Here is a 55,331-nt window from a genome sequence, read left to right on the forward strand (position 1 = left end):
GCCGCTTCGCTCTCCCCCAGCTATCTCAACCGTCAGCCCTATGGCTTCCTTGTGCAGGACCACAGCATCTATTTGGTGCAGCAGGAGGATGCCTACACCGATAATTTGGATGCCGCATTGGATCTCGGTATTGTCATGCTCCACTTCTCCGCCGTCGCCTCCCAGTGGGCGGGGCAGGTACGCTGGGAACTTTCACCTGCTGCGCCCGACGGCCTGCCGGAAGGACTTCGCTCCGCTGCGGTGTACCACATGTAACGACTCTGGGGGGAAGCAAGGCAACGGTGAAATGCGCGACCGTCGATCCGCGGTTGAGCGTATGTTTCATTAGAAAGGAAGAACCTATCAGTCAGAGTCTGAGTAAGGAAAATAGGAGGTATTTTTTATATGGCTACCGTCATCTCAGGATGAGGTCACAATGTGGTGTGGGGCGAGACCGGAGTCTTGAGAATACCCAAACAAAGGAAAGGAGCTGACAGATATGGCAGCTATGAATATGAATCAGGAGCAGTTTAAGCAGTTGATCCGGGAGGAAAAGCCTGTTTTGGTGGATTTCTGGGCGCCCTGGTGCAGCTATTGCCGGAGGATCGGCCCTGCGTATGAGAAGATTGGAGAGGAATACGCGGACAGCCTTGCCGTCGGCAAAATCAACATTGACGAGGAGCCGCGGCTGGCGAGGGCCGAGGGGATCGAGGACATCCCAACTCTGGTGCTGTACCGGAACGGAAAGGCCGTGGATTCCATCATCGCGCCCGGCTCAAAGGCAGAAATCGACCGTTTCATTCAGGAAGCCTTGGCGAAATAACGGAGGGTTCAGATATGAACAACAATCATGTTTATGATATGCTCGTGGTGGGCGGCGGACCGGGCGGCTACACCGCCGCCCTGTACGCGGCACGGGCGGGGCTGGACACCATCGTGCTGGAAAAACTGTCCGCCGGTGGGCAGATGGCCCTGACCGAGCAGATCGACAACTATCCCGGCTTTGAGGACGGGATCGACGGCTTCTCTCTGGCGGAGAAGATGCAAAAGCAGGCGGAGCGCTTCGGGGCACGCAGCGAATACGTAGAAGTCCTCCGCATGGATCTGACGGCGGTTCCCAAGCTCGTGGAGACCAGCGAGGGGATTTTCCTGGGGAAAACCGTGGTGCTGGCCACCGGTGCGAACCCCAGAAAGCTGGGCGTGGCCAGAGAGTCGGAACTGGTGGGCCGAGGCGTGGCCTACTGCGCCGCCTGCGACGGGATGTTTTACAAGGGCAAAACGGTGGTCGTGGTGGGCGGCGGCAATTCCGCCGCGGCAGATGCCCTCCTTCTCAGCCGCGTGGCGAAAAAAGTGATCCTCGTCCACCGCAGAGACACCCTGCGGGCCACCAAAATCTATCACGAGCCGCTGACACAGGCCGAAAACGTGGAATTCCGTTGGAACAGCGTCGTTTCCGCACTGCTTTCCGGGGACAGGCTGACCGGCGTCCGCCTGCGGGACACCGTCACCGGTGAGGAAAGCGTGGTGGACTGCGACGGCGTATTTGTCAGCGTGGGCCGACAGCCCGCCACGGCGCTGGCGGTGGGTCAACTGGAGCTGGACGGCGGCGGCTATATCGTGGCCGGAGAGACCACGGAAACCAGTATTCCCGGCGTTTACGCCGTGGGCGACGTGCGGACGAAGCCCCTCCGTCAGGTGGTCACCGCCGTGGCGGACGGCGCGGTGGCAGTTCACATGGCGGAGAAGTATATCGCGGAAAACCGATAAGGAAGGTAGATTGAAAAAGCCATGTTTAAGGTCAGGCCGGATACGACCGCAGTGGGGATGCCGACATATCTGCAAGGCAAACTGCCAGAGTGATGGCAGATAAGAAACCCATGTAAGATCGGGAGATATGTTGTCTCTCCATATCCAGTCCACGCAACAGTAAGCAACTGAACACAAAACACAGCCACAGATGTACTCTGCGGCTGTGTTTTTTTGCGTAGTATAGCTGCTTCTTCCATCTGCAAAACCCCGACGCTCCGTGGCTGACGGGGTTATCCGCACTTGCCAATACGCCCAAAGAGGGCTCCTTAACGCGCAGAAGGAAAGGGACGGTCAGTCTCCGGCGTTTTGAGAAGGAAATGGCTTTTGTGAAAGTCGAGCAGGCCCTCATCCCGCATTTTTCCAAGCTCCACAGACAGCCCGCTGCGATCCACACCGAGGTAATCCGCAAGCTGCTGCCTTGAAAACGGAATGTCGAACTCATAGACGCTGCGCCGCTGTGCCTCGGCGGAAAAATAGGACATCAGCTTTGCACGCGTCGTGCGCTGGGCCATGTGGGTGAGCTTTTCGTTGAGCCGCAGGTTCTTCTCTGCCAGTTCGTCCAGCAGGTTGCGGATGATCCGGCTGTGGTGGGAGCAGGCGGAGGGGCACACGCTCAAAACGCGCCTTATGTGCAGAAACATCACCGTCACCGCGCTCTCCGCCTCTACGCTCACGTTCAGCACCGCTCCCGGCGCGCAGGCGAATACCTCCGCGAAGGTCTGCCCCGGCCCGGTCTTGGAGAGGATGTTGCGGTTTCCCCAGATATCCTCCTGCACGATGAGGGTGCTGCCCGCCAGCACGAGACCCACCTCCTCCACCGGCTCCCCGGCGCGGAGCAGGCGTGAGCCTTTGGGGAAGGTGTCGATCCTCGCCCCAAGGTAGGAGAGCATGACGGCAAGCTCATCGTCGGAAATGCCGGAGAAAAGCGCCGCCGTATGAAGTACCGGAAAAAATTCTTTCATAAAAAGTTCTCTTTCGTTGAAAATTCAACTGACTTGTTGCTCTTAGTATAGTACAATGAACGCACAAAGGCAACAGGAGGATCGAACATGAAACGACGGATCATTGAAATCGATCAGGATAAACGCCCCGTATTTTGACGGCGCACGGCTCCTGATTGCCGCCGACTGCACCGCCTACGCCTACGCCGCTTTCCACGAGCGGTTCATCAAGGGACACACCACCCTGGTGGGCTGTCCTAAGCTGGACGGCGTGGGTAAGGATTCCTTCGAAGAGGCGTGAGCTTTCTGCAAGAGAGGCAAAGACTATGAGTTATGAAAACTGGAAGGACAAAATCGGCACATTTGAAGTGATGGACGTGCGGGGCAAAAAGATGGACTTCTTCCCCGCATTGAAGGCGAAGGCTGCCGCGCTGAAAAACGGCGAAGAACTGCATATCATCCAGACCTTCGAGCCTGTCCCCCTGTACCCGGTGCTGGCTCTTATGGGCTTTGAGCATCACACGGAGAAGGTAAGCGGCAGCGAATATCACATCTGGTTTTATCGAGTGAAGAAAGGAGAATAACCGCATGAGCTACGAAAACTGGAAGAATAAGGCGCAGGGGTTTCAGACCGTGGATGTGCGCCATATACAGGGCAGCTTCTTTGAAGGGCTGAAGAAAAGAGCCGAGGCGTTGGAGGTGGGCGAAGGATTACACATCATCCAGACCTTTGAGCCGCATCCACTGTACGCTGTCATGGAGGGCTTGGGCTACGAGCACCACACCGAGCGGCGGAGTGAGGCGGAGTTCCATGTCTGGTTCTGCCGTGTGGAGAAGAAGGAAGGCGACAGCTCCGCTCCCTTCAAGCCGCTGGCTCTTTTGAACTATCCCATGATCGATGAAAAGCTGGGGCAGATCGCCGTGGATTTTTGGGAGACCACATGGCAGAGCGAGAAGCGCGTACTGCCCTACGAAACGCGGCTGCTGCTGTCCCTGACCAACGCTGTCGGTGCGGGCCGGATGAGGCAGGCGGCGCGGGAGCTGGTAAAGGCATATATCCACGGTGTGGAGAGCGCCGCGTTGGACGACGTGTTCGAACTGCTGGCATGGAATCAGGGCATCGGCTTTTTCAGCAGCGAGATCGGCCCCTCGGCGCTGTTTCAGGCGTACAAGCTCATTAAAAACGGTGAGAAGCAGGGCAAGTCCCGGGAGGATATCTGCAGCGCGCTGCGCGAGAAATTCGGGGAGAAGAACCCAGAGATGCAGGTCTTGAACAGATGATAAGGAGTTGTTTTGTATTATGACCATTCAAACGGTAACAGATGCCATCCGCTATGTAGGGGTGGATGATAACACATTGGCACTCTTTGAAAACCAGTACCCCGTCCAGCCTATGGGAGTGAGCTACAACTCCTATGTCATTCTGGACGAGAAAATCGCCGTGATGGACAGCGTGGACGCACGGGCGGCGGAGGAATGGCTTTCCAATGTAGCGCAGGTGTTGGAGGGGCGCAACCCCGACTATCTTGTGGTCACACATATGGAGCCGGATCATTCCGGCAGCCTCATGCAGCTGGCACAAAAGTACCCGGAGATGAAGATCGTGGGAAACGCGAAAACATTTACCCTGCTCAAGCAGTTCTTCGGCACAGGTGCATTGTCGGAAGACCGTATGCTGGAGGTTGGTGAAAGAGATACGCTTTCCTTGGGTTTGCACCGGCTGCGCTTTCTGCTGGCGCCGATGGTACACTGGCCGGAGGTGATGGCAGCGTATGAAGAGGAGGAAAAGATCCTGTTCTCGGCGGATGCCTTCGGCCGCTTCGGTTCACTGGAACGGACTGCCCGTGCCCCCTGGGCGCCGCAGGCCCGGCGGTATTATTACAACATCGTCGGAAAGTATGGCGCACAGGTGCAGGCGCTGCTGAAAAAAATCTCCGCGCTGGAGATCAAAACGATCTGCCCGCTCCATGGCCCCATGCTCACAGAAGACTTGGGGAAGTATCTGCGGCTCTATGATCTCTGGTCACAATGGAAACCGGAAGAACCGGAGGGCATCCTGATCGTCCACGCGTCCATCCATGGAAATACCGCATACGCATCGGAGGCCCTCAAGAGCAAGCTGGAGGGAAAAGGTGCGCAAGTCACCATGTGCGATCTGACGGCAACAGACCTTTCCTATGCCGTGACCAGCGCATTCTACTGTGGGAAACTGGTGTTGGCCTGCGCCACCTATGACGGAGGACTGTTTCCGCCCATGAAGGAGTTTTTGGATCATTTACAGACAAAGGGATTCCGAAACCGCCGGATCGGCCTTATTGAAAACGGCTCTTGGGCCCCTGCTGCCGCTCGGCTGATGCGCACCAAATTGGAGGAGATGAAGGATATCTACCTTTACGAAACGGTAGTGTCTCTGCGTGGTGCATTGAACCAAACCAGCGAAGCGCAGATGGACGCTCTGGTGGCGGAGCTCTGCGCGGAGTAGGCGGCGAGTCTGGCTTCGTCCGGCCGCCCGATGCCTCAAAAGCAAAACATCGTCGCTGATTTATTTAGACAACAATATGGCGTTGAGTGATGCCGAAGCTTTGAAAATGGATCGAAGCGCAGCCGTAGAGAATATCTGCGGCTGCGCTTTTTGCATTTTGACCATGGTGCAAACGGATGGCTTTGACCGTTACCCTCGGTTTCTAAAGAGACACGAAGTGTGCTACATGGAAGCGTATCATAGATCTGCTCCATATGAAGAGATCCGGGAGTACGTCAAGGAGCACACCGGTCTGAACGTGAGCAACCTCTATATTGCACAGGTCAAGCGCAAGTGCGGCATCAAGGAGCGGCAGAACTACAACAAGCCTAAGGCTGAGAACCCCAAGCAGCTTAAGTGCCCGCCGGAGAAGGAAAAAGCCATCCGGGAGGCACTGAAGTATTTTAAGATGATTTGAAATAAAAAAATAGACGGATGTCTGTCAACTGGCAGACATCGTCCATTTTTATGATAATCTGTTATGATCGCAGTTCCTCAAGCAATGCCGTGCATCCTTCCAGTATATCCTGCCATGTGGCTTCAAAATCTCCTGTGAACCATGGGTCTGCCACTTCACGGGGATGATCCGTATGCGCCATCAGCAGCGAGACTTTATGCTGTGGGTCTCCGCCGACAAGCCGCAGGATGTCGCACAGATTACTTTCGTCCATGCCAATCAGATGATCATACCGTGCATAATCCAGCCGGGTCATCTGCCGGGCGGTCTTGCCGTTGCAGTCGATGCCATGTTCTGCCAGCTTCTGCCGTGCAGGAGGATAGACCGGATTTCCGATTTCCCATGCACTGGTGGCGGCTGATGCGATTTCAAATTGCTCGGATAGTCCTGCCTTGGACGTAAGGTCTTTCATCACATACTCCGCCATCGGGCTTCGGCAGATATTTCCGAGACAAATAAATAAGATCCTGGTCATGCCGGGTCGTTCTCCTTTTGGCTTACAAAAGCATAGCCGCCGTGGGTAGTGCGGATAAAGTTTCCGCAGTCGGCCAGTTTCTTTCGCAGATTGGAAACGGTATTTGCCACGACCTTTAAGGTGTCGTCACAGTTTTGTCCCCACACAGCACGGAAAAGCTCTTCTTTTGAGAAGATTTGTCCTTCGTGGGAGGCAAGCATCAGCAGCAAATCGAACTCCAGTCGTGTAAGGGAGACTTTTCTGCCGTTGCACGACACTTCGTGGGTCATTCCGTCCAGTGTAAGCCCCGGAAGAACCAACTTCTCCCATGAATCAATGGATATTTGCTCTGCCTCGATGTGCTCTCGTTCCAGAAGCATCCGGATCTTCTGCTCCAATTCCGGGTCAGGCTGTCGGGTCTTTATAACGATCATGGCAAACTCCTGCGTGTATTTTACTCTGCGGCGGTATCCATTTCCCGGAGCAGGTTTACCATCTCGATGGCACTGACTGCACAGTCATAGCCTTTATTACCTGCTTTGGTGCCTGCCCGCTCGATGGCCTGTTCGATGTTTTCGGTGGTCAGAACACCAAAGAGGACGGGAACCCCGCTTTCCAGCGAGACCGTGGCAATGCCTTTGGAAACCTCATTGCACACATAGTCGTAATGGCTGGTAGAACCGCGAATCACGGCACCAAGGCAGATCACAGCATCATACTTTCCGCTTTTTGCCATTTTAGAGGCAACCAGTGGGATCTCAAAAGCACCCGGAACCCATGCAACATGAATATCAGCGTCCTGCACATCGTGCCGGAGCAGACCATCCATTGCTCCGCTCAGAAGTTTGGACGTGATAAATTCGTTGAAGCGGGCAGCTACGATACCGACCTTGATATTCTGAGAAACCAGCTTGCCTTCAAATGTTTTCATTTTTAAATACCTCTTTCGTTGTTAATATTCCAGAAGATGTCCCATTCGTGCCTGCTTCGTTTTCAGGTAAAACAGGTCATACGGGGTCGCAGTCATCTGAATGGGTACGCGCTCGGAGATCTCCAGCCCAAACTCGGAGAGCTGATATACTTTGTCCGGGTTATTGGTAAGCAGGCGCAGGCTTTTTACGCCAAGTTCCCGGAGGATCTGCGCGCCGAGATAATACTCCCGTTCATCTCCATGGAACCCCAGAGCGAGATTGGCTTCCAGCGTATCCATGCCCTGCTCCTGAAGTTCATAGGCACGCAGCTTGTTGATCAGACCGATGCCCCGGCCTTCCTGCCGCATATAGAGCAGGATACCCCGGCCTTCTTTTTCGATCTGCGTCATGGCAGCGGCCAGCTGCTGGCCGCAGTCACAACGCAAAGAGCCAAATGTATCTCCTGTCAGGCATTCCGAGTGGACGCGGCACAGAATATCCTTTCCATCGCCAATGTCACCTTTTACCAGTGCAATGTGATGCTCTCCGTTCAGGCGGCTCACAAAACCATAAGCTCTGAAGGTGCCATATTTGGTGGGCAGATTCACCGCCGTCACCTGATCGACCAGTTTATCGTGACACTTGCGGTACTCCTGTAAATCACGGATGGTGATGAATTTGATCTGGAAACGCTCTGCCAACTTTGCCAGTTCAGCGGTGCGCATCATCGTGCCATCCTCCCGCATGATCTCGCAGCACAGGCCGCATTCTTTCAGCCCTGCCAGACGGCACAGGTCAACGGTTGCTTCCGTGTGACCGTTGCGCTCCAGTACACCGTTCTTTTTTGCCAGAAGGGGGAACATATGGCCCGGTCTGCGGAAATCTTCTGCTTTTGCGTGATCGTCCACACAAGCCATCGCCGTAATGGAACGCTCTGCGGCAGAAATGCCCGTAGAAGTAGAAACGTGGTCGATGGACACCGTAAATGCCGTTTCATGGTTGTCGGTGTTATGCTGCACCATCTGCGGAAATTGCAGCTTCTGGACGAAAGCCTCGGACATCGGCATACAGATCAGACCTTTGCCGTGGGTCGCCATAAAGTTGACGTTTTCGGTGGTGGCAAATTCGGCAGCACAGATGAAGTCCCCCTCGTTTTCACGGTCGGGGTCATCCGTTACCAGAATGATTTTTCCTTGCTTCAGGTCTTGCAAAGCTTCGGGAATGGTATTGAAGTTCATCGTAAACTCTCCTTAAAAGCCGCAGCGCAGCAGCATTTCTTTTGTGAGCGTGTTTTGCTTTGGTGTTTCTGATGGAAGCAGCCTCTCGATATATTTTCCAACAACATCGGTTTCCAGATTGACAAAATCCCCTTTGTGCCGTTGGTTCAGGTTCGTCTGACGGACGGTGTGCGGTATCGTGGACACGGAAAAGCCCGTAGGTTCCACCGCAGCCACGGTCAGGCTGATACCGTCTATTGTGATAGAGCCTTTTTCAACGACATAGCGAAGGATCGCAGAATCTGCATGAATGGTGTACCAGATAGCCGTATCGTCTTTTCGGATATTAGCAATGCGTCCGACGCCATCCACATGGCCTGCTACGATGTGTCCGCCAAAACGTCCGTTGGCCGGCATGGCACGTTCCAGATTGACAGCACTTCCAACGGTGAGCTGTGCAAGTGCAGAGCGGTTCAAGGTCTCGTGCATGACATCCGCAGCAAAGCTATCCGGGAAGAGCTGCCTGACGGTCAGACAGATGCCGTTGACGGCGATGCTGTCGCCGATCCTGGTTCCTTCCAGAACCGTTTTTGCACGAACAGTCAGTACGGCGGAATGCTGTCCCCGATTGATGGATTTTATTGTTCCGACTTCTTCCACGATTCCGGTAAACACGGGTACTCCACCTCACTTTCGATCAGGAAATCTTTGCCAAGCTGTTCCAATCGGCTGTTCTTCAGGCGGAATGCAGCATCCGGAAGCGGGACACCTGCACCCTCAATGGGTGCTTTGGCATCCCTTCCTCCGAACAGCTTCAGGGCAATGTAAGCCTGTACCTGCTGCACGATGCCGCTTTCCAGTGCAGACCAGTTCAAGGTTCCGCCGCCTTCCAGCAGAATGCTGTCGATCTGCTCCTGCCCCAGCTGTTCCATCAGTTGCAGAAGATTCACATGACCGCAATGCGCTTCCAGACAAAGGACCCGGCACCCGGCCTGTTGATATGCCGCCTGCTTCTCCGGGTCGCCGCAGCAGGTCGCAAGAATGGTCGGGACCTGTTTGGCGGTCATGACCACCTGTGATTGCAGCGGTGTCCGCAAATGTGTATCACAGATGATCCGGACGGGATCACGGCCACCCTCTATCCGGCAGGTCAGCAGCGGGTCATCTGCCAGGATGGTTCCGACTCCCACCATAATGCCGCGGAATCGGTGTCGCTGCCGTTGAACATGATTCCGGGCAATTTCCCCGGTGATCCATTTGGAAGCGCCTGTGTATGTGGCGATTTTTCCGTCCATCGTCATGGCGTATTTCATGGAAACGAAGGGGCGTTTTGTGGTGATATAGTGAAAGAACACCTTGTTCAGCGCATCGCATTCCTCTTGCAGAACATTTTCGGTCACATCTATGCCGTGTGCGCGCAGGATTGCAATTCCTTTTCCAGCCACCAGCGGATTCGGGTCAGCAGAACCCACGACCACCCGGTGAATGCCCGCGTCCAGAATCGCATCCACGCAGGGCGGCTGCTTTCCGTAATGGCAGCACGGCTCCAATGTCACATACAGGGTCGCTCCCTGTGGATCTTCGGTGCAGGATGCCAGCGCATTGCGCTCCGCATGAGCCTGACCGTATCTCTGGTGCCAGCCCTGTCCGATGATCCTGCCCTCTTTTACGACCACGGCACCCACCATCGGGTTGGGAGACGTCCATCCGCAACCCTTTTTTGCAAGCTGCAAAGCCAGACGCATATACTCTTTGTCGTTCATCGTGTCGCCTCCAAAAGAAAAAGCCCTGAACAAAAACGTTCAGGGCAAGCCGAAAAGACACAAGGGACCCTTGTGCAAAAAAGAAAGCTCCAGAATGCAAACGCATCCCAGAGCAGCCTCCACAAGCGCAGAACCGTGCGGGCTCTGCGCTTGGTATCTTCTTTCATCCAGACTGTACTGTCGGCTTCGGAGTTTCACCGAATCATGCCTTACGGCTCGTGGGCTGTACCACCGGTAGGGAATCGCACCCTGCCCTGAAGATTTCTGATTCAATTACAGCGGCATTATAGCACGGCTCCTTTCGGATTGCAAGGGCATTCTGCAAACCGGGACGAAACCGGGATGAAGCGAATCGCTACAACAATAAAATCACATCGTCCGTAGGACAATGTGAACGGAGAATCCAAAGGGGCGCGGGTCGCCAGTGGCGACCTCAAAATGCGTTGCATTTTGAAGCGCTTGACCGAGCCGACAGGCGAGAGCAGCGCCCTTTGGCACACGACTTTGCTTGCAAAGTCTATTCCGAACAAGACGGTACGAATGGGAGGTGCTGGAAATGGCAGCAGAAAAGACCAAGGTCTACACATGAAGGTAGATACCACTGCCATTGAGCAGGAGATCGCCGCCTATGAGAAGCAGCTACGGCAGCACTACTCCACAAAATCCCGGCTTATGGAGGAGATCGACAGCCTTGACCCGGACGACCGCCTTTATAAGATGTACGATAAAATCGAAGAGGTGGAAAATGGACTGATGGATGCCCGGGCAAAGAAGCAGGCCATTGAAGCCGACAAAATCACAGGCGACAACATCTATAAGATCCTGATTTGCTTTGACAAGTTTTATGCCACCATGACCGAGGCGGAACGCCGCAGACTGGTGGAAATTTTGATCGACGAGGTGCAGATCTGCCCGGAACGCCAGCCTAATGGACAGTGGCTGAAGTCCGTCTGGTTCAAGCTGCCCATCATCGACCATGACCTTGAATTGAGTTTGGACAATCAGGATCGTGTCGAAGTCGCAGACGCTCTGATACCCCAGCGCCAGCAGCTTTTGTGCAGCATCCTTGCTGCGGCGGCCGCTGCGGCAGTAGATCAGCAGCGTCGCCTCCTTATCGGGCAGCGTCTCGGGCATTTCGCTCCCGATGCTCTCGTTGGGCACAAGGACGGCGTTTTCAATATGCCCGCCATCGTATTCCTCCCGGGTGCGGACATCCACCACCACGATCTCCTGCGAGATCATCATCTCATAGGCTTCCTCGGCGCTGATCTTATGATACGCCGCCTTGCCGGGAGCGTCCTCCTCTGTCGGCACCGGCTTGTCCTTGGTTCCCCCGCAGCTCACCAGAAGCAGTGCAAGCACGGCGGCAAGTGCCGCGAAAAGCAATATCTGACGCATAATCAACCTCCAATGCAACTGTGTTTACTGCTGATACAGTTTATATTGAAATATAACAGATACAGTTAAAACTGTTAAGGTACTTCGAGGCAGCTTTTGGAGCACAAGCCCTTTGTGGTTGTTGACAGAGAAAAAAATATAGGTATAATAAAAGCAAAATAATAAGACTCATTCTTGCATTTAGAGGGTTGGCGGTATTCCAAAATACGCAGAGGAGATATTGGCCGCCGTAACGGAGCTGCAGCAGCATCCCAAGGCGGAGCAGGTGTTCCTGGAGATGAAAAGGGAGCATCCCAGCGTCGCTCTGGGTACGGTATATCTGTCCCCCTGCCGGGAGCAGGAAAAAGACAATCTTATGGAGGAGAAGTATTATGAATGCTAACGTATCTAAGCTGCTCAACGAGCAGATCAATAAGGAGTTCTACTCCGCCTATCTGTATCTGGACTTTGCCAACTACTACGCCGCCGTCGGACTGGACGGCTTTGAGAACTGGTACCGGGTACAGGCGCAGGAGGAACGGGATCACGCCATGCTGTTTTATCAGTATTTGCAGAATAACGGCGAGGGCGTCACCTTTGAGGCTATCGCAAAGCCGGAGTGGGAGCGAGTCGATCACATGACCCCGCTGAAAAAGGCACTGGAGCACGAGAAGCTGGTCACCGCCAGCATCGATGCCATCTACGCCGCCGCACACGAGGTCAGGGACTTCCGCACCATGCAGACGCTGGACTGGTTCATCAAGGAACAGGGCGAGGAGGAGAAGAACGCCGCCGACCTCATTACCAAGATGGAGCTGTTCGGCGGTGACAGCAAGGGGCTGTATATGCTAAACAGCGAGCTGAAGGCACGGGTCTACACCGCGCCCTCGCTGGTGCTGTAAGCCCCGCGCGTCTGCGGGCTTTCGCATCAGGCAAAAGGCAGACTGCATACAGGTGGCCTGCCTTTTCTTCCACCAGACGGTTAGATTTTGCTAACTGCGTATAATAAATAAGCAGCGCCCGCCGGGAGATCTCCCGGCGGGCGCTGCTGTGTTCAGAGGAACGTTATTTTTCTTGTCTTACTTTGCGGCATCCACCAGCACACCAACGTAGCCGGCAGTATCCACCAGCGTGGCACCGGAAACGGCGTCCACAGCCTTTTCATCTTTGCTCAGAGCCTCGGCGTCGGCAATGCTCATGCCGTTCACGTGGTTCTGGATGGCGTCGTAGTTGGCATCCAACGAAACGGTGGAACCAGCCTTTTCGGCCATCATCTTGCTGTAGTAATCGGCGTTGACCCGCTTGGACATCAGCACCTTGCCCTCGGCGTAGCCTGCGCCGAAGTCAGAATCGGAGTTGGGCACACCGACGACCCCGGCGTCCGAACCGGCAAACTGGAACTCGTCAATGTAGCTCAGCACGATGGTGTCCCCGGCAGTGGCGACAGCGCCGGAGGTGAAGCACTTGGTGCCGTGTGCGGCCCCATAGACCACATTCAGCTTCAGGTCCTCGGAGCTGCCGTTGAACTCCACGGCCTGCGTGGTCTGGGCGTTTTTGGCGGCATCCACGATGGCAGAGAGATAACCGGCGGTATCCACCAGCGTTGCGCCGGAGACGGCGTCCACAGCCTCGGCACCCTTGGCGGCTACATCCTCCAGCTCGGAGATGGTCTTGCCGACGGCAAAGTTCTGGATGGCGTCGAAGTTTGCATCCAGAGCGACCGTGGAGCCGCCCTTTTCAGCCATCATCTTGCTGTAATAATCGGCGTTGGTCCGCTTGGACATCAGCACCTTGCCCTCGGCGTAGCCTGCGGCAAAGTCGGAGTCGGAGTTGGGCACGGCGGTCACGCCTGCATCGGTGCTGGTGAACTGAAAATCGTCGAGGTAGGCGGCGAGGATGACGTCATCCTTCACCACAGCCACCGCTTCGGTGAAGCACTTGGTGCCGTGGGCGGCAGCATAAGCCTGACCGATCTGGATGCCGCCTTCCACCGGGACGATGGCGGCGGGCTCAGCGGGGGCTGCGGCAGCAGAGTCGGCGGGGGCTTCTTCGGCCAGCTCCACACCCAGTGCGGCGGCAACGGCCTTCCGGACGGCCTTGGTGGTCACCGTGGCACCGGCAACGCCGTCGATGGCGGGGCCGTTGGCGGCCACGACCTGCTTGGACAGCTCTTCCAGTGCAGCGCCGCCGATGCTCTCGGTCTCCTGTGCGCCTTCCAGCTTGCAGTCGGTAACGGTGCCGTTGGCATCCACGGTCAGAGTGGCGGTGACAGCACCGCCAAAGCCTTCGGCAGAGCCGGTCTTAGTTACACCAGCGGCGGTGGAGCTGCTGCCGCCGCCGCAGGCGGCCAGAGAGACGCCAACAACGAGGCTCATGGCCACGGCAGCGATCAGTTTGCGGATGATCTCCTGTTTCATGGGTCTTTCCTCCAGAGAAAAATCGGTTTATGTTCGGTCCACAGAAAAGGTCATATCTTTTCAAGAATGTTTACAAAAGATAACATATTTTGCGAGGTGCTGTCAAGAGATTTTAGCACATACTTCGTGAAGAATGATAAATTGGTGTCAATTTGTGACGCTGACGGTATACGAAGCGAACGGACGGTCTACGCTGTTAGTAATTCCTGAATGGAAACCAAGCAAGCAGTTTTGCCACTTTCGGCCCCAGTTAGTACTTCAATATTACTATGTTTTGGAAATCGGCACAACCATATAACCGTCTTTGATAAAACTAGTTTTGTTTCATCGATGACATTGTACCGGCAAGCAGTGCAGACGTATATACATCTGCTTATTTTGCGTTGCAAAACGCTTGTTGGGGAATGCCCCAAGCCCCTTTGATCTGCATTTTCCAATGCAGGCTGCGCATCCCTACGGGACGCTTTTTTACCCGGTGATATGCTCCGGGTCGTTGAGGACTTGCATGAGGTGAGAAGCAGCTTCTGCAAGAAAATCGTACTTCATCTGTTCGGGAACAGACGTATCCAGAAGCGAAACACCCCACGCTTGCATACGGTCCGCAAGTTCTTTCTGTGCCTGCAATGCCGCTACCTTACGCACATCCGGGGTGGTTTCTGTATCCAGAACGTAGGCTGTGGAGTATTTTCCGTTGCGATCTTCCGTCAACTGCACCATGGAATAGTGCTCATTCCAAAAGCGGCAGAAGCGAACCCTGCCGCCGATATTCTCCATGTCATGGCACAGTTCTTCTTCGCTACTCCATTGTGGAGTCTCGGACAAAATGCAATTCAGTTCCGAAAGAGCCAGCCGCTCTTCAGCCGATAGCTCTCCATGCAGGCATTCACGTTTTAGATTATTCTGCCAATACGGGCTCAACTTTCCATTCCGGGCATCTTCCATTGCTTCTTCGATATTGGGTAGGATTGTCATGTCATTCACCTCAAATACTTGCCATTGGCGTTAGATACACGCTTCTAGTGTTGATTATAAACTATTTGAGGGCAAAAAGAAAGAGCGTCAGCACGTTTGCTGCGCTCCCTGACATAGGTGTTATTTTGTAATATAGGGAATGTTGTCGGTGTATGCATTCAGAATGTCAATGGCAGCTTTCTTCTGCCCCGGTGTGAGCTGGCTCAGCTTTCTGCTCAGTTCGTCATCTGCCACATGGGATGCGGATGGAACGGAATCCCGGATTAGCACATCAGCAGATACGTCCAACACCTCTACGATTCGGATAAAGGTTTCCAGTTTGGGGATTTTTACTCCGCGCTCTAAATCTCCAACATAATTTGCTGACAAATCGACCCGTTCTGCAAACTGTTCAATCGTCCAGCCTTTTTCCTTGCGCTGCTCTCGTATTCGTTGACCCAAAAGCGTATTCATAGCGACCTCACATTCTAATTGTGTTTGTTGCACACCAATAGCATACCTGTCGCAATTTTTGTTATACACAATCCATTTGCGTTTATTCAACGCTATTCGGATAATTTCAAGGTGGAAAATTTTTGTGCGTATCTTTGGTCAAAAAAGCAATGGTCTTTGGGGACGGTACATGGTACAATAGCAAATGTTGTGCCCCTTGGCACATGAACGAAGGTAAAAGGAGCTGCTGAACGTGGATACGATCTATCTGCTGCCCGGTGAGGAACGCTGCGTTGATTTTCGAGATGCTAATGGAGTCCCGAAGGTACACTACACTTACTGTTCCATCCGTGGCAAACTTTTCAACTGCACCTGCTGCACAAAGGACGAAGCCCAGCGGCTGTGTGAAGATTGGCTTATAAAACAGGACCGCTGCTATATAAACTAAAAAAGCCGCCGAGGACATCTCCCCAAAATGGGAAGAGTCCTCGGCGGTATTCGTTTATCGGGTCTGCGCTTTTTCGATGGTGTCCTTTTCTCCCGCAAAAAATCGTTCCACGTTTTTCTGTGCCCGAACCAGTTCTTGCATCTCGTTCCGTGCCTTGCGGTAGTCCGGGTAAGCGGCTTTCTTCTTGGTCAGTAGCTCTGCAAACTCCGCATCCAACTCCTTGACCTTCGGCAGCTTCTGCAGCCCGGCTTCGTCAAAGGCAGCTTTCGCCGCCTTGTGCAGAGTGATTTCCTCCCGATGGGCTTCCAAAAACTTTTTACTGTACCCCGACTTGCGGTAGGCATCATGGACCGGGCGAGTCTTGGCATAGTTGATGATGTGGGTTTTCAGCACGGCAATCTCTGTCAGCCTTGCTTCTGCTGCCTTGATGGAATCGCCCATGGCATGATAGCGTTCCGTTGCCGCCGCTGTACGTTCTCGCAGTTCCTCGGCACTGCCAATTTTCTGCTCCTGTAAAAACAGCAGCGTCTTGGACATCTCCTTCAGGTTGAATTTGGTTGCCCACTTTTTGTAGCCAACACTTTTGCCCTCTGCCATTTTCTCCTGAATGTCCACCAGCAACTGGAAGGGCTGCTCTTTGGCCTGCTTTTTCTGGTACGGCTGGTGCTTCGCCTTTCCCTCCAGCACCGCCTTGATTTCGTCCTCGCCATAGCCGGTGCCCAGAGTTCGGAACCGAATAAAGCGTTTCTGTCCCTTGCCCTTCACCGCCGTGTACTTGCCACGCTTCACCTCGTAGCCCTGCTGCTCTAGCTTTTGCAGAAACGTTTCATAATCTCCCGGTTTTTCTGCAAGGATTGTGTCGATGATTCCGCATAGGCGGTCCCTGTTGCTTTCCTTGGGAGGATAGAGAACACGCTTCTGCCGTTCCCGATAGGGCTTCTTCTCAATGACGGACAACTGGTGTTCCAAGCAAATCAGGTCGCTCAACCGCTGCACTGCCAACGCCGAAAAGAAAAAATCCCGGAACTTTCTGGTGCCATCCAGTGCCGTGGAGTTAAAGATCACATGGTTGTGGATGTGCTGCCGGTCCGTATGGGTGGCAACAACAAACGCATACTTGCCCTTGGTAAAACGCATGGCAAGTTCGTAGCCCACCTTGTTAGCTTCCTCTGCAGTGATTTCCCCCGGACGAAAGGACTGCCGTATCTGATAAGCGATCACATCGCTTTTCTGCCTGCGTCCGTTTACGAGATCATACTGCCGCTTGGTAAGCATAAATTCTTCATCTGCTGTCAGGGCGCTGCAAGCATAGCTGCTGACAAACTGTCCCTGCTCGGTCTTGTCCGGGTTTTCAATATAGTCCGTGCGATTTTTCAGGCAGGCCGCAACGGTCATGCCCTTGTTTTTGTGCAACGCAATCAACCGTGTTGCTGCCAGCATCATCACCCCCTATTGCAAAGAAAAAATGCCGCCCGGAGGCGGCATTGAGATCATTTGGATATTTTTTCATAATCGGCAGCACCCGCCAGATACATTGCCTTGTATCTGGCGCATTCCAACTCATTGCAGATTTCATCTAAGGCGAGATATTGATTCCACGCTTCTTTGCTGATAACGCTCTGCAAGGCTTCCTCAGCTGCTCTTTTGGCTTTTTTCAGTCGCAGATACTCTTCATCCTCACCCAGCATCTCAGAAAAAATCGTGCTGTTGTGTTCAAAATAGCAATCCTCTATCCTCTGTTTGCTCATAGCATCCCTCACAGTTCTGCAAGCCACTCACTGAAACGCCCGATGCCCTCGGTGATGGCAGTTGCACCGAAAAAGAGGATGAAGCAGATGAACTCGGCCACCAGCAGGATAAAGAACTGATTCCAAGTCTGACGGTAAGCAGTGTAGATGCCGCAGCCGAAGATGTAGAGCATCAGCGGAGCAACTACATAGCTGGACAGGGTTAGCAGCCACCTTGCCATCAGAGCTAGAAACGCCACAAAGAGAGAAATCGGGAAAAGAACAATTTTCTTCAGCATAGACATCATATCAAGCACTTCCTTTCTGTTCGCCCTTATTATAAAGGTATCGACTACTACGTTGCAAGGATGTCAAGCATTATATGTACACCCGCAGTCCTCCAACTGCGGGAATTTTTATAGCTCTGCCAGCTTGGAAAGAATTTGCTTGCCAATGTCAATCAGTTCATCCAGACGCTGCCGCAGGTCCTCCATGTCGGCAGCGTAGACCCGACCATTTTCGTTAGCGGTTTTGGCATATTGGTTCAGGTTGTTGCTGCACATCTGCAAAAGATATGCCATGCGCCGCAGTTGCGGCAAGTCAAGGTTCAGGCAGTAGCCGTCCAGTGCCATTTTTCGGATATAGGCACTTAGGCTTCGGATGCCCATGCTGAGCATCTTTTCATAGATACGGTTCTTTTCTGTTTTGCTCAAGCGCAGGATGATGGTTTCATCCCGCTTTTCTTTCATCGGGCATCACCATCCTTATCATAATAGCTGCGGAACGGTTTGACAGGCTCCGACTGATTGGTCTTTTCCCCCAGTGCAGCCAGCACAGACGGACGAGTTGCAGGTGTTTCGGTTTCCTCGGTTTCTTCGGGAGCATCCTGCGAGGAACTGCGGTCACGGTCGATGTTCAGCAAGGCGTTCAATTCAGCAAGGCGGGCAGACTTTTCGGCCAGTTCTTCCTCCTGTGCAAAGGGCTTTGCCACTTCGACCTCTGCGGCCTGCTTCTGCTGTTCAAGGTATTGCAGAGCATTTTCGGCATCTGCAATACGGTCCGTAAAGTTGTCGATGGCATTGTCCAGACGAGTGATATTGCCGCGCGCATCATCGCCCAGCGATACCGGATAGCTCAACTCTGCCCGGAGAACGGCTTGATGCTCATTCTTGAAGCTGTCGAACCGGATGTTCAGTTCAAAGCCACGGTAGGTGCCCAGCAGCATCATATCGGCATTGGGCATCTCCTGCCGAGCCAGCAGCAGCCGTTCGCCCACAGCCTTTTTGTCATCGTACACCATGCCCTTGATGGTCATTCCGCAGAAGTTTTCTTTGTCCTGCGGGTGTGCTGCTGCAATCTGTGAATCCTGCTGCAAAGCAGCAATGCGGGTTTTCTGTTTCTGGATCTCCTCCGGGAAAGTTTTGAGCAGCTTATCCTCCAGACGATATTTCTGATTCTGGAAGTCTCCGCGCAGCACCTTCAATTTTGCTACCTGCACGTCCAAGTCCATCTTTTCCCGGATGCGAGGGTCGCCTGCACACAGAGCCTTGATTTCTGCGTAAGACAGAGCCTGTTCATCAATATCATCGCAGGAGCGCATGGGAGATTTGCTCGTCATAATCTGAGAAATGAACTTCTGCTTATTCTCTAAGGTCTGGTACAAGTAGGCGTCAAATGTCGATTCAGTGACGTAATTATAGACGTACACTTGTTTGTTTTGATTGCCTTGACGGATGATTCTGCCATTGCGCTGAGTCATATCCGACGGACGCCAGCCTACATCCAGATGATGCACCGCCACAAGCAGCGTCTGGACGTTGGTGCCAGCTCCCATCTTTGCAGTGCTGCCCAGCAACACACGCACCTGTCCGCTGCGTACCTTGGAGAAAAGTTCTGCTTTCTTGTTCTCCGTATCTGCGTTGTGGATGAACTCGATTTCCTGTTCGGGCACACCGGCGTTGAGCAGCTTGGTGCGAATATCATCATAGACGTTGAACGAACCGTCCCCCTTGGGAGTAGACATATCGCAGAAAATCAACTGGGTCAGCTTCTGCTCCTTGGTGTCGTTCCAGATGCGCAGGACGTTGTTGACGCAGGCATTTAACTTGCTGTTGGGGTCATCGGGCAGAGCGGAATTCATCAACCGCTGGTCAAGACCGATTTTGCGGCCATCCGACGTGATTTTCAACATATTATCCACAGAGGGGTCAACAGAACCGCTGTGGACTTCGGCTGCACGTTCGCTCAACGCCTGCACCATATCCTGTTGGATTTCCGAAGGTTTGACCACCACCGTCTCAAATTTTGCATCAGGCACCGGGAGATGAAGCTGGTCGCTGGTCTTGATATCTGCTGCTTCTTTGAACATCGCCATCAGTTCAGGCAAGTTGAAGAACTTCGCAAAACGAGTGCGTGCACGGTATCCGGTGCCTTCGGGGGCAAGTTCGATGGCAGTAGTAGTTTCACCAAAAGTAGAAGCCCACGCATCAAAATGGGTCAGCCCTTTCTGCTGTAAGGTGTTGTACTGAAGATAACGCATCAGGGTATACATCTCGGTCATGCTGTTGCTCAGGGGCGTACCTGTTGCAAAAATCACGCCACGGCCTCCGGTGATTTCATCCAGATAGCGGCACTTGCCGAACATATCGCTGGATTTTTGCGCCTCGCTCGTACTCAAACCTGCGACATTACGCATTTTCGTGTACAAGTAGAGGTTCTTAAACGCTTGGCTCTCATCCACAAACAACCTGTCTACGCCCAATTGTTCAAACGTAACCACATCATCTTTACGGTCTGCGCCTTGCAGCTTTTCCAGTTTCTGTTTCAGAGACTTGCGCAACTTTTCCAGCTGCTTTACTGTGAAATGCTCGCCAACCTGTGCTTTCGCTTCTTCGATGGCCTCCTCAATTTCATCCATCTGTTCCTGAATCAGACGCTCCTGTCGTTCTGCGGACAAGGGTATCTTTTCAAACTGGCTGTGTCCGATGATAACTGCATCATAATCACCGGTCGCAATTCTCGCACAGAATTTTTTTCGATTACCGGGTTCAAAATCTTTCTTGCTGGTAACCAGCAGCTTCGCATGGGGGTACAGACGTAAAAACTCGCTGGCCCATTGTTCCGTCAAATGGTTTGGCACGACAAAAAGACTTTTCTGACACAAGCCAAGACGTTTCAGTTCCATAGCGGAAGCCGCCATCTCAAAACTCTTGCCAGCACCGACTTCGTGCGCCAAAAGGGTGTTGTACCCATACAGCACATGGGCAACCGCATTGCGCTGATGCTCTCGCAAATTGATCTCCGGGTTCATGCCCACAAAATGAATGTGACTACCGTCATACTCACGGGGGCGGGTGCTGTTAAAAAGCTCGTTGTACTTTTTTACCAGTAGGGCGCGTCGCTGTGGATCTTTCCAGACCCAGCCAGCAAATGCGTCCTTGATGGCCTGCTGTTTCTGCTGGGCGAGGGTGGTTTCGTTTTGATTCAGCACACGCTTTTCTTTCCCATTCTCCTCGATGATATCATAAACGCGGCTGTCACGCAAATTCAAGGTATCCTCCAAAATCTTGTAAGCATTGGCCCTGCGGGTACCGTAGGTTTCGGTGGCCATAATGTCACCAAAGCCAGTAGCAGATTTATTGCTGATTCGCCATTCGGAAGTGTAAGGGGAGTAGCGAACGGTGATGGCATTGTTGTAGCGGATACGATAGGGCGGCTGAAAAGTTTCCATCATGAACTGCTGCACAATAGAGAGGTCAAGCCAAGTGGCACCCAAACGCACATCAATTTCAGAAGCTTCCAAATCTTTGGGCTGCGCCTTAGTCAGTGCGTCCACATTGCCCTTGAACTCCGAGCGGCTTTCTGCAGCAAGTTGTGCCATCCGTAGTTTATCGCGCACATTACCCGAAAGGTATTCGTCCGCTGTTTGCCAGCCGGCTTCCGGGTCGTCAGCATCCGCAGCAGGGTCTTTGAAAATCACGCCGGACAATTCGGTGGTGATGCGCTCATAGTTACCGGGAGTGCCCAGCAGTTCTGCCATATAAGGCAGGTCTACTTTGCCATGCTCCCCGATGGACACTGCCAGTGCTTCGCTGGGGGTATCCACGCTGGTGACAATACGTTCTGGGCGAATCGTCCGCTTGGTGAACATATCTGCCTTAGATTTGAGATTTTTATTCTCGTCCAGATTCTCCAGCGAGCAGAGCAGATAATAGGAGCTGTCATCATCGAACAGGCGGGCATTTTTCTTGTCGTTGATCAGACCGTATTTTGCAGTAAACGCATCGTAGGCATAATTCAGCTTTGCCTGCGATGCCTTGATATCCTCGTCCGGGAAGTCATTCAACTGCTGGTCGATCAACTCGTTGACGATCTGCCGCAGTTCCACCATGCCAGCCACACGGCCTTTGGCGTTGTCGGACAGTTCAATCTGTGTCATGATGGAGTTCTCGCGGTAGTAGATTTCACCATCCACCACAGTATAGCTGAAATTCTTCACGGTAGGGTCTGCGGGCAGAGTTTTGCGCTGCACTTCCGCATCGGCAACGTCCGGAGCGGCAATCTCCACCGCAGTGTACTGGCCCTCGATGTGCTGCACCGCTTCGGTAAGCTGGTCTGCAAGGTTTGCATCTTCGATTGGTGCAACGGTCAGGTCATGGCCGTACTGGGTGCTTTCTAGTTCCAAATTTCCCAGCACCATTTCCGGATGGTCTACAAAATACTGATTGATATTGAAGCCATCTTCGGTCTGCCCCAGCTGCACCCATGCAGGTTCGATGTCTGCAGGGCGGTCACGCTTCTGCAAAAAGAGGATATCCGAAACAACCTCGGTGCTTGCATTTGCCTTAAAAGCGTTGTTGGGTAAGCGGATGGCTCCCAGCAAATCAGCACGTTCCGCCATGTACTTGCGGGCACTGCTGTCTTTGCTGTCCATCGTGAAACGGCTGGTCACGAAAGCAATCACGCCGCCCGGTCGGATCTGGTCGATAGTCTTGGCGAAAAAGTAGTTGTGGATAGAAAAACCCAGTTTGTTGTACGCCTTGTCGTTGACTTTGTACTGACCGAAAGGGACATTACCTACGGCAAGGTCGTAAAAATCTCGGCGGTCGGTGGTTTCAAAGCCAGCAACCGTAATGTCGGCCTGTGGATATAGTTTTTGGGCGATGCGTCCGGTGATGGAATCCAGTTCCACACCATACAGACGGCTGTCAGCCATGCCAGAGGGCAGCATACCGAAAAAGTTGCCAATACCCAAGGAAGGCTCCAAGATATTTCCAGACTGGAAGCCCATCTTTTCCACAGCATCATAGATGGCGCGAATTACCACCGGAGAGGTATAGTGGGCATTCAGAGTGGAAGCGCGGGCGGCGGCATACTCCTCTTCGGTGAGCAACCCTTTCAGTTGGGTGTACTCGGCAGACCAGTTTTCCTTGTTGGGGTCAAAGACATCTGCAAGACCGCCCCAGCCTACATACTGCGAAAGCACCTGCTGCTCCTCGGCGGTGGCACCGCGATGCTCCTGCTCCAAAGTGCGCAAGGTCTGGATGGCTTCAATATTGCGGGCGAATTTCTGCTTGGGGCCTCCGACACCCAAATTATCATCCGTGATGTGAAAATTTCCTGCGGCTTCCGGCATCGGTTCAGCGTTCAGGGCTTCGTCTGCGGCAGCAGCATCCGGAAAGGTCTGCCACTCGCCATTGACCTCCACAGAGATAGGCAACTTGTCCAGTTCCTCATCAGGTGTAGGTTCATCCCGCCGCAGACCGTCCTCGAATTGCTGCTTGTTGAGTACCTCGTTATCCCACGACTGCCCATGCGCGCTGGTGTCGATGCGCACATCGGTTTCGCCAACATAGCCGATTTTGCCTTCGATGGTTCGGGTGGGAAGGTCAACAACAACTTCGTCACCGACCTTGTAATCAACAGCCTTTTCAGGAGAAACGTCAATAATTTCATCCTGCTGCTGTTCATACAGTTCCCGGATATTGGGCAACCGTTCAACCCGGAAGATGGGCTGTCCGCTGTTGGTCAAGTCCATGTCCTGCAAGCTGACGGATTTGAACATGAAGTTGACGTGATCCACACGGAAATCCCGGCCATCTAGCTTGATGATGATGCCGATCGGCAGATAATCTTCCTCTCGCAGATATTTTGTCTGATGGTGGGTACCATCTCCGCCCTGTCCGGCTAGATAGATGCTGTTGCCCTCGGCCCACAGCTTCTGCGATTTTGCTACCCACTCTCTGCGCAAAAAGCCGGTCACTTTGACTTTTCCCAGCGCATTTTCCTGTGACAGCAAATTAGAACGAAAAACTTCCTTTACAGTGATTGCATCTTTGTCATAGAACAGAAAGTATCCGCCCAGTTCAAAGCCAATCAGGGTATTGGGGTACTGCTCTTTCAGAGCATTGTATTCGGCAGCGGCATCACCATCCAGCATTGGGAGCTGTCGTTCCGCTTCCTGCACGGCGGCACGATGCTCTTTTTCCTTATCGGTCAGGTAGCGGTCAGACTGAATCATCAGGTCGATGTATTTCTCGACCTGTGTCCAGCTTAACGTAACCTTTTGATGATCCGGGTAGTGGTCAAATTCAAGTCCTTTTCCATCATGATTTACAAAACCGCTGCTGCCATCCAGAAAATCCTGCGAATGCCCACCGATGCCGTACTCCTTTGCCAGTGCTTTGGCACGGAGTTTGCGGTCAGGCTGGGTCTGGTACAGCGCCATAATGCGCTGCTTACCGCCTGCAAACCCTGAACCGTGCTTACGCAATTCGTTTTCGATTTCAGCCTGCGACAAAACAAAAGCGGAGGGCAATTTTTCGCTCTCCGCTTGGTCGATTTTTCCAATTTGTTCAGCTTCGGTAGGGATGTGGGCATCGAAGAAACTTAGCTGTAGATCAGCTCCGTCAGCACCAGTTCCTCGGCTTGCGCTTTCAGGCTGTTCATGTGCTGCACCCACGCCATCTGCCGGCTCTCCTTGTCCGGGGCCGGGTTCTGTTTCAGAAGCTGCTCCATGGTCTGCTGCATCTGGCTCTCTGCCGTCTGCTCCACCTCCATCAGGTGCGGGTACAGGCTCCCGTTCAGGAGCATCGTGTGGTACAGCACCGGGCGATGGTTCATCAGGTACGTCCGGCGCAGCCTGCCGTACTTGCCCAGCGGCTTCCGGGGCTGGTTCATGGTCAGGTTCGGGAGTTGGTAGTCCCCGACGGTCGAGTAGGTCACGTTCCTGCTGTTCGTATTCATATTGGCTCCTTTCTATATTGCGGCGGCGAATGGTGGTTTTTACGGTGCGCTCAATGTTCCGCAGCACCTCCCGGCTCATGTCGCTGACGGCTGCGCCGAGGGCGTAGACACTGTCCGGGGTGGAAAAATTGTAGATTGCCTGAAAATCGTCCTTGTCGAACCACTCTGTCGGTTCAAACCCGCAGCGTTCCAGCAGCGTGTAGGTGACGCTGATTGCAGCAGCGCTTTTGAACTGCATCTCCACCCCGGCTTCATCATAATCCATCAGGAGCGATCCGTCAACGATGGCACGAATGTCTCCGCCGTTGTTGTCCCAGTAATCCGCCACCAGTTTCCCGGCAACATCGGCAAGCTGCTGGCTGACACGCTCCCCGCTGATGCCGTAGGTGGCGGCGAGCATTTCTGAAACCGGCTGCACCAAATCGGGACCGAGCTGCCACACCTCCGGGTCACGGGAATTGCGGCGCACCCCGGTGTCCGACACATCGAAAACGTAGTGCAGGCGCGGGAATCCGCTGGATTCGTCCAGCAAGGCGATGCCCTTAGAGCCACGCCTGACATAGCGGTTCATCCGGTTGCGCCAAATGTCAAATTCGGCGCAGGCGGTGGCATCGGGCCGCTGAGCGTAGATCATAAGCTGGTCGGCAAAGGGGTACTTGTACAGCCGGGATGCGGTGGTCAGGTAATCCGTCCAGCTTTCCCAGTACCGGGTCAAGCCGTTTGCCGTGCGCTGGGCAAGGGCAAGGTATTCTTCGGTTTTGCTTGGCATTTTGGCCTCCTTCTTCAGATTTTAGGGTATAAAAATAGCGGGCAACCGTTTTTGGGTTGCCCGCCAAGGGTATATAATAATTGGGTTATCGTCGACTTTGAAGTTTTGATGATGAATGTCTATTTTTCATCGCTTTCGGGCGGACGAACATAACGTAACATTTTTCTTTCACAGGCACCAAATTCCAAATAGTTGTTTTTTGCCTCGTTTAGAGTTATTCCATGATTCAAGTCACTGGGGTCGCTATCAGAAGTAATAAACGGGTCATTCTCCCAAAAGCAAACTGGGCAAATGTACCCACAATCTTCCTTTGGTGGAACATTATAAGTAAAACATTCGCAGCATGGACATTGATACTTTTTCAAATAGATGCACCCCCGCAAGCACCGACTTGTCAATTTGTATATGGCTCTGTGTCTTTTCCGTCGTATACAATTACTTTAATGTTGGTGGCTGCATCAACATCCGCATGAATACCTACGGTATATTCTTTGTCCGTAACATTCGCAAAAGAGTAGCAGCCTCCCGCAGAAATATTGCCAGATACGATTTCCTGTTCGCCTTCGCAGAGCAAATGCACCACAATTTCAAAATCATTCCTATTCTGAATCGTCAGTGTGCCCGTTTTGGATGAAACCTTTACATTAGAATAAGTGATTACATATTGGGCAGATGTTGATTTTTCTGTACAAGACACAGAGCAATCCCATTGGATTGCAGCCTTCGCCTTTCTGTAGGATTCCGAAGATCTATACGCCGAAATTATAATGATTGCGGCTACGGCAAAGACGCTCACGATAATGAACACTATTGGTGCTTTTTTCTTCATAGTCTTTATCTCCAAAATTTCCAATTCATTGAGTTGAGCATATTACATACGCGAACACTCCAAACCTACAGCTCAGTTTCCACCGCAAGCTGCTCCTGCTTCTCTTTTTCATCAGCGATTTGGACATCAACATCTTCGCGCATCTTTTTCAGAAGTGCGAGGACACGCTTGATCTGGCCCTTGGTGTTCTCTACACGGCTCTGTGCCTGATTGATGTGATCCAGAACTGCCCAGTCTGCAAAGAGGCCGTCAAAGAAGAAATCTGCAAATTTCAGAAAGCTGTCCACCGTAACCTGAAGGTCTGCGGTGATCTCAACATCAGCAAGCTCAGTTTTGAACCGCCGCAGTTCCACTTGAAGCTGTTCGATTTGTTTCTGCGCATCGTCCAGTTCCTCATACTTGGCAAGATCGGCCATCAAACCGCCGCCCATTACGTCCCATGTACTCCAGCCCTCGGCATTGTGGAGGGTTTCGAGAACTTCGTTGACCGTATGCAAGGCAGTCTTTCCTGCGTTGATGGCTTCCAGCAGCTCCCGCTTTTGAACTTTCAGTGCGGCAATGCGGCTTTCGCTTTCCGCAATCTGCTGTGCGGCAGGGTGGGCAGAGACTTTGATGCTTTTGATTTTTTCGGAAAGAGCAGCTTGATACTGACTTTCGCAATCGGACAGCCGTGCCAGTCTATTTTGAATCTGCTTCAAGTCGGCATCAACGGAAGAAAGATCATGGAGAGCCGCATCGTACTTGACGCGGGCTGCATAGGCTTCCTGCCGTTCTTTGTCCAGCTTTTCATCCATTTTTCCAATCACTTGATAGAAAAATGCGGCAAGGCTGTGTCCCTCCAGACGGTCCACATCAGCCTGCTCTGCCAGCTTGGATTTTTCCAGCTTTTTCAGGCAATCAGCAAGCGTATCTCTCTGGGCGGTCAGTTCTTTCTGTTTTGCTTCGCAGCTTTTCTTTTCAGCGACCTGCTGCCAAAGCTCTTTCAACGTAGAATCACTCATATGGAATGTCCTTTCCCGGCATTACGTTTCTTCGTTCAGAAGCTGGTTCAAAAAATGCTGCCGATTATTTACAAATGTTTTGGTGATAACGTAGCTGTCCGTATCTTCATACTGACAAGGATGAATCGTGCCATTGTCGAAGCTAAAAATTTCAGCATCAGGCATTCCGAGGAGAATGGGTGAATGTGATACGATAATGAATTGCGCCCCTTCTTGGGCACACCGATGAATGTTGATCAGTAACGTGAGCTGCCGCTGCGGGGATAAAGCGGCTTCCGGCTCGTCAAAAATATAGACTCCATCTGCACCCATGTAGTCCTGCGCAATAGCGAGGAAACTTTCACCGTGTGATTTTTGGTGATAGCCTTTGGAGGGATGATCGTCATCGGAATAGTCGATTTCCTTGGTGGCTACATTGTAGAAGCTCTCTGCCCGGAGAAAATACCCGAACTTTGGTCTGCGATACCCCTTGGAAATCGTCATAGCCTCACATAGTTCCGAATGGGAGTTGTATGTGGAAAATGAATAGTTCTTCGTTCCACCCTCTGCGTTGAAGCCGTAAGCAACAGCGATTGCTTCCAGAAGCGTAGATTTTCCACTTCCATTTTCGCCAACAAAGAACGTAATGGGCTTATGGAATGTAAAAGTGTCGATTCCACTGATGGCAGGAATCTGACGAACATAATTGTATGGGCGAACTCTGTTCCAGTCGATGGTCAGCCCTTGGATAAACAAATCGTTCATACAGCACTCCATACTATATAATGTAAGAAACACTTAGCTCCGCTCAAACCCAAGATAGCGGGTGCCCTGAAAACTCAGCTTTCCGATGTCGCCCTGAATGAGCAGACCATAATCGCTTCCGTCCACTTCAAATTCCATCCGGTCGCCGCTCTCCACCTGAAAAGTCACATAGTATGATGTAAATGTGCTAGTGTCGTATCCGTGCGCACCGGACATATCGCCGGCATTGGCACTGCTGGAATGCGAAACATCGGTGCGCTTTGCTACCACTGTTGCCGGAACGGTAAGCCGCGGCGAGTGGTTGTTTTTGTTCCATGTGCGGAGATTTGAAATTAGAGCAAAGAAAAACATTCCAATAAAAAGCAGGAACAGGATTGGGAAAATGAAGCTGAATATAGCGTCAAACCATCCAAAAAACATTTTACTCCTCCAAAATTTCTTCCAGCAGGTCCTTTACATCGTCCAGAAAAGATTCTTCCCCGAGGGTGTTCACCTTGAAGAACACCGCTTGACTGCCTCCTGCGGTGATGGCAGACAGCCGAATCGGACTGTCCGCATTCTGAAACATAGTCAGTGTCAGACTCAGGCGGTTGCCGCCCATCATGCTGTACCGTTCAAACACACGGACACTGCACCGGGCATCGCCCTCTTTGAAATCACTGCCTGCCTCTAAATCTGCCGACCAACTGCTGTCCGGGATTTCATTTTCCAGCTTCCGAAGCAGCTTGTCAAAGTTTTTGTTTCGGATGGTCTTTTCAAAGATTGCCATAATGGTTCCTCCGTTCTGACAATTAAAATTCAGTCCCTTATTTTTGATACGAGCAGAGCCACAGGAAAATTGCGGAGAAATCGCTTGAAGAGAGGAATTTTGTCTAATTTGATTATAGCATATCTTTTGGAAGAACAAAATACTTTATGTACGCCGCCCGTAGGCGGCAATAATCAGTCCGGGGGAAATTCCAATTCGGCAAACTCTGCATCGGTCAGCAGTTTCAACTTTTCGATAACACCCTCCGATAGTTCCCGCAGGGCGGTTTCATCGGGCATCAGGTAGCACTGCATGAGCCGCAGTTCGTGGATAAGCCCCAGCCGGGTGCCGGTGTTGTAAAGCATCATCAGCATGAGTTCTTCATGGTCAAAGTTCATGTTCAGCCTTCGCTTTCCGGCATCCAGTCGGGTTGCACTCCGGGGCATCGCACTTTTCCTTGAGATTCATCAGCACCGAAGGGCGTTCCGGCTGCTTATCCAGAAACCCCTGTAAATTTTTGAAGCCGATGCTGTCCACATAATGCACAGACACCTCGCCATTGCGTTTAAGTGCGATCACATCGCTGACCGACAGGCTGTGTCCCTCAAAATCCTGCGGACGGGAGATGTTGAACATCTGAAACAGTTCTTCCAAAACCTCGTTGCTCGGCACATCCTGCCACATGGCGGGCAGATCAGCATAGTAGGTGACCTCATAATGCTCCGGGTCTGGCGTTCTGCCCCGACGATGCAGTTCCCGCATGGAAGCAAATCTTTCATCGAGGATTTTTTCGTCATGCCGCAGCTGCATCACCATATAAACATCGCACCCTGCGTTCAGAAACTTCTGCGGGATGTCCGTCATGGGTTCACCGTCAAAATTCTGGTTCCATTTTTGCTGCATCGTCCACCTCACAGTTCTGGCGCAGAACGTGCAGACGATTTTGGCGCAGACGTATCACTTGCCAGTTCTGCCAGCTTTTCCAGTGTGGAAGGGCGGTGGTCTGTACGCAGTTCCTCGGCTTCCGCAACTTTATCCATGACGGCATCGTAGTCCTGCAACAGCCGCCGCCCCTTTTCCATGTGGTGTGCTTCCAGAATCTGCTCACGGGCTTCCTGAATGGTCAGTTCCGGGGCATCCAACTGCCCGCCGTCCATCACAGAATAATCGCTGTGGTAGAGGGTGTAGTCCCATCCATCCTCACAAGACTGGATGGCAAGGTAGCCTTTGCCGCCCAGTTCCCACGCCGCCTGCTCGTCCTGTGTCTGAATCTCCGGGTAGAAGTCGGCATGGTTTCGTTCCATGACCTCGGCAAACTGGCAGATGTGGAACACATTGCCCAGACCGCCCATGTCAAAGTGGTAATCATCCAGATGTTCCAGCCGTGCCGTGAAGCTGCGCCCATCCGGGTAATCCACCTGAATCACGCCGCCATCTGGAATGCGATAGAGGTCATCATAGTGGCTGTTGATGAGACGAATATCCTTCGGCAGCGTTTCCGGCTCCCAGATGCGCCGTCTGCCGATGCCCGCCTGCGGGATGTTTTCGAGGATCTTTACGCTTTCCTGTTGGATGGCCTTGCGGTCATCGTCCGAAAGTTCAAACAGATACCAGTTCCGGGCAGCAGGAATGGCGTTCCTGCCATCGGGCGGCAGGTTCTTTTCCGAGATCTGCCCGCTTTCCAGCGGCTCAACAGTTACCTTGTTATAAGTGGCAAAGCCGACCCCTGCACCGTTTTCCCGGAGATGCAGATAGCGTTCATCGTTGATAAGGTAGACCGCTTCTTTTATCTGCTCCATCAGCACCCACCTTCAAATTCCAGAGAAAACTTGCTGCGGCCATCGGCTTCACAGGACAGCAGCACGGTGGCATTGTAGGTCTTGCACTTGGCACTCTTGCAGTCCTTCAGCCGGACACGCCCATCCCGCAGCAGCTTGTCCGCCACATGGGAATCCAGTCGCTTACCCAGACGCTTGAAGAACGCATTGTCCTTCCACAGCACGAAACGGCACTCCCTGTTCTCACAGAACCAGCCCTTTTCACGCTCCACAACATTTGCACCGCAGTTCGGACAGACACCAATGATTTTGTTTTTCATAAGCGCATTTACTCCTTTTTTCATTTCCGTATTCTTTACCAGTTCGGTAATCATCGTATTGATCTCAGTCATAAATTCACTCGGCTCCATTTCGCCACGTTCGATTTGTAGCAATTTCGCTTCCCAGTCAGCCGTCATATCCGCAGACTGAATCTCTTCGGGCATTACGGTAATGAGGGCTTTTCCCTTATCCGTGGGCAGCAGCACCTTGGTTTTCTTGGTGCCCTTGCGTTCCAGAAAGCCCTTCTGCACCAGCTTTTCGATGGTGGCGGCTCTCGTTGCCGGGGTGCCGATGCCCTGACGTTCTACGCCCTCCGGCATACTGTCTGCACTGGCGGTTTCCATCGCATGAAGTAGAAGGTCCTCGGTGAAATGCTTTGGCGGGGACGTTTGACCTTCCTTCAGTTCGGCATCAGCAACGCTGCACTGACTCTGCTCTTGCGCATCGGGCAGAACAACTGCTTCCTTTTGCTTGCCCAGAAGTTCCCCCAGCATTTTTCGTTCCATGGCTTTCCATCCGTCGGACAGCACCACCTTGCCTTTTGCGAAAAACTCCTCTTCAGCGCAGATGGTGGTGAGCGTAGTTTCTGCATAGCGGTGCGGTTCGCCTACGGCGCAGAGCAGCCGTGCGGAAATCAGCCGCAGGACATTCCGCTCTCCGGCAGGGAGGGCGGCAAGATCTGCGTTTGCCATGCTTTTCGTAGGCAGCAGCGCATGGTGGTCGGTGACTTTGCCGCCATTGATGACCTGCTGCACATGGATGGGAAGCGACTCCTCCACGGCAAACACCTTACCCGTGTCCGTCACCAGCCCCGGCAAGGATGCCGCCATATCTTCCGTCAAAAAGCGGCTGTCCGTGCGGGGGTAGGTGATGAGCCGTTTTTCGTAAAGACTTTGGGCATAATCCAAGGTCTGCTGCGCCGTAAATCCCAACAGACGGTTTGCATCCCGCTGCAATGCGGTAAGGTCATAGAGTTGCGGTGGGCTTTCGGACTTTTCCTTGCGTTCCATCTTTTGCACCGTGGCACGCCCCTCCTTTCGGCATTTGGAAAGCAGCAGTTCGGCATCCGCTTTCTGGGCAAACCGCTTGCTGGATGCGGTGCCGCCGTCCGCAAGGGTCAGTGCAACCGTGTAGAATTTCTCCGGCACAAAGGCGGCAATGGCGGCTTCCCGCACCACTGTCATGGCAAGCACCGGGGTCATAACACGCCCCACCGCCAGCGGTTGACCGTACAGGCACGAAAAAAGCCGGGAAGCGTTGATGCCGACCATCCAGTCGGCACGTTCCCGGCAGAGTGCTGCGTTGTACAGCGCATCGTATTCAGTTGACGGTTTGAGGTGGGCAAAGCCCTCCCGGATGGCAGATTCCTCCATGCTGGACAGCCACAGACGGGAAAAGGGCTTTTTGCACCCAGCCTGCTGGTACACCAAGCGGAAGATCAGTTCTCCCTCGCGCCCTGCGTCTGTAGGATAGTTCTCGGAGGTGACTTTTCTGACTTTGTTACTCGATGGCATCCAATGGGCCGATAAAGCGGTAGAAAATCTGGATTTTCTGGACGTATTCGCCATCGACCTTTTCCGCTCTGGATACCAGAATCTTGTCAATCAGCTGATGCAGAATCTTATAGTTCAGTTCGGTGATACCAGCGTACTTGCTGACTTCATCAATAAAATCCTGAATCTTGTCCAGCTGATCGTGTTCAGCACGGCCTTCCCGCTCGTACTGCTCAATCTTCTCGGTCAGTTCAGCCTGTTCTTTGTCGTAGCGATCTGCAAGCATTTGAAAACGTTTCTCCGGGAGAAGTCCCTTTGATACGTCCTCATAAAGTTTTGCATACAGGTCTTCGATTTCTGCGATTCGTGCTTTACACTGCTTCAAATCCCGTTTGTGCTGCGCCCGGTCAGAGGACACCCGGAGGTGCATCTGATTTGCAATCTTCTTCACAAGGGCTTCCCGATTGCTCACAGCGGCCTTTGCGTGTGCCTGAATGTCCGCAAAGACAGCTTCATGCAGAACACGGGCTTCCAAATTATGCGAGTCACAGGCTTTCGCACCATATTTCCGATAAGTGCTGCAACAATAAAAGGTCTGATCCAGAACACTGTTACGTTTGCGCCTGTGCTCGACCTTGACTAACATCGTTCTGCCGCAGTCTGCACAGCGGACGATGCCTTTGAAGATATTGTCGTAGTCGGTCTTTATCGCACATAAAACTACTGGAACGGCTGTAAAGGATTCGCTGCACGTTCTCCCAACGGTCTTGTGGGATGATTGCTTCATGTGTATTCGGAACGATAGCGCGTTCTTCAAACGGAATATAACGCCGCTTTTTGGATTTCATGGACACGGTGGGCTTGGCTTCGTAGATGATGTGTCCGGCGTAGACTGGGCTGTGCAGAACCTGACTGATATAGGCACTGTCCCAATCATACATCTTTTCATCATCAATAAAGCGGCCAAACATCTCTTTCTTGTAGTAACACGGCTTCAAGACTTTTTCATCGTGGAGCCGCTTGGCGATGCGGTGAAGCCCCAGCCCTTCCTCTGCCATTGAATAGATATACTCAACAACGGGGGCGGTGCTCGGGTCGATCACAAGGTGATTGTGGTCGGCAGGGTCTTTCTGGTAGCCAAACGGTGCGCCGCTGGAGATATACTTTCCACTTTTCTTGCGTGTCCGAAGGGCACTCTTGATCTTTCGGGAAGTGTCTTTGGCGTACATTTCATTGATGATGTTTCGGAACGGGGCAATATCCATCTGAGATTGCTCGTTGGAATCATAACCATCGTTGATTGCAATATAGCGGACACCGTGTTCAGGAAAGAAGATTTCCATATACGTTCCGGTTTCGATGTGGTTGCGTCCAAGTCGGGACTGGTCTTTGGTAATGACTGTTGCCACCTTTCCTTCCCGGATATCATCCAGAAGTTCCTGAAAGGCAGGGCGGTCAGAGTTCGTACCGCTGTAACCATCATCAACATAGTACTGGCAATTCCCGAAACCGTTGCGTGTGGCATACTCCATAAGCATTGACTTTTGAGATGGAATTTGTCAAGGGGCTTTTCTGCAAAACACAATGTTTCTGAAAATAGCGTTCAAAATATATGCAGAGCCGTTAGTCCGCAAAGGATGCGAATTATCGGCTCAATGGTTTTCTTTTATTTGTAATCATTACTTTTCCAATTCCAGATATTCTTGTCCCATGAAGAAGATTTTCAATTCGTTTTGATCTACTTCTATCTCAAATTCTACACTACTATTTCCCTGTGTAACACAGATTATATCCGAGTAAGAAAAACTATAATATGCGTCACCGCAGGATAGACCCGAATCGGGCATATCTTTACTCACAGCAAGTTCCCCGTTTTCTTGAAAGGTAAATATCTCCTCAGCATTTGCATCCTTCCATGTGCCAATAATATCTTTTTCGTTCTGAATGCGATTTACTTTACCAACACATACAATGGCAAGTATAACTGCACCAACAGTCAAAGCAATGCCTGCAACTCTCTTTACCAGTTTCTTTTTACGCAATTTCTATTACCTCTGTTTCAGTTGCTTTGTTAGATTGAATGATTACATATTGCTCAATTTCAGTTCCTCTACAATTTCCACCTTTGATACGCTTCTAACAGCAAACAGCATAGCGATACATACCATAGCGCCGACAGCCATAACTGCAAGAGCATAAATACCGCCGTTCATATAAAAAGCAAATGGTGTCATACCCGACGATATGAAGTAGTAGATAGCACAATGAATCAAAAAGCTCACAGGCAACGCAAGAACCAATGCTTTTACGCCGTACAAAACAGCTTCGAGCAATAGCGTACATTTTAATCCTTTGGCAGTCATACCAACAGAACGCAGAACAGCAAATTCGCTTCTTCTCAAATGAATCGTATTCGAGATAGTGTTACAAACATTCAAGCTGATAATAACCGTCATCAGGATCGAGAACAGGCAGATTACCAGTTTTGCAATCGTATATACCTGTCTGGAATTATTCGTTGCGGCTGCAATGTCCACAGTTTGCGGAAATCCTCTGTCAGCCAGACATTCCATTGCTTCTTTATGCTGTGCTGTCTGTATTCTCATTTCCACATAGGCGTTATCATCTATCAGCAAGTTAAAATAACTTAAAGGCACGATGAGGACAGCTCGATCTCTCACAAACATGGATTGGATATTTGCATTTTCTTCTGAAACGATTTCTTCCACGATAATCGGCAAGGCATCCTCGGATGCCCCCAGCGGAATGATTTCTGTTCCCGGTTCAATAAGAAACGGTGAGCCTGCAATTACCCGATTTTGTGCCGAATTATAGTATCCCATAGTCTGATTGAGCAAAATTCCATGATTGAAATTTGTCACATCCAGACTGAATCCATTTTCATCGCAAAAAGAGACAAAATGTTCTTCGTCCAATCCTACGACATATACCTCTGCTTTCGTACCATTGATAAAATATCCTTGCATATCAGGATTGATTTGTTCCTGCGAAAATTCAGCGGTCATATATCGCTGAAAAGAATAGGAAACATCCGCAGTGATATTTTCATCCGATAATGCCCCGATTGCGACAGGAATATCTTTGTATTGAATCATCGAAATCACATCAGTATAACAGGAACCGTCCTCCTTCATATCCAAGGATGTCTGATAAAGCATAAAATCAGAGAAACTATATAAGGAAAGGGCAATTACCACCGACAAGAAAATAGAGCCGGTAATCGCTCGGAAGCGTTTTGGATTACGCTTAATATTTTTTGCTGCTAACGAACCATAAATGCCAAAAACCAAAGAAACGATTTTTCCGTCACGGAATTTCTTTCTTGATACCGCATTGTTAGACTGGCGGATCGCTTCAATAACTGTAATTTTAGCTGCTTGCTTCACAGGCTTTCTACTTCCGAAGTACAAAGAAGCAATGCCGGATAATCCGCTGACGAGCAGGATCAATCCGTTTACCTTCAAGGACAGTTCTACGATGCCAAAAGTGAATGTTTCTCCAAAAGCTGCCCTGACCACACTTAATAACAGAGCAGATAGCAGGATACCAACAACCAATCCAAAGGGTATGCTCACCACTCCCAAAAGGAAGGCTTCTAAATATACGCTAAGGCGTTTTTGCCCTTTTGTGGCTCCAATACTGGATAGCATTCCCATCTGCTTAATTCGTTCCTGTAAGGAAATGGAGAGGGCGTTGCTGATCATTGAAGCAGATGCAGCCATCAAAAGACAAACGACCATGACCACCAAAGCAATCAGTTTTGCAGCTCCTTTACCCCCGGTAATTCCATGATAGACTAACAATTCCGAATGAAACTTTGCTACATGACTGTCTACTGCCGCAGCCACTTCTTCGGCTTCTGTATAGATCGAATTGGATAAATTCTTTGCCTTGACATACGCAGCAAAATCGGATGCCGTTTTGTCAACACCTGCAAAGGCATTATAGTTTGCTGCGATTTTTGAGTCATTCACATCTGACAGAATACCAACAACTACATACGCTTTCTCTTTTGTTGGAACGAAGCTTTCTTCTTCGCCCCTATAATTTGTCAGCCCGGAAAGCTGGGCATTATATTCATCCCAAATTCTTGAACCAAGAGTTAAAGAAATCGTATCTCCAATCTCTGTATTCATGTTGTTTTTCTTCAAAAAAGATTCTGAAATAACAATCTCATTTTCATCTTGCGGGAAACGCCCTGCAAGCAAATACTGATTTAACGAAAATCTTTGGGTAAAGTTCTCGTCAATCTCGCCAACGGAGAGCATTGTACTGTTGGATTTCTCCCCGTAAAAACTGTTTCCGGCAAAGCGGAGAAGCGAAACTTCGCCTACATTGTTTTGACTATATAGCTCTTGAACCTGCTCCCAAGTCAAATCCTCCATGTAGTAGTCATAATCGCCACCATACACTTTTTCTTTCTCTTTCAAAAAATCAACCAACGACCATCCCCCACAGAGAATAGCGGTTATCATACTGATTGACAAAAGAATGGTTAAAAGTGTGAGTAGGGTACGCTTTTTATTCGACAACAGATTCCTGAGTGTAAGCATGAAAATCATATTCATCAGCGTATCACCTCATCCCTCACAAGTCTGCCATCCTGAATTTCCAGAATACGGTCTGCCTGCATTGCGATTTCACGGTCATGGGTAATCAGGATCATTGTCTGGCGATAGACTTCATTGGATTCACGCAGAAGTTTCATAATATCCCTTGTGTTCTCCGTGTCCAGATTTCCCGTTGGCTCATCCGCAAGGATAATCGCAGGTGCGTTAATCAACGCTCGTCCGATTGCCACTCTTTGTTGTTGACCGCCGGATAACTGACTTGGCAGGTGCTTTCTACGCTTTACCAGTTTGAGTGTGGATAGCAGTTCTTTCAAACGCTCCTGATTGATTTTACGCCCATCCAATCGAATCGGCAGCGTGATATTTTCCTCGACAGTCAAAACCGGGATCAGATTATAAAACTGATAGACAAGCCCAACCTGCCTTCTTCTGAATACAGCCAATTCATCTTCATTTTGCTCATAAACATCCTGTCCATCCACAAATACTTTTCCCGAAGTCGGTCTGTCAACACCACCTAAAATGTGCAACAGGGTAGACTTGCCAGACCCAGATGCTCCAATGATTGCAACAAACTCTCCTTTATCGACGGAAAAAGAAACATCTGACAAAGCATGGACAGGAGCATTGTCCATTTCATAGGTTTTGCAGATATTCTCTACTCTTAATATCTCCATAAAAAGTTCCTCCATATATTTTTGCAATTCAGTATAGCAAAGCCAAGTGACTGCTTCATTACTTTTTCATTACAAAAATGTCACTTAAAAAGGGGCTGCATTAAGCAGTCCCCCGATAAAAGCAGATTTCAAATTTTGCACCGCCTGACTCCCGATTTTTCGCTTGGATGACACCACCCTGATTGACAATGATCGTCTTTGCCAGAGCCAACCCCAAACCGGCATTACCGATTGTAGAGCCACTTCCTTGATAAAATCGGTCAAATAAATGGGGGATGTCTTTTTCCTGAAAACCTGTTCCGCTATCCTCTATAATGATCTGTGTCAAAAGAGGTCTTTCTATTGCCTTGATTTCGATAGTGCTGCCCTCTGGTGAATGTTCGATACAGTTTTTGATTACATTCCCCAAGGCTTCAGCAGTCCAATCAGTATCAAGAGATAGTTTTAATTCTGCCGGAATCACTTGCGTGATTGTCTGCATTTTTAATTCTGCCGCAATCTCCAGAGGACGAATTGCTTTTTCTACCACATCTTTTAAGTATACCGCCTGTGGCTTTAGAGTAATCGTTCCTGCATCCAGCTTGGATATTTTCAGAAGTGTGGCTATCAGCCACTCCATTCTTGATAAGAGCATAGTCTGTTCGCGGATCAGCTCATACCTTTCTTCGTCAGTCAGTTCCTCATTACACAGAGAAGCATTTAAGATATTCAGCGATGTCAAAGGTGTTTTTAATTGATGTGAAATATCGGCTAAAGCATTTGCCAAATTACCTTTCTCCATTTTCAGAGCTTCTGCCTGTTCAATAAGCCGTCTTGTCATCTTGGATATTTCATCATGTAAAACAGATAACTCACCTTCTTGAAACTGCCCAAAAGAAATTTTTTCATCTCCATGTAACAGCCTATCAATATGCAAACTAAAATCAGCAATTTTCTTGTATCTCTGATATGTGAAAAAGAGGGAAACTGCACTGGATGAAATGATAGCCGACAGAACAATCCACACAGCTTTGCTATCAACGATAATGCCAATGCCGCCCCAAAATAGAATAAGAATACTGCTGACAACAATTTGCCTTTTAACTTCTTTATTTCTGATAAAGTCCATATCAACCCACCTTATAGCCAAGCCCACGAACGGTAATTATGATTTCCGGCTCCTGCGGATTGGTTTCAATTTTGTCACGTAGCCTTTTCATATAGACAGTCAATGTATTATCATTGATAAACTCCCCAGTAGTGTCCCATAAAAGCTCCAACAATCTTCTGCGAGAAAGGACAATACCTTTGTTACGCAAAAAGACTAACAGCAACTTATATTCCATAGCAGACAACAAAATCTCTTTCCCATTCTTTGATACGGTTGCTTGATTTGTGTCCACAACTAAGTCGAGGTAACTGATAATGTTTTGTGTGTTCTTAGTTCTCCTTAATACGCTGTTGATCCTTGAAAGCAGTTCTCTTGGTCTGAACGGTTTGCTGATATAATCGTCAGCCCCCATATCTAACCCAGCCACAACACTATATTCATCATCAGAAGCCGTTAAGAAAATAACTGGCATAGTTCCTCTTTCTTTAATTGCAGAACAAACAGAAAAACCATTTCCGTTTGATAATTGAATGTCCACCAAGGCTATATCGTATTGGTCGCTATCCAATTTTTCTATTGCTTCTTTTTGACCGGGAGCATTTTCGATTTTGAACCCTTCATTTCCTAAATAGTCTGATAATGAGGATACGATACTTTGGTCATCCTCCACTAATAACAATTTACTCATCGTGTGTTCTCCTTGTTGTCAGCTATAAATTCATTTTTATTTTGTTTATATCTTCCATCAGCCGGCTTTTGGGCATCTTGGGGAATTAGCCATGCACGAGGTAGCCGAACAATTCCATCAATGCGATTCTCCTCACACAGCTTTTGAACACGACGCACCGATATTCCCCAAAGTTTAGCCGCATCCTGTACTGTCATGTATTCAAACATAGTTTACCTCCGCATCAAATAGTTATATATATTATATACGCACAAACGAACAATATCAATGGGCTGTTTGTAAACACTTAAACACTAACTGTGTACGAATTAACTCGGCGCTAACAATTTCCGTCATCCTGTTTCGGATATTATTTATTTTTCCACCCAACCCATTCTGTCCGGGCAGCTACCTTTAATTTTTTGTTACGCCTCCTCTGCTGCGAGCAACTCTACCAAAACCGAAGGACCATATTTTCAGACTGCCGAGCGACCTCGACTGGTGCCAAACGATTTTGCTGAGGCGATAGAAAATAGAATTGCAATGTACTATAATAAAGGTGTGAAATTTTCCCTCGCTTCTGTAAGATTGTCCGCCAGATCCATAGTACATAGGTGAGGAGGTGGATACCTTGTTAGAGGATGTGAAGATCATTGAACTGTTCTTTGCTCGTACTGAGCAGGCAATAGCTGAACTTGCTGCAAAATACGGTTCAACTTGCAAAAGAATTGCAAACAACATTTTGAAATGCGAACCCGACGCAGAAGAATGTGTAAATGATACATACCTTGCTGCGTGGAATGCAATTCCTCCAGAAAGACCTGACCCACTCAGAACCTATATTTTTCGTATTACCCGCAATATCGCTACCGCAAAATACCACGCAAATACTGCACTAAAGCGAAACAGTTACTATGATGTTGCACTTGATGAGTTGGAAGAGTGCCTAACTTCTGCATCTACTATTGAACAGGAAGTGGATGCAAAGGAGCTGTCACAGGAAATTGATCGTTTCCTTGACAGCTTGGATCAGGAAAGCAGGGTTATGTTTGTAGCAAGGTATTGGTACTCAGATAGCATTACAGAAATTGCAAAGAGGCTTCGTACAACAAATAACAATGTGTCTGTTCGCCTTTCCCGAATCAGAAGCAAACTTAAAAATCATTTACAGAAAGCGGGGTATGATTTATGACACGAAAGAACATCTCTGACGCCGTTGGTGGCATTGGTAGCCGTCATATCGAAGAAACGGCGAGTTATCAGGCAAAGAAACAAAAAAGCATTTGGCTGAAATTTGGGGCAATTGCTGCGTGTCTCTGTCTAATCGTGGTGGGAGTGTTTAGTATGGGATTATTCGGCAAAAGTACAGAAACAGCTACATTAGGTGATGGAACTACCATATCTTTCACTAAAGCAGATACGGTAGCCTCTGCTCTGAGTTTGAACTTGCAAGCACGAGCATTGACCAAAGATGAGGTTCAGACTATTTTCGGTGATCTTCCGATTTCCGGAGATGCCCTCTTTACCTTGGACGATGTAGCATTTGTTGGCTTTGATGGTCATTACAGCGATATGAAATTTGTTGTTTCGCTGTCTGGGAACAATCTTATGGATACTACCGTAATTGGCAAGGGAAATGTATCTATGGTTGGAGATACGCCAGTTAAAGCTGGCTACTTCGTTACAAATGCAAACAGCGAAGGAATTAAGACTGTGATCTATTACGCCTATATCACATTTGATAACTATTCCATCTATATCGAAAATGCAGGCGGAGAAAGTGAAAGAGAGGCTGTTCGAGCGGAACTGATGGCAGCACTTGATAAGTTGTTGGAAAACTCTTTTGATTTTAAGTGATAGAATTCGATTAAATATTGCAAGCACCGGTATGGAAAACCCATACCGGTGCTTATTTTACGCTTGACGTATAGGGATTATCTCCATCCCCCTATGTCACAGACTTCACCTGAAGTTTCAACCTCCAGCACTTTTAACGTTCCATATCTCTGTTTTTCATCTTACGCTCAAGCCGCTCCGATCGCCGCCTTTGCCGCAGTTCTCGATCCATTGTCTTTTCCTGTGCATATTCGTCAAGATAGCCAGACACATCCCGTAGGCCACTCTCCATCAACCACCAACTGAACTTGTCGCCATAAGCCGCTTCAATGCGTTGGGCTGCTGCTTTCTCTCTGTCAGGTCGAAGTGCCTTCCGCTCCAGATAAAGCTGCAAGGAATCAAAGCCGGAAGCTTGCTCTTTCAGCTCGGCATACTCAGACAATGCAGCCTCCAGCTCTCCGGCATACTTATTCTCCTGCGCCTCAAGCCGTTTGAGATTATCTTCATAGCGGTCAATCTGGCGCTGGAAGATATCGCTTGTGGCGTCCTCTGGGTATTCCAGAGAATGAAGCAGCATAGCCTTTTCGCTTTTTAGCTCCTCTAACTTTTCCGTCAACTCGGCTATTTTGGAGGCAAGCTCACGGTGCCTGACAAAGTGGATCGCAGGAAGGGATTTCTTTTCAGCCAGTAGGGACTTCCGTTCTTTGGTTGTTTCCTTTATCTGCTGCACAAGGGAGCGGTACTGTGCCAGATTTGGCTTCAGAATATTCAAGGCACCGGTCATCTGTTTCTTGCTGCTGCGGATATGCCCTAACTGATAGCAGAAGATCAGCATATTTTCCCGCAGCTTTTCCAACGCTTCTGCAATAGCGGGCAGCGTGTTCTTCACCGCCTCCGTAATTTTCTTGAACTGCGCCTTCAGTTCCCGCAGGAGCCTGTTGTCCGCCTTGATCTGACGGTTGAGTTCGCACCTGTCGGACACGATACCTTTCTGTTCCAAAGCACGGGCAATCACGCCCTCGTGGATGGTGGGCTGCTCGTCAATGCCTCGCTCGACAAAGCTGCGGTGGTCGATGCGCTCCTCATGACCGTATCGCTCCAAATATTTGTTTGTCACATCTGCCCATGCTTTGCGCCAGATAAGGAGCTGTTCCTCGCTGTTCCAGCGTTCAGAAATGGGATTCTGTCTCCCGTATTTGGTGCTTTTGGGATACTTGCTGGCACGCTCATATCCATGTTCCTCAGCTGCGGATGGTGTCATATACACTTTCTTCCTGCCTACCTTGTACTGGTACTGTTTCTCCCATCCGTCAGCCTGTGCAGCCTTAAACTCGGCAGCGGTAAAGCCCCGTTCCTCACCGTCACGGCTGCAGAGATATTCCTTCTCCGTTTTGTATTGCCATTTGCCGCTTTCATCAAGCGGGCGCACCGTCAAGAGAATGTGGGCATGTGGATTATGACCCGGTGGATCAGGATCGTGGATTGCCAGATCGGCGCACATCCCGTCTGCGACAAATTGGTTTTGTACGAAGTCCGTCAACAGCGTCTGCCATTGCTCTAGGGACAACTCTATGGGCAGGGCTACCACAAACTCACGGGCTAAGCGGCTGTCCTTGGTTTTCTCGTTTTCCTCCACGGCGTTCCAGAGAACCTCTCGGTCTTGCCATGCGGGTGGGGCCATGTCCGGCAGGAATACCTCCTGCCACACAAGCCCCTGCTTTCGGGTGTAATCGTGCTGTACTCCGTCATAGTCATTGAGGATGTGGGAGCAGCTGAGATAAGCGGAGGCTGCACAGGCGGAGCGTCCGGCTCCCCGGCTGACCACCTTTGCCTCCAAGTGGTAAATTGCCATTTGCGTTCACCTCGATTCGTATTTTGTGAGGGGGTGGTAAAACGCCACCCCTTGGTTTCTGTTTCTCTTTGCAAAGAGAAAATGGGCTGCATTGCTGCCCATATCTGCGATAAAGCTGCCGGTGGCAGGTTTTCGCAGGCAGGAGGCGGGCAGAGTATCTGCCGGATTGGTGCGACAAGCAGCAATCTCTGCATCAGCAGAAGCGCCGACTGCACAGGGAATGCTGACTTGCGGCATTTCCTGCCCTCTCTGGAGAAGTGTCCGATGGACAGTTCGTGAAGAGCGCACGAGCCCGACCAACGGAAGGGATACCACCGCCTGCTTCGCAGGTGGTGAGTAAGTGCGCCCTTCGGGATAAAAAAGGAAGGGACGCCCCGGTTGCCCGGAACGCCCCTCGCAGATTAGTGTAGCTTCTCATATAACAAGTCCTCTAATTTTTCAAGCTCCATTTGCTGAGCCTCTGGAAATACTTTCTCCAAAACAGCGCCCTCCTGAATCAAGCGTCTGGTACGGGCCTTTCGCTCTTTCGCCCGATCCCGCATTTGTGCCTCCTCCAATCGGTGCTTGGCCTGCAATTCTTCCTTGGTCATGATCTTTTTATTTGCCATATCTGGCTCCTTTCTGCCGCTGGGCGGCTTCGTGATAGTAAAAAGCAGGGAACTGGTATCACACAGATACCAACTCCCTGCAGAACTGATGGTAAATTGTTTTCCTCATTCTGAGAATTGCCAATTTGGTAGCAAAGACGGATTGTATTGCCACCAACATAGTAGTAAAATCAAGAAAAGTAATTTCAAAAGCCGTCTGCAAAATCCAGCGCAGCTGAAATGTCCTCCTCGGTTTCCTCCGAAACAAGAGCAGCGGCAGGCTGTGCGCTCTGCATAAGCTGTAGGATACCGCCAAGGCTTACCGGCGTACAGCTCTGCAAGCTGCGTGAGATGGTATCCTCGATCCGGCTGAGGAAAGCGTCCTCCTTCTCCCGTGTTTCCAGATAGGGATCATCGGCAAGCTGCTTGCTACGGTCAAAGTAAGCGTTGACCGCCGAAACGACTGCCTTGCTGACTGAACGATATTCTCGCCTGTCAAGGCTCTGCAAATGCTCCCACGCCCTGCGGTCTGCTTCGTTCTCCAGATTCAGCCGAAGTGTTGTTGTGTAGATTTGCTTCATACAAGATCGCCTTTCTTTTGCATTTTCTGTGCAGACAGCAGCTCATAGCCCTTGGCTGTGGCGCAGATGTCATCATTGATCATCACCCGGCTGGCATCATATTCTCCGAAATTCTTCACCATGCAGCTTCCACCGCCGACAACATAGAGCCTCATCAGTTCCGGGTCATACTCATGCTCACGCAGTCTGCGGAAGATGCCTGCGGTGTAATCCCTCGCTGTGTTCTGGATAGCAGTTAGGTAGCGTTCGCTGATGTCTGCCGTCCCAAAGCGAATCACACGCTCCAGAATCGTATCATCTACCGATGCGCCAAACTGCCGCATGAGATTTTCCCGGACAGCAATCATGCACTGGTTTGTCCCGTACTTCTCCGTGAAGCACTTCTGAGATAGCGGACGGCGCTCGTTGATATACATGACATTCATCGTTCCGTTGCCAATGTCGCAAAGCATATTGATGCCCTTGAATCCCCGCAGTCTGTCCGCCACAGCGGAGAAGCCCTGCGGGAAGATGTCCGCTCCGGCAAACTCCACATGATAGCTGACACCACGGAAAATGAAATCCGCCATTTCATTCTGCAACAGGTACGCCTTGAAGCTATCCTTCTGTTCGCTGACCCAAGTAAGAGGGAGCCCCGCCGCCAAATGCACACGGGCAGAGGTCTGCTTGCGGATATTCAGCTCTCTTGCAATGGCAGCAAGGGTCAGAATATAGTAGTCACCGTCTGTCATTTTGTCAGAGATAAACTCCTTGTGACCTTCGCCCACGGTGTAATAGCTGCCGTTGTAGACAAGCAGATTGCTTTTGAAGGTCGGCTCCTTGTCAGAGATGATCACGCCCGTAGGAAAGCAGCAATGTGCAGTCTTGATATTCCCATAGCCGTGGTCGATGCCGATGATTATAGGGTTATTGTTCATATAGTTCATAGTTTGTCCTTTCTGCCGCTGTGCGGCCTTGAAAATAGATTGTTTGTGTACGGCTCTGTACGGTAAACGCCAGTGCTGTACGCCGCTGTACACCGATTGGTCTTTGGATTTTGCGTTTGCTTTGTCAAATCGCTGTTTATACCGCAAGAAAATGCGGTAATCGCAGCACATTGCACATAAAGAACGCTGATTTTGCGGTAAAATAGCTTTTTGAAAACGGAGTTGAGAACTGCCGTACATCGTGTACGGCATGTACGGCAGTTTTGAAGTCCAGTTCTCATATTTAATAAGGAAGCAAGTTCATCGCCTCCACTCCGATAAATCCACGCACCCGCTTTCCGGCTGCGTACACATTGTTGGTAGCCTCCACATTATAAAGCCGTTCATTCTGGGCCAGCTCTGAGCTGATACGATTTGCTGACATAGGCTTTTGTGCGTTGTCCTCGCACCAGCGGAGATAGGCTTCATAGATAGCCTTGGAGCTGGCTTCGCTGTCGGCCTTAAAGCGGATATAGCCCTCGGATTGCAAAAACTCGATCACATTGTTGCTGCTGCGCTTTACTGTCTCCATATTTTCTTTGGCTCTATCGCTGATGGTGAACTGATACTCGTTCCCAATCAACCGCCGCAGACCCTCCAGACACCACAAAAAGATGCCCTCACGCTCCTGTGTCAGCTTATCCACCAGAAATGGATCATCGGCTCGTCCTGCTGGCCTGTCCTTGGTGGTCAACACGATCTGCCTGCGGAAGAAGCCGTCTGACTTGTCGTGCAAAGCGGTTAAAGCGCCGTTGCCGAAGCAAAGAAAGCGGACATAAAGCTGGCTCTGATAGCTTTGAACACCCTTGCGTTCCATATCCATCTTGCACTCTGAGGTCACGATGGATTTGATATAGTTGGTCTTGGGCAGGGCACTCATATCCATATCGTCATCCACCATCAGCAGCTTGTTTTCCAGGTCTGCACGGCTGAAACGGTTGTTCTCTACCTTCTGGATGCTGGTGGTATTCATGTTATCTCCCAGCATGGAGCGCATTACAAGTCCGATTCGACTCTTTCCTTCGCCGCCCTTACCAATCATCAGGAGCATTTTCTGCCCCTTTGTGGTAGGCAATAGGCAGTAGCCCATATACTCCTGCAAGGTGGGAATGTCCTCCGGGACAAGCAGCTCGGATAAAAATTGCAGCCAGCGCACAGGCGGCGGTGCATCGGGGAGATAGGCCACACTCAGACGGTTGTTGCAATAGCTTTTGTCCTCGGTGAAACGCCCATCCAGAAAGAGTGTCCCGTTTGCCACATGGATACGGTCAGTCTCGATGGGCAGGGGCGGCGAATAGGCTTGCAGCTTGATACTGGCCAGCAGATTTGCCACCACCTTGGAAAGCCCGGAGGTCAGACAGCCGGAGATCTCCTCCAGAATGAGATTGCCGATTTGCGCCTCGTCCTCAATCAGTCCATCCACTGTGAACAGCCTTCCTCTGACACATTTCATGGGATGCTTTTTTAAGAACTGCTGACAAAACAGCACTTCGTTGATGCGTTTTCCATCATACCAATCGGGAATGCTTTCTTCAGGCGGCATAACCATTGGGGTATTCAATTCGTCCATAGGTTTCCTCCTTTCGCAGTTGTTCCAGACGCTCCTTTAGTGCTATGATTTCACCATCCGTCATCCAGTCCTGTACAATTTCCCGACGCTCATAGCTGTCACCAAAGGTGAGAATGTTCAGTTCATATTCAATCTGACTGAGCTTGTGGCAGGCTTCCACGAATAAATCATGGACTGGCTCATCCGGCGTTTGCGGCGCATAGTATGCTTTCCATTCCTCCAAGCAACGGTAATAGTCCGATAAAACAGAAAAGCACAGACGCTCGTTTTCTTTGAGCTTCTGTGCTTCTGTTCGGATACGCTTTGCATTGAGTGCCGCTGCGCTGGGCGGCTTGTCCGGGTCAAGATGAAAGTCTATCACCAGCTTCATGGCTGCGTCGTAGGGCTTGAGATCAAACAACCTTGCAGTGAAGTCAATGACATCTCCATGCTCTCCGCAGGTAAAGCAATAATAATGGTCGTTTGCCACATACAAGCTGGGGTGTCTGTCATTGTGAAAGGGGCAGAGCGCCTTGCCGTGCCGGTTGACCTCAAGGCCATACGCCTGTGCCGCTTCCCGCAGGCTGACGTTGTTTTTTACGGTTTCGAATAAATTCATGTGTCCTCCTTTGCGTAGAAAAAGCGGCTTGCCCTGATATAAGGCAAACCGCTTCCTCAAAATTTATTGTTTTATTGGAAATATTAAGCCGGAGAGGTAACTGTCTCCGCTGCCAGTTTTTCCTTCCTGTTCGCTGCATTGCGAACCCGCTGGCCTTTGATATGCCCCTCATATCGGCACTCATCACTGCAATACTTGACATTGCTTCTTGTGGTGGAAAAGGTCTTACCGCAGTTTTCACAAGTGCAGTCACGCCGCCTGTTTTCTGCCGCTTCCTGCCGGTAGAACTTCGCCCGGCAATTCGGTCCGCAGAACATAGCAGCCGAGCTTTTGGATTCAAATCCCTGACCGCAGCACTTACAGGTTAGCTGAAAAGGCTGCCCAACGGTGTGCTTCCCGGCCTTAATCAACTGATAGCGCTCCCGGCTTTTGATGCGATGCTGGCGTAGCTGCTCCTGCCGCTTGATTTCCTCTGCTGTCAGCTCCGGGGCAGGAAGTTCAAACTTTCCGATGAATTTCAGGAAGATTTCTACCTCCTGCGTTCTGTCCCCGTCGATGCGCTCCGGGGCATGAACGATGATTTTATCAATAAATTCATTGATCATCGGTGTAGTCAGCTCGGAGAAATCGGTGTACTTTTCTGCCAAAGCAAGGAACTGCTCTACACGGGCAGTATCTTCCTCATAGCTCGTCAGGCTTTCCTCCGTTTCTGCAATCTGTGCGGAAAGGTTTTTCTGTTCGACTTCGTACTCAGCAAGCAGGCTGTCAAAGCGTTCCTCAGAAATTCGGCCTACGGCAAAGGATTCATAGAGCTTTTTAATGATCGTATCCAGCTCACTGTGGCGCTTACGGTCTTTGTTCAGCTTTCGTTTGGCATCTTTGGCCGCCTCCACCTGCCTGACCTGTGAAGCGGCTCGTATCTTCTCGGTGAATTTTTCCCGATCTGCTATGGCAAGCTGGCTGACAGTGCGGATTGTCTCTAAAATAAGGATACGCAGCGACTTAGTGGTAATATAGTGCCCGCAGCAGTCCTTTCCATGCTTCTGATGTGCCAGTGTATAAGAGGAGCAGTCAAAGAAATCCGACGGATACGGAGTGCCTTCTGTACCGCCTCTGGAACGATGATTATACATCTTTGCGCCGCAGTCCGCACAGTATAAAAGCCCGGTCAGGGGATTGGCTTCGCCTATGGTATCAATACGCCGTGGCGTTTTCCGCAGTTGCTGAGCAAGCTCCCATGTTTCCGGCTCGATAATGGCCTCATGGGTGTTCTCGAAGATCAGCCAGTCCTCCTTGGGATTAGGAATAGAGGTCTTGTCCTTATATGACAGCTTGTGGGAACGGAAATTGACCGTATGCCCCATATACTCAGGCTTAGACAATATCTGCCCCACAATATAGCCGCTCCAGTTATAAGGATATGCGAACTCGGTCTTACTTTTCCAAACGCCAATGCCTTTCCTTGCAAAATAGACCGCCGGAGCTTCTACCTTATCTTCAAAAAGGATTCTGGCAATGTCATAGGGGCCTTTTCCCTCGATGGTCAGACGGAAGATGCGCCGCACAACGGCGGCGGCCTCCTCGTCAATCAACCAATGGTGCTTGTCGTTCGGGTCTTTCTTATAGCCGTAGATGGCACTGTTGGTGGTAGGCTTGCCTGATTCCCCCTTCACACGGATAGCGGTTTTCTGCTTGCGGCTCAGATCACGCAAGTACCACTCGTTCATGATGTTGAGGAACGGAGCAAATTCATTGCTGTTCTGGTCGTTGCTGTCCACGCTGTTGGCGATGGCAATAAAATGAATGCCATGCTGACGGAACATAACCTCCGTGTAAAAGCCGGTCTGCAAGTAGTCACGTCCGATTCGGGACATATCCTTTACGATCACACGAGCCACCTTGCCAGCTTCAATGTCTGCCACCAGCTTTTTCCATGCCGGTCTTTCAAATGTGCCGCCTGAGAATCCGTCGTCCGTGTAATGGGCAAAGTTTGTGTACCCCTGCTGTGCGCAATAGCCCTCCAAGTATTTCTTTTGATTCACAATGGAGTTGCTATCCCCAATCTGGTCATCGTCACGGGAAAGTCGTTCGTATAAGGCGGTGATCTTGTCCTCAGTCTGAATGATGCTCATGATGCGCTCCTTTCAGACTGACGGCTCATTTGTGGTACACCAATTATATCACAAGTTCCGTCGTTTGTAACTACTTCGTTGCGTATCATTCGTAAAATTTTATCCTCCATTGTCTCTTTCCCACTTTCACTGAAAGCGACTCTCACCTTGTAGGTGGTGCCGCCAATACGTCTTATCATATACTGTGCCTGTTTGTTTTTATCCATAGCGTTCCTCCTTGAAAAATTCATGTTCGTTTGATATACTAATGGTGGTTCCGACTGATGTAAGTCGGTGGCATCTTGTGTCATGTTTCATAAAGCTACCGCAACTTGCGTCCTCCTTTCTCTTGATACGGGTTGAAAAAGTAACCTAAATAACCGCTTATCAGATTACCCTCTCACTAATAGGAGAAATCCGGGGTGTAAATCGGAACTGTTTTTGAAAGAAATTCAAAAAATTTTCGGAGGTGAGGTCATGACAGATGAAAATAGAACATTTCTCCTGTTCCCGGATGACGGTGATGACCTAACCGAATGGGATGAAGCCTCCGATCTGACGATACAAAACGAGCAGTTAGAGGAAATCCTCTCCGAAGAACGAGCCTTAGAGCTGGAAAGAGAGCTGGAGCAGGACGAAAACCCAAGGGACTACACCGTAGAACTGGAGGACGAAGAGGAAGAAGCTGCTCCTGTCAGCGAAAAACGCTTAAAGCGCCAGATACGGGCAGAGGCGTTGGCACGGCTGGAGGATGCTGCAAGAACAGAGGACGACTTTCGATACGTTGTCAGCGAATGGGACAGGTTGGATCGGAATCGGGAACGACGGGAGCGTGACCATGAAAATCTCCGGGGAGATGTTCCGTTAGAATACATGGCAGTTCCCAATCCGAAGATGATTCCGCTGTATTTGAATCTGCCACGATACCGCCAGCTTGCCAGCGGCAATTTTCTGGATATCATTTTTTCTTGCCCCTATGAACTGCATGAGTTGGTTGCAAGCTCATTTATTTCTGAGCTGATACGCAGCCTTACCATTGATCAGAAGGAAGTGCTGTATTACCTGTCCATCCGGCAGTACAGCACCATACAGGTGGGTATGATACGGGGACAGACAGACCGAAACATTAGAAAGCTCCGAAAGAATATCCACAAGAAGCTGCAAAGAGCGGTTTATGATTACCTTTTGGAAAAACAGAACGACTGTGGAAGCCTAACGCTGCGGGAACGGCAGTTCTTAGAGGAATATGGGCTTTTGCTGAAAGCCTATGGCAAGGACGCCGTTATCCTCCGGGAGAACAAATCAAAGCCGAGGAAAAAGAAAGCTGCCCTTGGCAGCAGCAAGGACAGCGAATGATCTGATTGAATTTGATAAGCAGATGACCGAAAGGAAGGATTTGCGTTATGAATACATTTTTTGAGCAATCCCGTTCCCATTGGGTGCGGTATGAACGCTATGAAATCAAAACAGGCAAGGACGGGAAGAAATACATCACCCCGGCAAAGGATGCCAGGCCGGATGTCTATAACCCACTCAAGGAAGCCCCGGACATTGTGCTGGATGCTCTGAATGTGGGGATGCTGATGATGAACGGCAAGAAAAGCTCTGAGCCAGAGGTAGAAAAGGCAATCTTGGAATTTATTACCCACTATGGGCTGCTGGGCCTGATGACGGCCCTGCCCACCACGCCGTCCTTTATGGATTATGAGGCGGTATATCTGCCAAAGAACCATTTTATCAAGGAAGAAACGATGGAGACGGAGAAGTATCTGTCCCTGTTTTACCCCTTTGATAAGCTGGATGTGGTCAAGAACGGTGTGGAATCCAGTTGGAATGTGTCCAGCGACCGGGCAATGATTGCACTGACCATGACCTTTATGGACGAGCCGATGGCAAAGACCATGAGCTTCCAGCGGGCGTATGCAGAGCCTTACGATTGGGTGGCACAGCAACTCAAGGATTGGGCATTTAATATGCTGACCTCTTTCTTCTATTATAATGACTATGATTCCATGGAGGAAGAAAGCCGGAATATGCTGCGTAAGTCTATGGCTGCATTTGGCGGCATTGCACCCACCTATCATATAGAGCTGTTGGATAGGCCAACGATCTATTGGGATTTCCATTCCCTGCTGTTGGGGATTCAGATGATGTTCAGCTTCATGCTGGTGGACAGCACAAAGCCGTTGCGGATGTGCAAGCAGTGTCAGAAAGTGTTCCTGAGTAACCGGGCTAACTCCGCTTTTTGCAGTGCAAGGTGTAAAAATCAGTATAATGTTTATAAGAGCCGGGGAAAGAATAAATCAGAGGATGGTGATAATAATGCCTGAAAATCAGAACATAGAATGGAAAGCTAAGTGGAAGGATGACTATCTGGAATGGATTTGCGGCTTCGCCAATGCACAGGGCGGCAAGATTTATATTGGCTGTGACGATGATGGAAAAGTTATCGGCCTGCCCAATATCCGCAAGCTGCTGGAGGATGTTCCAAACAAAATCCGAAATGCCATGAGCATCGTGGTGGATGTCAATCAGCTGGAGCGTGACGGGAAAGAATATCTGGAAATCGTTGTTCCACCATATCCCGTTGCCATAAACTGCAAAGGTGTCTATTATTATAGAAGCGGCAGCACCATGCAGACCCTTTCTGGCCCAGAACTGGAGAGCTTCATTCTACGCAAACGTGGTGCTTCGTGGGATAATATGCCCTTGCCGGGATTTACGTTGGATGATATTGATGATGAGTTGGTCAAGAGATTCAAGACCCTTGCCGCCAAGAAGGGCCGGATCGACCAAAGCGTTTTAGACGAGGACAAAGCGGATTTAATGGAAAAGCTGCGTCTGACCAATGCCGGGTATTATACCAACGCAGCGATGCTGCTGTTCTGCAAAGACCCTGACCGCTGGCAGCTGGGCGCATACACAAAAATCGGCTTTTTCGAGAATGATGCCGATCTCCGTTATCAGGATGAAATTCACGGCTCCTTGTTGGAACAGATTGACAAGATCATTGAAGTCATCCATCTGAAATATATGAAAGCGAAAATCACTTACGAAGGGATGCAGCGCATTGAGCGTTATTTTGTTCCCGACGCTGCCCTGCGTGAAGCCCTTCTTAACGCTCTATGCCACAAGCAATATGAAAGCGGCGTTCCGATTCAGATCAGCGTGTATGAGGATAAGCTGTATATCGCTAACTGTGGTAGGCTTCCAGACAACTGGACGGCAGACAGCCTGATGTCCAAACACGCATCCCGCCCTTACAACACGGCGATTGCGAATGTGTATTATTTGGCCGGCTTCATCGAGAGCTGGGGACGTGGTATTGAGAAAATCTGTCAGGCTTGCAAGGAAGATGGAAGCCCGCTTCCTGCGTACACCGTGCATCCCGGCGATATTATGATTCAGTTTACAGCGTCAGAGGATCGGGTTATTCGATCTGCCACCTACAAGGTGACAGAAAAGGTAACAGAAAAGGTAACAGAAAAGGTAACAGAAACCTTGGATGAAAAATCCATGCAAATTCTGGCCCTGATTTCCGAAGATCCTGCATACACATCTACCACCATAGCAGATAAGCTATCTATCAGCAGAAAAACAGTTTCTCAGCGTCTGAAGGAGCTGAAGGAAAAAGGAATCATCGAGCGCATCGGGTCTGACCGAAAAGGCTACTGGAATATAAAGAGCTAAGTGATACAGAATTAGCCCCACACCAGCGTTCATTCATGCTGATGCGGGGCTAACATGTGTTTAGCAATATACAAGCTCCGTCAGAACAATTTCCTCTGCACGGTTATGAATGTTGTTCATGCGCCGTACCCATTCCATTTGATCGGTAGCTTTAAGTGCCTCGGTCACACCTTCCAGTCGTGCCATAGCTTCGCACATGATCTCCATACGCTGATTGCAGGATTTGTCTATCTCTGCAAGATGTTCATGCAGGGTGCAGCTTGTTAGGTAGTGTGCATAAAGGACGGGACGATGCTCTTTCAAGTAGCGGCGGCGCATACGGCCATACTTACCGATCTGATATTCCTCGGTCTCCGGCAGCGCAAGGTCGGGGATATAGTAATCGCCAACCTTCGTATATGTGCCGCCCATTTCTTCAAAAATAGACTTCATTTTCATGCTCCCTTCGTGCTAAAATGTCAGCAGTTATGCGGATTTTTTTCCTTTCCCACAACTGCCAGACCAATTCACCACAAATGAGCCGCCAGTCATGTAATAGTATTAGGCGGTAGAAACCACCCTCTACATATTACATCTTGAGTGCGGATGCTCAGGCTTTCGCTGTTTGAACCGTCATCTTTTGACAGTCGGCAGTATAAAGCAGTTACTTTTTTGTCCTTTTCCATGTGTACCTCCATAATGGAAAAGAGACCTCATCAATCACATTGTAGCGGATGCTGCGTGACGATGCAAGCCCTTTTCCGCAGTAAAACGTCCAATTAGCCAGCGGCGAGATACGATTCGGCAGTTTTACGAATTTCTTCTTCCACAAGCCGCTGAAAAAGCGTATTCATCGGCACATTGCCGATATAATGGCGTTCCACGATCAGGCGCACGGACTTCGGACTTCTCGGCGCACGTTTGCGTGTGGTGGGCTTCTTCTCAGATTTTTCTTTGTTCAAGGGCAGACCTCCTCATTCATGTGGTGCAAATACGGAAAGGAATGGATGGATTCTATTCGTTTTTCTCTTTTTGTTTTATTACGTTGGTTAGGTGAAAGTTTTCTTCGATACAGTCTTAAAGGCTGCTATACTGCATAGGAAAAATATCTTTTGCAGATGCCATTAAGAATCTGCATCACAGAATCGTGATTTTGGCGGTTCTTGAATCGTGAAAAACGCAGAACTATTCAACATTTGGAATTTTCACAAAGATGTGATTGGGCGAAGAAAACCGCGTTCGTCTGCGCTCAATCAATCCCGCAGCGTCCAATTCCTTAAGCGCACTGGAAACACTGACAGTGCTGCGCCCTAGCTGCTCAGCCAAAGAGCAAATCGTAAAAATGACAAACACGAATCCACGTTCATCTATCCAGAGATTTTTCTGCGAGAGTGTGGCACGGTCGAGTAGCAACACATAAGTCATTTTTGCAGTCTGACTCAGGTCAAGTTCCAAAAGGAAGCATGGGTATGGGAGAAACGGCGGCAGCGGAGTTTGCGTGGTAAGATATTCTGAAATGTTGATCACCTCCAGCTGAAGCAGAAATCAGGAACAAAGAGTATGTAACGAGAATTGGAGGGTTCCAATTCTCCAGTCGCAGAAAAGCACGAAACAAGTGCTCAACTGCGTTAATAAGTTAAGGTCTCCCATATTGGTCCTCGACTTCCCTAGGAGTGGGGAATCGTCCGGCGGCGGGCTTGCACCGCACCATTGGCATTTCAGCCACCCCGTCTTCGTTATGACTGGGCTGCGAGTTACAGAAGTACCTTTTGTGAAGTACCGGACGATTGAACTATTCACTTGTCAAGGAACATATGGAAGATTTCTGGACTTTGACGGACGAAAAACATCCTTCTACTTGGTAGCCGATGAAAAAGGCCATTTCGTAGCATTGCAAGCAATTTTGTAAACAAAACGTCATAATAGTCCGAGAATGGTCTTGAAAAAGATGCCCTACACTTGGTAGGCATCGAGAACGCCTGTTTCGTAGCATTGGTGAGAAACTTGTAATTGAATTGTAATTCTTGAGACCAAATCTCCGCTTTTGAAAAAATCCTCTCAATAGGTAGGCAACGAAAACAGCCCAAAGACAACCATCTTTTTGAGAATTAACAAAAAGGTCACAAATGACCGGCTTTCAAAGAGGCGCTTCTACTATTAACAGAAAAAGTGGCCTAAAATGG

62 protein-coding genes, 2 pseudogenes and 1 riboswitch (1 of these 65 cut by a window edge) are annotated in these 55,331 nt (G+C 50.2%); of the genes and pseudogenes, 16 read left to right on the forward strand and 48 right to left on the reverse strand.

All coding sequences use genetic code 11. The annotated features are described in order from the left end of the window. The 3 genes from MTP43_RS04070 to trxB all read left to right on the forward strand — a co-directional run. Positions 1-255, forward strand: the 3' portion of a protein-coding gene (locus MTP43_RS04070) for a nitroreductase family protein (protein WP_117528185.1). It extends 609 nt beyond the left edge of the window; the window shows 255 of its 864 coding nt (coding positions 610-864); the start codon falls outside the window, past its left edge; it ends in the stop codon at positions 253-255. A gap of 223 nt (positions 256-478) precedes the next feature. Continuing rightward, positions 479-802 (forward strand): thioredoxin, encoded by a 324-nt coding sequence (gene trxA, locus MTP43_RS04075; protein WP_112090703.1) that lies wholly within the window; start codon positions 479-481, stop codon positions 800-802. A 14-nt stretch (positions 803-816) separates the two neighbouring features. Further along, positions 817-1,746: a thioredoxin-disulfide reductase gene (gene trxB / locus MTP43_RS04080; protein ID WP_112090704.1), complete on the forward strand. Its 930-nt coding sequence runs from the start codon at positions 817-819 to the stop codon at positions 1,744-1,746. A gap of 308 nt (positions 1,747-2,054) precedes the next feature. On the opposite strand, the gene MTP43_RS04085 is transcribed toward trxB, so the two are convergent. Then, entirely contained in the window at positions 2,055-2,750 is a 696-nt protein-coding gene (locus MTP43_RS04085; protein ID WP_113621372.1) for a Crp/Fnr family transcriptional regulator, read from the reverse strand. A 115-nt stretch (positions 2,751-2,865) separates the two neighbouring features. Between MTP43_RS04085 and MTP43_RS04090 the strand changes: the two are divergent. The 5 genes and pseudogenes from MTP43_RS04090 to MTP43_RS04110 all read left to right on the forward strand — a co-directional run. After that, a pseudogene (locus tag MTP43_RS04090) lies at positions 2,866-3,003 on the forward strand (ferredoxin); the annotation flags it as partial. 52 nt (positions 3,004-3,055) lie between these two features. Further along, a complete protein-coding gene (locus tag MTP43_RS04095) occupies positions 3,056-3,313 on the forward strand; it encodes a DUF2249 domain-containing protein (RefSeq protein ID WP_249235103.1) in 258 nt (85 codons plus the stop codon). A 4-nt stretch (positions 3,314-3,317) separates the two neighbouring features. Next, positions 3,318-4,010 carry a DUF2249 domain-containing protein gene (locus MTP43_RS04100; protein WP_097771453.1) on the forward strand — a complete coding sequence of 231 codons (693 nt, stop codon included), beginning with the start codon at positions 3,318-3,320 and terminating at the stop codon, positions 4,008-4,010. A 19-nt stretch (positions 4,011-4,029) separates the two neighbouring features. Continuing rightward, on the forward strand, positions 4,030-5,211 hold the full coding sequence (locus MTP43_RS04105; protein ID WP_112090706.1) for an FprA family A-type flavoprotein: 1,182 nt from the start codon (positions 4,030-4,032) through the stop codon (positions 5,209-5,211). Positions 5,212-5,437: 226 nt separating this feature from the next. Then, positions 5,438-5,668, forward strand: coding sequence for a 23S rRNA methyltransferase (locus MTP43_RS04110; protein ID WP_112090720.1), 231 nt, complete (start codon positions 5,438-5,440; stop codon positions 5,666-5,668). 61 nt (positions 5,669-5,729) lie between these two features. On the opposite strand, the gene MTP43_RS04115 is transcribed toward MTP43_RS04110, so the two are convergent. From MTP43_RS04115 to MTP43_RS14490, 7 genes are all read right to left on the reverse strand, one after another. Further along, positions 5,730-6,182 (reverse strand): low molecular weight protein-tyrosine-phosphatase, encoded by a 453-nt coding sequence (locus tag MTP43_RS04115; RefSeq protein ID WP_005944118.1) that lies wholly within the window; start codon positions 6,180-6,182, stop codon positions 5,730-5,732. Continuing rightward, a complete protein-coding gene (locus tag MTP43_RS04120; RefSeq protein ID WP_117530189.1) occupies positions 6,179-6,595 on the reverse strand; it encodes a winged helix-turn-helix domain-containing protein in 417 nt (138 codons plus the stop codon). Before MTP43_RS04120 ends, MTP43_RS04115 begins: the two co-directional genes overlap by 4 nt. A 20-nt stretch (positions 6,596-6,615) precedes the next feature. Next, positions 6,616-7,092 (reverse strand): 6,7-dimethyl-8-ribityllumazine synthase, encoded by a 477-nt coding sequence (gene ribH / locus MTP43_RS04125; protein ID WP_097781396.1) that lies wholly within the window; start codon positions 7,090-7,092, stop codon positions 6,616-6,618. Positions 7,093-7,113: 21 nt separating this feature from the next. Then, a complete protein-coding gene (locus tag MTP43_RS04130) occupies positions 7,114-8,310 on the reverse strand; it encodes a bifunctional 3,4-dihydroxy-2-butanone-4-phosphate synthase/GTP cyclohydrolase II (protein ID WP_117530188.1) in 1,197 nt (398 codons plus the stop codon). 12 nt (positions 8,311-8,322) lie between these two features. Then, on the reverse strand, positions 8,323-8,964 hold the full coding sequence (locus MTP43_RS04135) for a riboflavin synthase (protein WP_154261081.1): 642 nt from the start codon (positions 8,962-8,964) through the stop codon (positions 8,323-8,325). After that, positions 8,928-10,052 (reverse strand): bifunctional diaminohydroxyphosphoribosylaminopyrimidine deaminase/5-amino-6-(5-phosphoribosylamino)uracil reductase RibD, encoded by a 1,125-nt coding sequence (gene ribD / locus MTP43_RS04140; protein ID WP_113621371.1) that lies wholly within the window; start codon positions 10,050-10,052, stop codon positions 8,928-8,930. Before ribD ends, MTP43_RS04135 begins: the two co-directional genes overlap by 37 nt. Positions 10,053-10,203: 151 nt before the next feature. Then, a riboswitch (FMN riboswitch) is annotated at positions 10,204-10,318 on the reverse strand. A gap of 373 nt (positions 10,319-10,691) precedes the next feature. Continuing rightward, positions 10,692-11,450 (reverse strand): rhodanese-like domain-containing protein, encoded by a 759-nt coding sequence (locus MTP43_RS14490; protein ID WP_333530349.1) that lies wholly within the window; start codon positions 11,448-11,450, stop codon positions 10,692-10,694. Positions 11,451-11,670: 220 nt separating this feature from the next. On the opposite strand from MTP43_RS14490, the gene MTP43_RS04155 reads away from it, so the two are divergent. Beyond that, positions 11,671-11,832, forward strand: coding sequence for a hypothetical protein (locus MTP43_RS04155; RefSeq protein WP_181573057.1), 162 nt, complete (start codon positions 11,671-11,673; stop codon positions 11,830-11,832). After that, positions 11,822-12,331 (forward strand): ferritin, encoded by a 510-nt coding sequence (locus MTP43_RS04160; protein WP_179859643.1) that lies wholly within the window; start codon positions 11,822-11,824, stop codon positions 12,329-12,331. The genes MTP43_RS04155 and MTP43_RS04160 overlap by 11 nt, the downstream gene beginning before the upstream one ends. 177 nt (positions 12,332-12,508) lie before the next feature. Here the strand turns inward: MTP43_RS04160 and MTP43_RS04165 are convergent, their stop codons facing one another. From MTP43_RS04165 to MTP43_RS04175, 3 genes are all read right to left on the reverse strand, one after another. Then, on the reverse strand, positions 12,509-13,846 hold the full coding sequence (locus MTP43_RS04165; protein ID WP_112090711.1) for an FMN-binding protein: 1,338 nt from the start codon (positions 13,844-13,846) through the stop codon (positions 12,509-12,511). Positions 13,847-14,314: 468 nt separating this feature from the next. Continuing rightward, positions 14,315-14,827 (reverse strand): hypothetical protein, encoded by a 513-nt coding sequence (locus MTP43_RS04170; protein WP_146746794.1) that lies wholly within the window; start codon positions 14,825-14,827, stop codon positions 14,315-14,317. 111 nt (positions 14,828-14,938) lie between these two features. Beyond that, positions 14,939-15,271, reverse strand: coding sequence for a helix-turn-helix domain-containing protein (locus tag MTP43_RS04175; RefSeq protein WP_005921759.1), 333 nt, complete (start codon positions 15,269-15,271; stop codon positions 14,939-14,941). A 232-nt stretch (positions 15,272-15,503) separates the two neighbouring features. On the opposite strand from MTP43_RS04175, the gene MTP43_RS04180 reads away from it, so the two are divergent. Continuing rightward, positions 15,504-15,698 carry a DUF3873 family protein gene (locus MTP43_RS04180; protein ID WP_044959886.1) on the forward strand — a complete coding sequence of 65 codons (195 nt, stop codon included), beginning with the start codon at positions 15,504-15,506 and terminating at the stop codon, positions 15,696-15,698. Between the two features lie 54 nt (positions 15,699-15,752). Here MTP43_RS04180 and MTP43_RS04185 read toward each other — a convergent pair whose 3' ends face one another. From MTP43_RS04185 to MTP43_RS04305, 25 genes and pseudogenes are all read right to left on the reverse strand, one after another. Next, positions 15,753-17,135 (reverse strand): relaxase/mobilization nuclease domain-containing protein, encoded by a 1,383-nt coding sequence (locus MTP43_RS04185; protein WP_112090721.1) that lies wholly within the window; start codon positions 17,133-17,135, stop codon positions 15,753-15,755. Between the two features lie 53 nt (positions 17,136-17,188). Next, positions 17,189-17,446, reverse strand: a complete 258-nt coding sequence (locus MTP43_RS04190; protein ID WP_097771442.1) for a hypothetical protein — start codon at positions 17,444-17,446, stop codon at positions 17,189-17,191. Positions 17,447-17,454: 8 nt separating this feature from the next. After that, complete coding sequence (locus MTP43_RS04195; protein WP_055187087.1) at positions 17,455-17,733, reverse strand: hypothetical protein; 279 nt, start codon at positions 17,731-17,733, stop codon at positions 17,455-17,457. A 108-nt stretch (positions 17,734-17,841) separates the two neighbouring features. Beyond that, entirely contained in the window at positions 17,842-18,174 is a 333-nt protein-coding gene (locus MTP43_RS04200) for a plasmid mobilization protein (protein ID WP_117528343.1), read from the reverse strand. After that, positions 18,171-24,152, reverse strand: a complete 5,982-nt coding sequence (locus MTP43_RS04205) for a DEAD/DEAH box helicase family protein (protein WP_442900590.1) — start codon at positions 24,150-24,152, stop codon at positions 18,171-18,173. Before MTP43_RS04205 ends, MTP43_RS04200 begins: the two co-directional genes overlap by 4 nt. A gap of 161 nt (positions 24,153-24,313) precedes the next feature. After that, a complete protein-coding gene (locus tag MTP43_RS04210) occupies positions 24,314-24,670 on the reverse strand; it encodes a TnpV protein (RefSeq protein ID WP_249235104.1) in 357 nt (118 codons plus the stop codon). Between the two features lie 888 nt (positions 24,671-25,558). Further along, positions 25,559-25,837 (reverse strand): CPCC family cysteine-rich protein, encoded by a 279-nt coding sequence (locus tag MTP43_RS04215; RefSeq protein ID WP_316542987.1) that lies wholly within the window; start codon positions 25,835-25,837, stop codon positions 25,559-25,561. Beyond that, positions 25,834-26,268 (reverse strand): hypothetical protein, encoded by a 435-nt coding sequence (locus MTP43_RS04220; RefSeq protein WP_015536782.1) that lies wholly within the window; start codon positions 26,266-26,268, stop codon positions 25,834-25,836. Before MTP43_RS04220 ends, MTP43_RS04215 begins: the two co-directional genes overlap by 4 nt. Before the next feature lie 65 nt (positions 26,269-26,333). After that, the gene (locus MTP43_RS04225) at positions 26,334-27,269 is read right to left on the reverse strand and encodes a hypothetical protein (protein WP_097780888.1); all 936 of its coding nucleotides are present in this window, start codon (positions 27,267-27,269) and stop codon (positions 26,334-26,336) included. Between the two features lie 21 nt (positions 27,270-27,290). Further along, complete coding sequence (locus MTP43_RS04230) at positions 27,291-28,013, reverse strand: AAA family ATPase (RefSeq protein WP_097782402.1); 723 nt, start codon at positions 28,011-28,013, stop codon at positions 27,291-27,293. A gap of 33 nt (positions 28,014-28,046) precedes the next feature. Beyond that, positions 28,047-28,433 (reverse strand): DUF2500 domain-containing protein, encoded by a 387-nt coding sequence (locus MTP43_RS04235; RefSeq protein ID WP_097782403.1) that lies wholly within the window; start codon positions 28,431-28,433, stop codon positions 28,047-28,049. A gap of 1 nt (position 28,434) precedes the next feature. Further along, entirely contained in the window at positions 28,435-28,782 is a 348-nt protein-coding gene (locus MTP43_RS04240) for a DUF6054 family protein (RefSeq protein ID WP_097782404.1), read from the reverse strand. A gap of 173 nt (positions 28,783-28,955) precedes the next feature. Next, a complete protein-coding gene (locus tag MTP43_RS04245; RefSeq protein ID WP_015537699.1) occupies positions 28,956-29,159 on the reverse strand; it encodes a transposon-transfer assisting family protein in 204 nt (67 codons plus the stop codon). Continuing rightward, positions 29,149-29,664: a YodL domain-containing protein gene (locus tag MTP43_RS04250; RefSeq protein WP_117527451.1), complete on the reverse strand. Its 516-nt coding sequence runs from the start codon at positions 29,662-29,664 to the stop codon at positions 29,149-29,151. Before MTP43_RS04250 ends, MTP43_RS04245 begins: the two co-directional genes overlap by 11 nt. Positions 29,665-29,672: 8 nt before the next feature. After that, positions 29,673-30,560 carry an LPD16 domain-containing protein gene (locus MTP43_RS04255; protein WP_117527453.1) on the reverse strand — a complete coding sequence of 296 codons (888 nt, stop codon included), beginning with the start codon at positions 30,558-30,560 and terminating at the stop codon, positions 29,673-29,675. Then, on the reverse strand, positions 30,560-32,374 hold the full coding sequence (locus MTP43_RS04260; RefSeq protein ID WP_249235105.1) for a DNA topoisomerase: 1,815 nt from the start codon (positions 32,372-32,374) through the stop codon (positions 30,560-30,562). Before MTP43_RS04260 ends, MTP43_RS04255 begins: the two co-directional genes overlap by 1 nt. Further along, on the reverse strand, positions 32,361-32,804 hold the full coding sequence (locus tag MTP43_RS04265; RefSeq protein ID WP_249235187.1) for a DUF4368 domain-containing protein: 444 nt from the start codon (positions 32,802-32,804) through the stop codon (positions 32,361-32,363). The genes MTP43_RS04260 and MTP43_RS04265 overlap by 14 nt, the downstream gene beginning before the upstream one ends. A gap of 99 nt (positions 32,805-32,903) precedes the next feature. Further along, positions 32,904-32,999: pseudogene (locus MTP43_RS04270) on the reverse strand (hypothetical protein); the annotation flags it as partial. Continuing rightward, complete coding sequence (locus tag MTP43_RS04275; RefSeq protein WP_249235106.1) at positions 32,965-33,885, reverse strand: recombinase family protein; 921 nt, start codon at positions 33,883-33,885, stop codon at positions 32,965-32,967. The gene MTP43_RS04275 and the pseudogene MTP43_RS04270, both read right to left, overlap by 35 nt. A 147-nt stretch (positions 33,886-34,032) precedes the next feature. Then, positions 34,033-34,395 carry a hypothetical protein gene (locus tag MTP43_RS04280; protein ID WP_055145343.1) on the reverse strand — a complete coding sequence of 121 codons (363 nt, stop codon included), beginning with the start codon at positions 34,393-34,395 and terminating at the stop codon, positions 34,033-34,035. A 42-nt stretch (positions 34,396-34,437) separates the two neighbouring features. Further along, entirely contained in the window at positions 34,438-36,942 is a 2,505-nt protein-coding gene (locus MTP43_RS04285; RefSeq protein WP_055145341.1) for an ABC transporter permease, read from the reverse strand. Continuing rightward, the gene (locus MTP43_RS04290) at positions 36,942-37,622 is read right to left on the reverse strand and encodes an ABC transporter ATP-binding protein (RefSeq protein WP_055145338.1); all 681 of its coding nucleotides are present in this window, start codon (positions 37,620-37,622) and stop codon (positions 36,942-36,944) included. The genes MTP43_RS04285 and MTP43_RS04290 overlap by 1 nt, the downstream gene beginning before the upstream one ends. Before the next feature lie 100 nt (positions 37,623-37,722). Continuing rightward, a complete protein-coding gene (locus tag MTP43_RS04295; RefSeq protein ID WP_055145335.1) occupies positions 37,723-38,730 on the reverse strand; it encodes a sensor histidine kinase in 1,008 nt (335 codons plus the stop codon). Position 38,731: 1 nt separating this feature from the next. Further along, entirely contained in the window at positions 38,732-39,400 is a 669-nt protein-coding gene (locus MTP43_RS04300) for a response regulator transcription factor (RefSeq protein ID WP_055145332.1), read from the reverse strand. After that, on the reverse strand, positions 39,397-39,609 hold the full coding sequence (locus MTP43_RS04305) for a helix-turn-helix domain-containing protein (RefSeq protein ID WP_055145329.1): 213 nt from the start codon (positions 39,607-39,609) through the stop codon (positions 39,397-39,399). Before MTP43_RS04305 ends, MTP43_RS04300 begins: the two co-directional genes overlap by 4 nt. 401 nt (positions 39,610-40,010) lie before the next feature. On the opposite strand from MTP43_RS04305, the gene MTP43_RS04310 reads away from it, so the two are divergent. Together MTP43_RS04310 and MTP43_RS04315 are read left to right on the forward strand one after the other, a co-directional pair. Further along, the gene (locus MTP43_RS04310) at positions 40,011-40,571 is read left to right on the forward strand and encodes an RNA polymerase sigma factor (RefSeq protein WP_055145326.1); all 561 of its coding nucleotides are present in this window, start codon (positions 40,011-40,013) and stop codon (positions 40,569-40,571) included. After that, positions 40,568-41,236, forward strand: a complete 669-nt coding sequence (locus tag MTP43_RS04315) for a hypothetical protein (RefSeq protein ID WP_055145323.1) — start codon at positions 40,568-40,570, stop codon at positions 41,234-41,236. Before MTP43_RS04310 ends, MTP43_RS04315 begins: the two co-directional genes overlap by 4 nt. Positions 41,237-41,369: 133 nt before the next feature. Here MTP43_RS04315 and mobQ read toward each other — a convergent pair whose 3' ends face one another. From mobQ to MTP43_RS04360, 9 genes are all read right to left on the reverse strand, one after another. After that, complete coding sequence (gene mobQ, locus MTP43_RS04320; RefSeq protein ID WP_055145320.1) at positions 41,370-43,067, reverse strand: MobQ family relaxase; 1,698 nt, start codon at positions 43,065-43,067, stop codon at positions 41,370-41,372. A gap of 6 nt (positions 43,068-43,073) precedes the next feature. Continuing rightward, positions 43,074-43,304: a hypothetical protein gene (locus MTP43_RS04325; protein WP_055145317.1), complete on the reverse strand. Its 231-nt coding sequence runs from the start codon at positions 43,302-43,304 to the stop codon at positions 43,074-43,076. Between the two features lie 164 nt (positions 43,305-43,468). Then, complete coding sequence (locus MTP43_RS04330) at positions 43,469-43,657, reverse strand: hypothetical protein (RefSeq protein ID WP_055145756.1); 189 nt, start codon at positions 43,655-43,657, stop codon at positions 43,469-43,471. Positions 43,658-43,860: 203 nt separating this feature from the next. After that, complete coding sequence (locus MTP43_RS04335; RefSeq protein ID WP_055145314.1) at positions 43,861-44,235, reverse strand: hypothetical protein; 375 nt, start codon at positions 44,233-44,235, stop codon at positions 43,861-43,863. Then, positions 44,232-45,161: a ParM/StbA family protein gene (locus MTP43_RS04340; protein ID WP_055145311.1), complete on the reverse strand. Its 930-nt coding sequence runs from the start codon at positions 45,159-45,161 to the stop codon at positions 44,232-44,234. Before MTP43_RS04340 ends, MTP43_RS04335 begins: the two co-directional genes overlap by 4 nt. 283 nt (positions 45,162-45,444) lie before the next feature. Continuing rightward, entirely contained in the window at positions 45,445-46,770 is a 1,326-nt protein-coding gene (locus MTP43_RS04345; RefSeq protein WP_330375650.1) for a DNA primase family protein, read from the reverse strand. Continuing rightward, entirely contained in the window at positions 46,733-47,368 is a 636-nt protein-coding gene (locus MTP43_RS04350; protein ID WP_055145308.1) for a CHC2 zinc finger domain-containing protein, read from the reverse strand. Before MTP43_RS04350 ends, MTP43_RS04345 begins: the two co-directional genes overlap by 38 nt. A gap of 83 nt (positions 47,369-47,451) precedes the next feature. Then, complete coding sequence (locus MTP43_RS04355; protein WP_055145306.1) at positions 47,452-49,500, reverse strand: recombinase family protein; 2,049 nt, start codon at positions 49,498-49,500, stop codon at positions 47,452-47,454. Next, entirely contained in the window at positions 49,497-49,706 is a 210-nt protein-coding gene (locus tag MTP43_RS04360; RefSeq protein ID WP_055145303.1) for a transposon-encoded TnpW family protein, read from the reverse strand. The genes MTP43_RS04355 and MTP43_RS04360 overlap by 4 nt, the downstream gene beginning before the upstream one ends. Positions 49,707-49,956: 250 nt before the next feature. On the opposite strand from MTP43_RS04360, the gene MTP43_RS04365 reads away from it, so the two are divergent. From MTP43_RS04365 to MTP43_RS04375, 3 genes are read left to right on the forward strand one after another with little or no spacing between them, the layout of a single operon-like run. Next, complete coding sequence (locus MTP43_RS04365) at positions 49,957-50,835, forward strand: hypothetical protein (RefSeq protein WP_055145300.1); 879 nt, start codon at positions 49,957-49,959, stop codon at positions 50,833-50,835. Between the two features lie 47 nt (positions 50,836-50,882). After that, positions 50,883-51,809 (forward strand): hypothetical protein, encoded by a 927-nt coding sequence (locus tag MTP43_RS04370; RefSeq protein ID WP_055145297.1) that lies wholly within the window; start codon positions 50,883-50,885, stop codon positions 51,807-51,809. Next, complete coding sequence (locus tag MTP43_RS04375; RefSeq protein WP_055145294.1) at positions 51,802-53,169, forward strand: ATP-binding protein; 1,368 nt, start codon at positions 51,802-51,804, stop codon at positions 53,167-53,169. The genes MTP43_RS04370 and MTP43_RS04375 overlap by 8 nt, the downstream gene beginning before the upstream one ends. A 60-nt stretch (positions 53,170-53,229) precedes the next feature. On the opposite strand, the gene MTP43_RS04380 is transcribed toward MTP43_RS04375, so the two are convergent. The 3 genes from MTP43_RS04380 to MTP43_RS04390 all read right to left on the reverse strand — a co-directional run bounded on the left by MTP43_RS04380 (position 53,230) and on the right by MTP43_RS04390 (position 54,573). Further along, entirely contained in the window at positions 53,230-53,601 is a 372-nt protein-coding gene (locus MTP43_RS04380) for a TnpV protein (protein ID WP_055145291.1), read from the reverse strand. Positions 53,602-53,927: 326 nt separating this feature from the next. Next, complete coding sequence (locus MTP43_RS04385) at positions 53,928-54,110, reverse strand: hypothetical protein (RefSeq protein ID WP_005945116.1); 183 nt, start codon at positions 54,108-54,110, stop codon at positions 53,928-53,930. Between the two features lie 223 nt (positions 54,111-54,333). Next, on the reverse strand, positions 54,334-54,573 hold the full coding sequence (locus tag MTP43_RS04390; RefSeq protein WP_005945119.1) for a replication initiator protein A: 240 nt from the start codon (positions 54,571-54,573) through the stop codon (positions 54,334-54,336). Between the last annotated feature and the right edge of the window lie 758 nt (positions 54,574-55,331).

Origin of the sequence: Faecalibacterium sp. IP-1-18 (assembly GCF_023347355.1) — a bacterium.
Taxonomy (GTDB): domain Bacteria; phylum Bacillota; class Clostridia; order Oscillospirales; family Ruminococcaceae; genus Faecalibacterium; species Faecalibacterium prausnitzii.

What these genes read in the sequence shown, in the direction of transcription:
- trxA (WP_112090703.1), top strand. Translation starts at nt 479, where the DNA reads ATGGCAGCTATGAATATGAATCAGGAGCAGTTTAAGCAGTTGATCCGG.
- trxB (WP_112090704.1), top strand. Translation starts at nt 817, where the DNA reads ATGAACAACAATCATGTTTATGATATGCTCGTGGTGGGCGGCGGACCG.
- MTP43_RS04085 (WP_113621372.1), bottom strand. Translation starts at nt 2,750, where the DNA reads ATGAAAGAATTTTTTCCGGTACTTCATACGGCGGCGCTTTTCTCCGGC.
- MTP43_RS04095 (WP_249235103.1), top strand. Translation starts at nt 3,056, where the DNA reads ATGAGTTATGAAAACTGGAAGGACAAAATCGGCACATTTGAAGTGATG.
- MTP43_RS04100 (WP_097771453.1), top strand. Translation starts at nt 3,318, where the DNA reads ATGAGCTACGAAAACTGGAAGAATAAGGCGCAGGGGTTTCAGACCGTG.
- MTP43_RS04105 (WP_112090706.1), top strand. Translation starts at nt 4,030, where the DNA reads ATGACCATTCAAACGGTAACAGATGCCATCCGCTATGTAGGGGTGGAT.
- MTP43_RS04110 (WP_112090720.1), top strand. Translation starts at nt 5,438, where the DNA reads ATGGAAGCGTATCATAGATCTGCTCCATATGAAGAGATCCGGGAGTAC.
- MTP43_RS04115 (WP_005944118.1), bottom strand. Translation starts at nt 6,182, where the DNA reads ATGACCAGGATCTTATTTATTTGTCTCGGAAATATCTGCCGAAGCCCG.
- MTP43_RS04120 (WP_117530189.1), bottom strand. Translation starts at nt 6,595, where the DNA reads ATGATCGTTATAAAGACCCGACAGCCTGACCCGGAATTGGAGCAGAAG.
- ribH (WP_097781396.1), bottom strand. Translation starts at nt 7,092, where the DNA reads ATGAAAACATTTGAAGGCAAGCTGGTTTCTCAGAATATCAAGGTCGGT.
- MTP43_RS04130 (WP_117530188.1), bottom strand. Translation starts at nt 8,310, where the DNA reads ATGAACTTCAATACCATTCCCGAAGCTTTGCAAGACCTGAAGCAAGGA.
- ribD (WP_113621371.1), bottom strand. Translation starts at nt 10,052, where the DNA reads ATGAACGACAAAGAGTATATGCGTCTGGCTTTGCAGCTTGCAAAAAAG.
- MTP43_RS14490 (WP_333530349.1), bottom strand. Translation starts at nt 11,450, where the DNA reads ATGCGTCAGATATTGCTTTTCGCGGCACTTGCCGCCGTGCTTGCACTG.
- MTP43_RS04160 (WP_179859643.1), top strand. Translation starts at nt 11,822, where the DNA reads ATGAATGCTAACGTATCTAAGCTGCTCAACGAGCAGATCAATAAGGAG.
- MTP43_RS04165 (WP_112090711.1), bottom strand. Translation starts at nt 13,846, where the DNA reads ATGAAACAGGAGATCATCCGCAAACTGATCGCTGCCGTGGCCATGAGC.
- MTP43_RS04175 (WP_005921759.1), bottom strand. Translation starts at nt 15,271, where the DNA reads ATGAATACGCTTTTGGGTCAACGAATACGAGAGCAGCGCAAGGAAAAA.
- MTP43_RS04190 (WP_097771442.1), bottom strand. Translation starts at nt 17,446, where the DNA reads ATGAGCAAACAGAGGATAGAGGATTGCTATTTTGAACACAACAGCACG.
- MTP43_RS04195 (WP_055187087.1), bottom strand. Translation starts at nt 17,733, where the DNA reads ATGATGTCTATGCTGAAGAAAATTGTTCTTTTCCCGATTTCTCTCTTT.
- MTP43_RS04200 (WP_117528343.1), bottom strand. Translation starts at nt 18,174, where the DNA reads ATGAAAGAAAAGCGGGATGAAACCATCATCCTGCGCTTGAGCAAAACA.
- MTP43_RS04205 (WP_442900590.1), bottom strand. Translation starts at nt 24,152, where the DNA reads ATGGCGCTGTACCAGACCCAGCCTGACCGCAAACTCCGTGCCAAAGCA.
- MTP43_RS04210 (WP_249235104.1), bottom strand. Translation starts at nt 24,670, where the DNA reads ATGAATACGAACAGCAGGAACGTGACCTACTCGACCGTCGGGGACTAC.
- MTP43_RS04220 (WP_015536782.1), bottom strand. Translation starts at nt 26,268, where the DNA reads ATGAAGAAAAAAGCACCAATAGTGTTCATTATCGTGAGCGTCTTTGCC.
- MTP43_RS04225 (WP_097780888.1), bottom strand. Translation starts at nt 27,269, where the DNA reads ATGAGTGATTCTACGTTGAAAGAGCTTTGGCAGCAGGTCGCTGAAAAG.
- MTP43_RS04230 (WP_097782402.1), bottom strand. Translation starts at nt 28,013, where the DNA reads ATGAACGATTTGTTTATCCAAGGGCTGACCATCGACTGGAACAGAGTT.
- MTP43_RS04235 (WP_097782403.1), bottom strand. Translation starts at nt 28,433, where the DNA reads ATGTTTTTTGGATGGTTTGACGCTATATTCAGCTTCATTTTCCCAATC.
- MTP43_RS04240 (WP_097782404.1), bottom strand. Translation starts at nt 28,782, where the DNA reads ATGGCAATCTTTGAAAAGACCATCCGAAACAAAAACTTTGACAAGCTG.
- MTP43_RS04245 (WP_015537699.1), bottom strand. Translation starts at nt 29,159, where the DNA reads ATGAACTTTGACCATGAAGAACTCATGCTGATGATGCTTTACAACACC.
- MTP43_RS04250 (WP_117527451.1), bottom strand. Translation starts at nt 29,664, where the DNA reads ATGCAGCAAAAATGGAACCAGAATTTTGACGGTGAACCCATGACGGAC.
- MTP43_RS04255 (WP_117527453.1), bottom strand. Translation starts at nt 30,560, where the DNA reads ATGGAGCAGATAAAAGAAGCGGTCTACCTTATCAACGATGAACGCTAT.
- MTP43_RS04260 (WP_249235105.1), bottom strand. Translation starts at nt 32,374, where the DNA reads ATGCCATCGAGTAACAAAGTCAGAAAAGTCACCTCCGAGAACTATCCT.
- MTP43_RS04275 (WP_249235106.1), bottom strand. Translation starts at nt 33,885, where the DNA reads ATGGAGTATGCCACACGCAACGGTTTCGGGAATTGCCAGTACTATGTT.
- MTP43_RS04285 (WP_055145341.1), bottom strand. Translation starts at nt 36,942, where the DNA reads ATGAATATGATTTTCATGCTTACACTCAGGAATCTGTTGTCGAATAAA.
- MTP43_RS04290 (WP_055145338.1), bottom strand. Translation starts at nt 37,622, where the DNA reads ATGGAGATATTAAGAGTAGAGAATATCTGCAAAACCTATGAAATGGAC.
- MTP43_RS04295 (WP_055145335.1), bottom strand. Translation starts at nt 38,730, where the DNA reads ATGGACTTTATCAGAAATAAAGAAGTTAAAAGGCAAATTGTTGTCAGC.
- MTP43_RS04300 (WP_055145332.1), bottom strand. Translation starts at nt 39,400, where the DNA reads ATGAGTAAATTGTTATTAGTGGAGGATGACCAAAGTATCGTATCCTCA.
- MTP43_RS04305 (WP_055145329.1), bottom strand. Translation starts at nt 39,609, where the DNA reads ATGTTTGAATACATGACAGTACAGGATGCGGCTAAACTTTGGGGAATA.
- MTP43_RS04315 (WP_055145323.1), top strand. Translation starts at nt 40,568, where the DNA reads ATGACACGAAAGAACATCTCTGACGCCGTTGGTGGCATTGGTAGCCGT.
- mobQ (WP_055145320.1), bottom strand. Translation starts at nt 43,067, where the DNA reads ATGGCAATTTACCACTTGGAGGCAAAGGTGGTCAGCCGGGGAGCCGGA.
- MTP43_RS04325 (WP_055145317.1), bottom strand. Translation starts at nt 43,304, where the DNA reads ATGCCGCAAGTCAGCATTCCCTGTGCAGTCGGCGCTTCTGCTGATGCA.
- MTP43_RS04330 (WP_055145756.1), bottom strand. Translation starts at nt 43,657, where the DNA reads ATGACCAAGGAAGAATTGCAGGCCAAGCACCGATTGGAGGAGGCACAA.
- MTP43_RS04335 (WP_055145314.1), bottom strand. Translation starts at nt 44,235, where the DNA reads ATGAAGCAAATCTACACAACAACACTTCGGCTGAATCTGGAGAACGAA.
- MTP43_RS04340 (WP_055145311.1), bottom strand. Translation starts at nt 45,161, where the DNA reads ATGAACTATATGAACAATAACCCTATAATCATCGGCATCGACCACGGC.
- MTP43_RS04345 (WP_330375650.1), bottom strand. Translation starts at nt 46,770, where the DNA reads ATGGACGAATTGAATACCCCAATGGTTATGCCGCCTGAAGAAAGCATT.
- MTP43_RS04350 (WP_055145308.1), bottom strand. Translation starts at nt 47,368, where the DNA reads ATGAATTTATTCGAAACCGTAAAAAACAACGTCAGCCTGCGGGAAGCG.
- MTP43_RS04355 (WP_055145306.1), bottom strand. Translation starts at nt 49,500, where the DNA reads ATGAGCATCATTCAGACTGAGGACAAGATCACCGCCTTATACGAACGA.
- MTP43_RS04360 (WP_055145303.1), bottom strand. Translation starts at nt 49,706, where the DNA reads ATGGATAAAAACAAACAGGCACAGTATATGATAAGACGTATTGGCGGC.
- MTP43_RS04365 (WP_055145300.1), top strand. Translation starts at nt 49,957, where the DNA reads ATGACAGATGAAAATAGAACATTTCTCCTGTTCCCGGATGACGGTGAT.
- MTP43_RS04370 (WP_055145297.1), top strand. Translation starts at nt 50,883, where the DNA reads ATGAATACATTTTTTGAGCAATCCCGTTCCCATTGGGTGCGGTATGAA.
- MTP43_RS04375 (WP_055145294.1), top strand. Translation starts at nt 51,802, where the DNA reads ATGCCTGAAAATCAGAACATAGAATGGAAAGCTAAGTGGAAGGATGAC.
- MTP43_RS04380 (WP_055145291.1), bottom strand. Translation starts at nt 53,601, where the DNA reads ATGAAGTCTATTTTTGAAGAAATGGGCGGCACATATACGAAGGTTGGC.
- MTP43_RS04390 (WP_005945119.1), bottom strand. Translation starts at nt 54,573, where the DNA reads ATGACTTATGTGTTGCTACTCGACCGTGCCACACTCTCGCAGAAAAAT.